Source organism: Dyella sp. (assembly GCF_036568765.1).
Lineage (GTDB): Bacteria > Pseudomonadota > Gammaproteobacteria > Xanthomonadales > Rhodanobacteraceae > GSA-30.
Map to the genome: position 1 here is coordinate 1 of NZ_DATCRY010000326.1, position 46,687 is coordinate 46,687.

The following is a 46,687-nucleotide window of genomic DNA, read 5'->3' on the forward strand; positions in this document are numbered from 1 at the left end:
CGCCATGGAGATCCACAGCGAGGAAATGCTCAAGTCGCAAGCGCGCCGTATCGAGCATTACCCGCAACTTCGCGAACGTGTCGAACGCCATCTCGTCGAAACACGCGAACAACAAGCCATGCTCGCGCAATGCCTGAAGCAGCTCGGTGCCGAACCGTCCGCGTTCAAGGAACTGGGTGCGCGTTTCGCTGCATTAGGGCAAGGCCTGTTCCAGGTGACTTCCCCCGATGAAATCGTCAAGGGAGCTATCACCACCAGCGCGTTCGAGCATATGGAAATCACCGTCTATCGCGCGCTGGCCGCTGCGGCGAAAGCGGCGGGCGAGGGCGATGTCGAGCGCATCTGCACGACGATCCTGCCGCAGGAGCAGGCCATGGCCGCTTGGTTGGACGAGCACTTGCCCGAATTGGTCGAGCAATACATGGCGCGTGTGGAGCTTCCCGATGTCTCGGCGAAGCGGTAACGCTTTTTTGCAAAAGCGCTCAATGCACGCCCGCGTCGCTGTCGTCACGTGGCGCTCGATCGCGCCGCATGGAGTTGCCCACCAATACGACGCCGATAAGACCGGCCAGTCCGAACATTGCATAAGCCAGCCATTCATAGCCTGGATGCGTCGAACGGCTGACCAGCGCCCCGGCGATCAACAGCGCGGCAGTGATGACGCCAGCGGCGATACGGTTGGCGATCTTCTGCAGGTTCTCGATCAGGTGCGATTCTTCCAGCCCATCCAGCCGCACCTTAAAACGATTGGCCGCCAGCGTGCGCAGCAGCGTGTCCAGATGTCCCGGCGCCTCCAGTGCCAACCGCTGCGCATCCAGCAGCAATGCCCCGCCCTGCGCCGCCGATAGCGGATGCGATAGCCGGTGCAGCAGGATTCGATCCAGGCGCGCCCGAACCAGCTCACGTACCGGCAGCCGCGGTGCGAGCCGGGCAATCGCCGGCTCCAAATTCAGCAGCGCACGCCCAAGCAGGCTCAGCTCGGCCGGTGGACGCAGGCCGTTGTCCGCGCCGATGACAGTCAAGGCCAACAACAAGCGTCCTTCTTCCAGTGTGCTGCGTTCGCCGGCGGTAGCGTAGCGGGTCACGACGGCCGATACGGCGCGACGGTACGCCACGCGATCCATTTCCGGCAGCGCCGCGCACAGATGCTCGCAGATATCGGCCACGCCCTCGCCATCGCCGTCGGCCGCCGCCAGCATCAGGCGCAGCAAGTCCCGCCGCATGCCAGGCGACAAGCCGGTCACCATGCCGAAGTCGAGCAGTGCCAGTCGGCCGTCCTCCATCAACACCAGATTTCCCGGATGCGGATCGGCGTGTACCAAGCCATGCATGAACACCTGATCTACATAGGCACACAGCAGCTGACTGGCCTGTTGCATATGTTCGGTGCTGGAGCCGGGCAGGGCGCCTTCCGGCGAAAGCTTCTCACCGCGTATGCGCGCCATGGTGAGCACACGCGGCGAGGTGAATTCCATGAACGGCATCGGGATGCATAGCGCGTCGTAGCCACGTAAGTTGGCGGCGAACGTGCGCAGATGATCCGCTTCGGCCATGAAGTCCAGCTCGTTGAGCAGACTGCGGCGCAGTTCGGCGATCCAATGCACGAAACCATAGCGGCGTCCGACTTCGGTATGCCGCTGCGCCGCAACGGCCACGCGTTCCAGTGCATTCAAATCGTTGCGAATGCGCCGGCCGATACCGGGTCGTTGCACCTTGATCACCGCTTCGTCGCCATCGGGCAGCGTCACGGCGTGCACTTGGGCCAGCGAGCCGGCGGCGAGCGGCATGGGATCGAAATGACGGAACAGTTCTTCCGGTGGCGCACCCAGTTCCACGGTCACCATGCGACGCACGGCCTGCAGGCTGATCGGCGTGACGTCGTCCTGGATTCGCGTCAGTTCAGCCAGGTAGTTCGAGTGCACCAGATCCGGTCGTCCGGACAAGGCTTGGCCCAGCTTAATGAAAGCGGGACCCAAGGCCTCCAGATCGTCGACGAAGCGTTGCGGTGTCAATCGCGGCGAAGGCTTGATCGGCCCGGGCACGCCGCGCAGCACACCTGCGCGCCGGTAACGCAGAGCGAACATAGCGATGCGCGAATAACGTCGGAAGCCGCTCATGGTTCATTCCTTCCTCCGAGCGCAGCTTAGTCAGACGTTTGTGCAGCCCTTGTCACCGCGTATGTCTTGTACATGGCTGTAAAGATCGGGTTAATGCCCGGCAGAGCCGACTGCCAACGTCTTGCGAAAGAATGCCAAAGCGTCCGTCTGAATCTGGGCATGTACTTTGACGCGGTCGACGCCTGGCGCATCCGTGCACATCACCGGCAGGCGCTTGGCCATGGCTACCGAGCAAGGCGCCAGGAACACCCAATGGCTGGCGGCCGGGATCTGCTTGATCGTATCGAGCTGGCGAATCGACGGTGCGATATGCAGCGCGTTCTCGCTCGGCCGGGCTACGCGATCGTTCTGGCCGTAGTAGAGAAAAACCGGCCGATCGATCGACGCCACGCCGGCATCGTCGAAGATCAAGCTGAGCGGTGCCATCGCGAATGCCGCCTTGACCCGTGGGTCGGCTGCTTTGCCCCAGCGGTCGAAATCCTGCTGGATCGACTGCATGACCTGCTCGACTGTTTGCCCATGGCTTGCAGCTTCCGCGCGAAACTTGTCCGCACCGGCGCAAAGGTCGTCACTGGGATAGCGTGTGCAATAACTGATAAAACGGCTGAAATTCGGCACTGCACCCACCAGCAGCAGACTGGTGTAGCCGCCGGCGGAGAAGCCGCCTACGCCGATACGTGTCGCATCGATACGGCGACTCCAGGTTTTGTCGGCGAGCAAGTCATTGATGACCGCCTGGACCTGGACGGGTCTTCCGTCGAGCACGGGCGCACGCCCGACACCGCTCTGGTCATGATAATTGTCGCGCGGGTGTTCCAGTGTCGCGACGACGAAACCGTGCGCAGCCAGATACGTCGCAAGATCGTGCAGGTCGAATGCGGAGCCGCCGTTGCCGTGCGACAACACCACCAAAGGTCTCACTCCGGCGAGCGGCGCGGCGTCGGTAACCGCGGCGACATCGTAGCCCTCGATTGCGGTGGAGCCTTTGTTCGTTGACGGATAGAACACATAGCCAGGCATATCCGCGCCGCCGACGGGATCGCGCACCTTAATGGCATGCATTCCTACGCCATTCGTCGTTTCGGCTGTCGCCGACGAAAACATCAGGGCAAGCCACAACAGCCACGCAAACCGCACGATCGACCGCATGTCTCCTTCCCCTCGCATGAACTAACGAAGGTTAGTCTAAACCGTTTCGCGAGCACGTCACGACTGCGCAACGCGTCGCAATGAATACGTATGCAGCGGCTGGTTGCTGCACTGCGATGCTTTCTACTATCCGCCCACTGCACGCAAGTCCGGCAGTCACGTTCGATGGCGCGCGGTGGAGCGCCATGACATCGGCATGCAAAGACAAGGCGCGACGGCCGGCCCGTCGCGTCGCGGACTCGCTCGGCAGTTTCATGGTCAACGACACGTTGGCCCAGCCCGATCCTCAACGACGCAGGATGGAGGTAGACCGCATGAACGGTTCGAAGATGTTCGCCGCACTGGCGCTATGCGCCGGCCTTGCTATCGTGCCCGCGATGAGCGCGCACGCGGCAATCAACAGCATGTCGCTCGGTGCCAGTTACGACGCGCAGAAGGCCAATATAACCTTCCGTGTGTACTCGGCTCACGCCACGCGCATTGCCGTGTATCTCTACGGCAGCGGGTACGGTGCACAGGAATCCACCAGCTATGTGCTCAGTTCCGTAGGCAATGGAGTCTGGGCAGTGACCGTGCCGGTGTCGGCGATCCAGTCGGCTGGCATCAGCGGCACAGTCTACTACGGCTATCGTGCGTGGGGTCCGAATTGGCCGTATAGCAGCAGTTGGACCAAGGGCAGCACGGCAGGCTTCGTCAGCGACGTGGACAGCAGTGGCAACCGCTTCAACCCGAACAAGCTGCTGCTCGATCCTTATGCGCTGGAGATGAGTCAGGACCCGCTCAACCCGTCCAATCAGAACGGCAATGTCTTTGCCTCGGGCGCGACGAATCGCGCCACCGACAGCGGCATCTACGCGCCCAAGGGCGTCGTGCTGTCGCAGGCAGCCCAGAGTACCGGTACCAAGCCGACGCGGGCGCAGAAAGACGACGTGATCTACGAGGTCAATGTGCGCGGTTTTACCGAGCAGGACAGCAGCGTTCCTGCGGCCTATCGTGGCACCTACAAGGGCGCGGGCATGAAGGCCAGCTACCTGGCCAGTCTGGGTGTCACCGCGGTGGAGTTCCTGCCAGTACAGGAAACGCAAAACGATGCTAACGATGTCGTGCCCAACTCGGACGCCAACCAGAACTACTGGGGCTACATGACCGAGGATTACTTCGCACCGGATCGGCGTTATTCGTCGAACAAGGCGGCCGGTGGGCCGACGGCGGAGTTCCAGGCGATGGTGCAGGCGTTCCACGCCGCCGGTATCAAGGTCTATCTCGATGTGGTCTACAACCATACCGGCGAAGGCGGCACTTGGACAGGCACCGATCCGACCACCGCGACGATCTATTCCTGGCGCGGTCTGGATAATTCGACTTACTACGAGCTTTCGGGCAACAACCAGTTCTATTACGACAACACCGGTGTGGGCGGTAACTACAACACATACAACACCGTGGCGCAGAATCTGATCGTCGATTCGCTCGCCTACTGGTCCAACACCATGGGTGTGGACGGCTTCCGTTTCGATCTGGCTTCGGTACTCGGCAATAGCTGCCTGAGCGATACCTTCCAATCTGCCGCGCCCAACTGTCCGAACGGCGGCTTCAATTTCGACGCGGCCGACTCGAACGTGGCGATCAATCGTATCCTGCGGGAGTTCACCGTGCGTCCTGCCGCTGGCGGCAGCGGCCTGGATCTGTTCGCCGAACCCTGGGCGATCAACGGCAATTCGTACCAGCTTGGCGGCTTTCCAAAAGGGTGGTCGGAATGGAACGGCGCGTATCGCGACACCTTGCGCCAGGCGCAAAACGAGCTGGGCAACATGACCATCTCGATCGGCCAGGACGCGAACGACTTCTCCGGCTCGGCCAATCTCTATCAGGCGGGCGGCCGCTCGCCGTGGAACTCGGTGAACTTCATCGACGTCCACGATGGCATGACGCTCAATGACGTTTATGCCTGTAACGGTCCGAGCAACAATCAGGCTTGGCCGTACGGTCCATCCGATGGCGGTACATCGAGCAACTACAGTTGGGACCAGGGCATGTCTGCGGGCACCGGCACGGCGTTGGATCAACGTCGCGCTGCGCGCACCGGGCTGGCGTTCGTGATGCTTTCGGCCGGCACGCCCTTGATGCAGGGCGGCGATGAGTATCTACGCTCGCTTCGTTGCAATAACAACGCCTATAACCTCGACTCCAGCGCGAACTGGTTGAACTACAGCTGGACCACGGACCAGACCAACTTCAATACCTACGCCAAGCGCCTGATCGCCTTCCGCAAGGCGCATCCATCGTTGCGTCCGGCTACCTGGTATACCGGCAGTCAGGTCGTGTGGTATCAGCCCAGCGGCGCGGTCGCGACCACGGCGTACTGGAACAACACCAGCAACTATGCCATTGCCTATACAGTCAACGGCTCTTCGTTCGGCGATAGCAACTCCATGTACATCGCCTACAACGGCTGGTCGGGCCAGGTGACTTTCACCCTGCCGGCTCCGCCCACGGGCACGCAATGGTATCGCGTGACCGATACCTGCAATTGGAACGATGGAGCCAATACGTTCGTCGCGCCGGGTAGTGAAACCTTGATCGGCGGAACGGGAGCGACGTACAACCAATGTGGGCAGTCGTTGTTGTTGCTGATATCCAAGTAAGCGAGTTCGTGGCAAGGGTTCACTCCCTTCCAGCCTTCCCCGCAAGCAGGCGGGAAGAGCAGAAAAAAGCTTTGCTCCCTCCCCTGCTTGCAGGGGAGGGTCGGGGAGGGGTGAGCCTTGCCTCAGTTCTTTCCAACCCGCCGGGGCGTCAACCACGCCAACACCGCCGCAATCAAAAACAACGCGGGCACATCGCCCAGCAAATGCCCGGTGTGCCCGGGATGCGCCACCGATTGCCAGGCCATGATGACGCCGTGCACAACGCTCGACCACACGGCGAACCAGATCAGGCTCAGGTGCTCCAGGGGCGAGCGCGATGCCAGCAGCAGGAACACGCCGAGCGTCGCATAGATGCCGACGATCATCAGCGGATAATCCGAATAGCCCTCGTGCCAGGCCCAGCCCGCCGGCCAAAGCAGCATTAGCGGGTACAAGCAAAAGCACAGTACTCCGGCCACGATCAGGGCCATGCGCAAGTAGCTCAGACGCTGTTGTTCGAGCATCACGTGTCTCCCGTACGGCCGCGACATACGCGGTTTACGGTCGGGATATTCATGCCGCCAAGCAACGCTTGCCTATCGGCCATTCGCGCTAGGACTCGACGACGACGCGCCAGACGTGTTCGCTTTGCTGCTGCCAGCGGATGTCCACGGGCAGGAATTTCTCGATCAGGCGGGCGTTGCTTTGCAGATGATCGCTTAGCCGATGCGTGGTGAACTCGCCGCCGCCAGCGAGCGCCATCGGCAACACGAGTTGGTCGGCCAGATGCTCGCAAGCATACGCCGTGGAGGCGAGATAAGCCTTCACTTCGTGCGCCAGCTTCAACGCGACCTGCTCCGCTTGCACGCCGCGCTGGCCATAGGCGGTAAAAGTGGCCACATGTCCCGCATGTCCAATCTTGACCAATAACGCATTACCGGGCCCGACCGGCGGTTTGATGCTTCGCAGATGCAGCGCGTCGGCATCGAGTCCGAGTTCCTTGCCGAGCACACGCAACTCGCGATGGCCGATCTGCGAATCCAGCGCGGAAAGCATGGCGAAGGCCTCGATGGAGCTCGTGTCGCCACGCGCGTGCAGCGCAAGGCGCCGCAGTGCGGAAGCCGGTTGCACGCTCGCATGCAACGATCCGCCTCCGGCCGGATAAAAACCATGCTTGAGCAGCTCGACGCTCGCACCGACACCCATCGCTTGCAGGGCAGGCAGGTACGTGTCGGCGATAAAGTCCGCGCACGGCGCCATCGGATTATGCGTGCCGCCTTCGATCCACAGCCGCGACGGTGCGTCGGCCTGCCATAGCGCGGGCCATACCGTTTGCAACACCAAGGTGGTGGAACCGGCGCTGCTCGTGGAAAAACGATAGTCACCGGCTGTTACCGGGCCGGGAACGAAGCGCAGGCGCATCGATCCCAGCTCGGCACCGGTAACGTCGGCCTGGCCGATCTCCGCTGCGGCGCGTACGGCCGTCAGGTGCTGGCGCATCAAGCCAGGGCGCGACCGGCGCGCGCGAATCCGCTCCATCGTGAAGCCGATGCCGGTGCAAAGACTCAGGCTGAGTGCCGTCCGCAGCAATTGACCGCCGCCTGCCTCGCCGTCGAGTTCGATCATCTCCATAAACATTCCGTCATGATGCCGGGAGGGCATTTGTCCGCCCGGCGTTGTTTCCGTTGCGCTGTGCGTGGATCAGCCCTTCACGCACACCACTTGCCGCAGTGTATGTACGATCTCGACCAGATCGTTTTGCGCCGCCATGACCGCCTCGATCGGCTTGTAGGCCGCGGGCGATTCGTCGACCACCTCCGCGTCCTTGCGGCATTCGACGTGGGCGGTCGCCTTGACGTGATCGGCCACACTGATGCGCCTGCGCGCCTCGGTACGGCTCATCACACGGCCAGCGCCGTGGCTGCAGCTGTGGAAGCTGTCGGCATTGCCCAGGCCGCGCACGATAAAGCTTTTCGCGCCCATGCTGCCTGGGATGATGCCCATTTCGCCCTTACGCGCGCTTACCGCGCCCTTACGCGTCACCAGTACGTCCTTGCCGAAGTGGTGCTCGCGGCTGACGTAATTGTGGTGGCAATTGACCGCTTCGGCTTGCGCCTCGAACGGCTTGGTAATCACCTTGCGCACCGCATCGACCACGTTCTGCATCATGATGTGGCGATTCGTCCGCGCATAACGCTGGGCCCAATCCACGGCGAAGACGTAGTCGGCGTAGTGGTCGCTGCCCTCGGGTAGGTAGGCCAGGTCCTGGTCCGGCAGGTCGATCATCCAGCGACGCATATCCTGCTTGGCCAGTTCGATGAAGTGCGTGCCGATGGCGTTGCCTACGCCACGCGACCCCGAGTGCAGCATGAACCACACGCGGTTCTCCTCGTCCAGGCAGACCTCCACGAAGTGATTGCCCGTACCGAGCGTACCGAGATGGTTGAGGTTGTTGGTGCGACCGAGCCTGGGGTGGCGCACGACGATCTGCGCGAAATCGTCCGCGAGTGTCGTCCACCCGGCGACGGTTGTCGCTGGCGGATTGGCCCAGGCGCCCTTGTCGCGCGGTCCCACCGTACGACCGTGCGGAACGGCCTTCTCGATCGCGCTACGCACCTCGCCCAGGTGATCCGGCAGGTCGTCGCCGGTCAACGTGGTCCGTGCCGCGATCATGCCGCAACCGATATCCACGCCGACCGCAGCCGGCACGATGGCGCCGAGCGTCGGCACCACCGAACCCACCGTCGCGCCCTTGCCCAAGTGCACATCCGGCATCACGGCGATCCAGCGATGAACGAAAGGCAGGCGCGCGATATTGACCAATTGCTGGCGCGCTTCGTCTTCCAGCGGCACGCCGCGCGTCCATAGCTTGATCGGCACGGCGCCGGGTTCGTTGATCACGTCATAGTTGGTGCTCATGGTCTTTGACTCGATAGATCGTTAAATGACGCGGCAACGCGCGACGGGGTAAACCCAGTATCGGCGACAGTGGCTGGCGCCGTTCCAGGTGCTTATCGCGCGTTGCCGCGTTTCTGTATCCGGCAAGCCTCATTGCTTGCCAGTCCTCCGTTGCGAAAGAGACTCCTGTCTCCCTGCAATCGGTCACGCCGGCCCTCCGGCATGATCGCCGCGGCAACTCCTGTGCCGCCCTGTCCGAAGCGCAACCGTGGCGATTCGCTTGGGATCCTTGACGGACACAGGGCAAGCGGCGTGCCAACGCCACGCTTGTCTTTTATCTGACTGATTAAAAAGAATAAAAATTCGAGGTTGGTTTTTGACCCACCTCCTGATATCAAAAATATCTATACTTTTAGATAGCTATTTATCTAAAAACATCTATGAGAAAGCAGGTAGTCATTGGCATGCTGGGCACTCAACTCGACGCCGGGACCGGGTCGGTGCGCTGGGAGCGCTGGCGTCCCACAGTGTCGCTGGGCATGCATGAGGATTTCCTGCTCGACCGGCTCGAGCTGCTGCTCGACGAGCGTCGCTACGCCAAGCTGGCCAGGGTCGTCTGCGACGACATCGCACAGGTTTCGCCCGAGACGGAGATTCGCCGGCACGACATGTACCTGGCCGACCCCTGGGATTTCGAAGGTGTCTACGCGACGCTGCACGATTTTCTGCGTGCCTATGCGTTCCGGCCGGATGAAGAGGACTACTACGTCCATATCACCACCGGGACGCATGTAGCGCAGATCTGCTGGTTCCTGCTCACCGAGAGTCGGATCTTTCCAGGCCGCCTGCTGCAGACCTCGCCACCGCGCAAGCAGGATGGCGGCGAAGCCGGAAGCCTTGCCGTCATCGACCTGGATCTGTCTCGCTACGACCGCATCGCGCAACGCTTCGAACGGCAGCAACTGGAAGATCGGGATCTGCTCAAGAGCGGTATCGCTACGCGCAATGTGGCGTTCAACCGGATGATCGAGCAGATCGAGATCGTCGCGACACGCTCGCGTGCGCCCATGTTGCTGATGGGGCCTACGGGGGCAGGCAAGAGCCAGCTCGCCCGGCGCGTGTTCGAGCTCAAGAAACTCAAGCACCAGTTGCCTGGCCGCTTCGTCGAGATCAACTGCGCGACCCTGCGCGGCGATGGGGCGATGAGCACCTTGTTCGGCCATACGCGTGGCGCCTATACCGGTGCCACCAGCGACCGTGCGGGATTGCTGCGCTCGGCCCATCAGGGTTTGTTGTTTCTCGACGAGATCGGCGAACTGGGCACGGACGAACAAGCCATGCTGCTGCGGGCGCTGGAAGAGAAGCGCTTTCTTCCCGTCGGCGGCGACAAAGAAGTCGAAAGCGATTTCCAGCTGATCGCAGGGACCAATCGCGACCTGCAGGCCGCCGTGGCGGCAGGGCGTTTCCGTGAGGACCTGTTGGCGCGCTTGAATCTCTGGACGTATCGCCTGCCCGGCTTGGCTGAGCGTCGTGAAGATATCGAGCCGAACCTGGATTTCGAGCTGGAGCGCTGGTCGCGCGAACAGCATCGGCGCGTGGCTTTCAATCGCGAGGCCCGGGCGCGCTTCCTGGCGTTCGCCACTGGCCCGCAGGCGCGTTGGACGGGCAATTTCCGCGACCTCGGCGCATCGGTCATGCGCATGGCTACCCTGGCCAATGCAGGGCGTATCCAGGTGGAGCTGGTCGAAGAGGAACTGGCCAGGCTGACCGCGCAATGGCGCGCGCCGCCATCGCCCTCACCGCTCGATGCTCTACTGGGCGACAAAGTCGCCGAGCTGGACCGTTTCGATCGCGTGCAGCTGGAAGATGTGGTTCGTGTCTGCGCAAGGTCGAAATCGCTCTCACAGGCCGGGCGCGAACTGTTTGCGGCATCGCGTCAGCAGCGCGCGAGCACCAACGATGCCGATCGCTTGCGCAAGTATCTCGCGCGTTTCGGCCTGGATTGGGAGCAAGTGAAGGACGCCGATTAGATGCAATCTTTGAGCTTGCGCACCGCCTCGCGGATGTCGCGCACGCTGGCGCCGCCATAGCCGAAGATCAGTCCGCCGCGTTCGGGTGGCTCGGCGTAGCACATGGACAAGGGGCGCACCGACACGCCGACCTTAGCCGCGGCACGGGAAATCGCCACGTCGTCGATGCCGGGCGGGAGCAGTGCCACCAGTTGCATGCCGGCTTCGGCACCGATCACGCCCAGGCGGTCGGCCAGATGCGCGTCGATCGCTTCCAGCAACGCCGTGCGTCGCTCCATGTAAATACTGCGCATGCGCCGGATATGCCGGGCGAAGTGGCCTTCACGGATAAAGTCGTTCATCACCAGCTGGTACAGCGTGGACGAGAACGTATCCATTGCATTGCGCACGCTCTCGAAGGCCGGCATGGCGTCGTGTGGCACCACGATGTAACCCAGCCGCAGCGCCGGGAACACCACCTTGCTGAAGGTGCCGACATAGATGACGCGCGCGTCGCTATCCAGTCCTTGCAGCGAGGCGATCGGCCGGCCGGCCAGGCGGTACTCGCTGTCGTAGTCGTCTTCGATGATCCAGGCGCCGCTGCGCGCAGCCCAGTTGAGCAGCTGGATACGTCGAGTCGCGCTCATCGTCACGCCGAGCGGAAACTGGTGCGAGGGGGAGATATACGCCGCGCGCGCCTGGCGGCTGCGGCGGATGCCCTCGGCGACTACCAGGCCTTCCTCGTCCACCGGTACCGGCACGATATGCGCCCCGGCTACCTGCAAGGCCTGGCGTGCGCCGGGATAACCCGGTTCCTCCATCCATACGCGCATGCCGGGCTCCAGCAGGGCGAGCGCGCAAATGAGCAGGCCTTGCTGCGATCCGGTGGTAACCAGAATCTGCGAAGCGTCGCAGCGCACGCCGCGCACCGTGGCAAGGTAGTGCGCGATGGCTTCGCGAAACGGGCCATGACCGACGGGATCGTCATAGGTCATCTGGTTCGAAGGCATCTGACGTACATGTCGATTTACCAGCTTCGCCCAGATTTCGCGCGGAAAATGGTCGAGGGCGGGCAGGCCGACGCGGAATGCGCCCTGGTTGGCCAGCCAGGGCGGGGGCGGTTCCTGCATATCGAGCGCGACGCGCGAGAAACGCCGCGGCACAGAGGGCGCCTCGGTTGGCTTGGGCGGGGTCGCCGCGGGTGCAGTCGCCGTACCGCCACGGATCGATTGCGCTACGCAGGTGCCGGCACCTACAAAGGTCTCCAGGTAGCCTTCTGCAAACAGCTGTTCGTAGGCGCTCAGTACTGGCAGACGCGAAATCTTCAGCTCCTTGGCCAAGGCGCGCGTGGATGGCACGCGTTGGCCTGGCTGCAGCCGGCCATCGATGATCGCGCGGCGAAACCAGTCGGAAAGTTGCCGGTGCAGCGGCAGGTCGCCGTGCCGGTCCAGTGCGATCGGTGGTAGAAAACCGGCAGTAACCCGCGTCATGCCCTTCGCTCTCCCCAAAAGAAGTGGCCATGCCGGATGCTAGCAAAGTGGCTATATCGATAGACCACCGGCTCACCTAGCTTTTCGCCACCCCCGCATCTATCAGGATCCACCGGTCCATGGCTTGGCGTTCGCTTCAGTTCGCTTGTTTAGTGGTTTGTCTGGGCGCCGTGGCTACGGCCGCCGCGCAATCGGTCGATGTTCCCGCGGCCGAGTCGCTGCCATCGCCGGCCGTACGGCAGGAAATGGCCGATGCCTGGTGGACCGGCCCCATGCTGGCCAATTCGGCTGCCACGCTGCCCCGTGGGCACTGGCTGATCGAGCCCTATGTCTATGACATTCACTCGGATCGCTCCGACAGCTACGGTTCGCGCGCATACGTGCTGTATGGCCTGACCGATCGCCTGACTGTCGGCATGATTCCGATCGTGGGCTACAACACCGCCGATGGCGGTCCGAGCAGCTCGCGTGTATTGCTCGGCGATTTCAGTGTTCAGGCGCAATACGGGCTGACTCAGTTTCAGCCGGGCAGTTGGGTACCGACAACGGCGATCCAGATCCAGGAGACCTTGCCCACCGGCCGCTACGATCATCTGCACGACAACCCCGGCAATGCGCTGGGCAGCGGGGCCTACGCCACCACCGTGCAATTCAACGCGCAGACGTACTACTGGATGCCGAACGGGCGCATCTTGCGCATGCGCCTGAATGTTGCCCAGACCTGGGCGCGCAGCACGCGCGTGCATGGCGTGAGCGTCTACGGCACCGGCGAGGATTTCAATGGCAATGCCCAGCCAGGCAATACGTTCTACGTGGGCCTGGGCTGGGAATACAGCGTGTCGCGCCGTTGGGTACTGGCGCTCGACGCCACTTATACGCGCAATCGCAGCACTCGCGTTGCCGGGCAGGACATAGTGACGATCGACGGCCTGCCGGAGGTCATGCCCTACCGCTCGCGTTCCGGCTCGAACATCGCCTATGGCCTGGCGCCGGCCATCGAATACAACTGGTCATCGAACATGGGCGTACTGCTGGGCACCCGCGTGATCTTCGGCGGGCATCGCACGACGACCACGATCACCCCAGCGGTAGCGTTGAACATGGTGTTCTAGGGCGCCACGCCTGGAGCGCGATAGCCTGCGAAATCGCATGCTATCCTCCGATGCATCCGGTGCGACGGGGCGCCGTTGGGGGGCTTATGGGATTGATTATTTTTCTGGTCATCATCGTCGCGATCGTGTTTTACGTCGTGTCGCTCTACAACGGCCTGGTGTCCGCGCGAAACAGCTACAAGAACGCATTTGCACAGATCGATGTACAGCTCACGCGCCGGCATGATCTGATCCCCAATCTGGTGGAAACGGCCAAGGGCTATCTGGCGCACGAGCGTGAAACGCTGGAATCGGTGATCCGGGCGCGCAATGCGGCGGTGACGGGTTTGTCCGGTGCCAAGGCCAATCCCGGCGATGCGGCGGCGATGCAGCAATTGTCCGATAGCGAGAACACGCTGACGCAAAGCCTGGGTCGCCTGTTTGCCCTGAGCGAATCGTATCCGGACCTGAAGGCCAACCAGACGATGATGCAGCTTTCCGAGGAACTGACCTCCACGGAAAACCGCGTCGCCTTTGCGCGTCAGGCCTATAACGACGCCGTCATGACGTACAACAACCGGCGCGAAGTATTTCCCGGTTCTTTTGTCGCCAATAGCTTCAGCTTCCAGCCGGCCGAGCCGCTGGCGCTGGAAAACCCGGCCGCCCGCGAAGCGCCGAAGGTTTCTTTCAGCTAATCGCGTCACGGCCGCCGACCTCCGGCGGCCTGCGTGGGGGAACGCATGGATTTCTTCGCTCAGCAGGCGCGTGTGCGCGGCAGTAGCCGGCGCATGGTGGTGTTGTTCGCCCTAGCCGTATTGGCGACGGTGGCTGCGGTCGATGCCCTGGTGTGGCTGTGTATGGGCGAGCGTGGCCTCATGCATGCCGGATGGAGTAATTATCGCCTGATCGGCGTGACCTCGATGGCCGTGTTGTTGTTGATCGGCGGCTGCGCGCTCTATCGCATCGCTACCTTGTCCGGCGGTGGCAAGACGGTCGCCGAAGGCATGGGCGCGGTACCGGTGCCTCCGGATACGCAGACGCTGCAGTTGCGATTGTTGCGCAACGTGATCGAGGAGGTTGCGATTGCGTCCGGCCTGCCGGTGCCGGATATCTACCTGCTGCCAGAAGAGCCTGGCATCAATGCGTTTGCCGCGGGCTATTCGGCGTCCGATGCGGCCATCTGCGTTACGCAAGGCTGCCTGGATCACCTGAGTCGCGACGAATTGCAGGGCGTGATCGCGCATGAGTTCAGCCATATCCTCAATGGCGACATGCGATTGAATATCCGCCTGATCGGCCTGCTGTTCGGCATCATGGCGCTGGCGGTCATCGGCCGCCAGTTGATCAATATCGGCAACCTGCGCATCGGCCGGCGTGGCTCGAACGACGGCCGCGCCTGGATGCTTGGCCTGGCGCTGCTTGCGATCGGCTATATCGGGTACTTCTTCGGGCGACTGATCCAGTCGGCGGTCGCGCGTTCGCGCGAATCGCTGGCCGATGCTTCAGCGGTGCAGTTCACGCGGCAAACGCGCGGTATTGCCGGAGCCCTCAAGAAGATCGCCGCGCTTGGCGATGGCTCGCGGCTACAAGCGGCCAATCGACACGAGGTCGCACACATGTTGTTCGGCGATGCCGATGCCCCGAGTTGGCTGGGCGGCCTATACGCGACGCACCCGCCATTGCTCGAACGCATCCGCGAACTCGATCCAGTATTTCGTGAAAAAGATCTGGAGAAAATCTTCCAGGCGATGCAGGGAGTCGATGCAGCAAGGGAGGCGGCGGCTGAAGTCAAAACCAGGCCCGAGCTCGATCCGTTGCCGTTCGTGTTCAGTGCGGCGGCAGCAGCATCGGCGCCGGCGAGCATGCCCATTTCCCCGTCCGCTGCGCTGGTGCAGGCGACGCATCAGCCCGAAACGGCGCTGGCCTTGCTGTTTGCCCTATTGATGTCGCCGGTACCGGCTGCCGCACAGGCGCAGCAGCGCCGTATCGCCGATGCGCTCGGTGACGATGTGCGTTACGCTGCCATCGCGCTGGTCGACGACGCACGGCGGTTGGCGCCCGGTCAGCCGATGACGCTGCTGTCGCTCGCGTTCCCCGCACTCAAGCAATTGCCAGCCGGTCGCTTGCAAACGGTGCTCGATACCCTGCAAGGCGTAACGCAAGCCGGCGGTGAGCTCGATCTCGATCGCTATTGCCTGGCACGCCTGCTGCTCATGCAATTATCCGAAGCCGTGCATCCGCGTAGCGCACCCATCGATGGCAAGAAGAAGCTGCCAGCTTGCACGGCAAGCGTCGCGCTGACGCTTGCCGTGGTCGCTCTCCATGGCGGCGCCAACGAGCAGGCGGCAAAACATGCTTGGTTGCTGGGTATGGCCGAAGCCTTTCCGGGCTCGTCGCTGCTCTGGCGTCCCTTATCCGCAGCCTGGCAGTCAGAGCTGGATCGGGCGCTGGACGATCTGGATGGCTTGTTGCCGCCGGCCAAGGAGATCTTCATTCAGAGCCTGTTGAAAACCATTCGTGCGGACGGCGAACTGATCGATGCGGAAATGGCGCTGCTGCGGGTGATTTGCGCGAGCCTGCATTGCGCGGTGCCGGTGCAGTGAGATTCGTGTAGCGAGGTTGTCGCAAGCGTTCGCCTCTTGCCGAATGCATCGGGTAGGCGCGGTATCTCAGCTGGATAAGCCTTGGCGGGATCGAGTTTGTGTCGAAAAGAACCTTCGTCGTCCTGGCGAACGCCGGGACCCAGTGACTTTCACCTCCCGAAAGTCACTATCCGCAAATGGGCGAAGTCCTCACGGCAATCCCGCAACTTCTTGCTCTTGTATGAGGCTATCCTCATATATCTATAATGCGTATCTCCCCCTTCAAGTCCCTCTACGCTCGGAGATACCGCATGTCCCGCACCGACGTCGTCATCAAGACCCGCGACGGCCATTGCCCCGCTTCGCTGTTCACCCCGTCTGCCGGCAACGGTCCGTGGCCGGGCGTGATTTTCTACATGGATGGCCTGGGCATTCGTCCCGCACTCTGGGAGATGGCGCAGAAACTGGCCGATACCGGCTATGTGGTGCTGCTGCCCGATCTGTTCTACCGCGAAGGCGGTTACGAACAAATGGTGCCGACCGAGGTGTTCGCCGATCAAAAGAAGATCGATAACTTGATGCGCCTGATCGGCACGCTCTCCCACGACCGCAAGGTGTCCGACAGCGCGGCCTTCATCGAATTCCTCGCCGGCCGCCCGGAAGTGAAGGGCAAGCGCTTCGGTAGCACCGGCTATTGCATGGGCGGAAGCGTCGCGCTGACCGCCGCTGGCGAATACAAGGATGCCTTCGCTGCCGTGGCTTCGTTCCATGCCGGCGGCGTGGTTACCGATCAGTCCGATAGTCCGCATCGTTTCTTCAAGGGCGTCGCCGCGCGCGTTTACGTCGCCGGCGCAGTCGAAGATGCACATTTCACCGATGCGCAGAAGGCCGAGCTCGAGAAGGCGCTGGCCGAGGCCGGCATCGAGCACACCGTAGAAACCTATGCCGGCGCGCGGCATGGCTTCGCCGTGCCCGATCATCCGGCCTACAACACCGAGGCCGATGCACGTCACTGGAAGACGCTGGCGGATATGTTCGGCGCCAAGCTCAACGCATAAGCATCTGCGGGAGCGGTTATTCGTGCCGCTCCCGCCATGCCTGGCGTTTACGACATCTATACGCTTGACCGCGCATTCCATGCGCGCTTTTTTATGCCTGCCGGCTTCATCATGGCGGCATGACGATACTCCACAAACCATCGTTCAGCGCGCGCGGCATCGGTCTGGCCGCTGCGGTACTACTGTTTGTGCTCGCCGCGCTCGAACTGCTGAGCGGCAACCAGGCCGATGCGAACATCTGGCGCGGAGTCGCGCTGGGGGCGTTGTATCTATGCCTCTGTCTGGCGCACAAGCATGCCGGGTCGTCGTCGCTGTGGATCGCCGCGCCGCATAGAACTTATCGAAGGCCCAGCGACTGACTCCAAGCGGATGCGCGGAAGGCTTGCAGCCGGAGGCCCCTCGGCCGGGTAAGCGGGCAGCGACTGCGTGCCGGTGGGCACCGGCTGCAAACCTTCCGCGCATCGTTTCACCTTTCCGCCATCTTCAGCCTGCTAGAAGTCAGTCAGCAGCATGGCGTCGCGCCCGCCTTTCGGTTGTGGCGCATCCATCCAGCCACTTATCATCCTGGGCTTCCCAAGCCGGCTGGAGAATACGTTGTGACCGAAAAACTCTCCACCGGCATCGAAGGATTGGACCGACTGACCGATGGCGGTTTCCGACGCGGTTCGGCCTACATCGTGCAAGGCCCGCCAGGCGCCGGCAAAACGATCCTGGCCAATCAGTTCTGCTATGCGCATGTGCGCAACGGCGGTCGCGCGTTATATATGTCCCTGCTGGCCGAATCGAGCGATCGGATGCTTGCCTACGTTCGGCAGATGGCGTTCTTCGACGAAGACGTCGTGCCGGGACGCCTGCAGTATGTGAGCGGCTATGGCGTGCTCGAGCGCGAGGGTTTGCTGGGGCTGAGCAAACTCATTCAGCACGAACTCAAGCGCCACCAGGCCACTGCGATGGTGCTTGACGGCACGTTCGTGGCGCAGTCTGTAGCTTCGGAGCACGAATTCCGTGCCTTCATCCATGGCCTGCAGGGTGTGGCCACGGCGGCCGGCGCCGTGCTGGTCATGCTTACCCATCAGGCGCGCCTGGCGACCAGTCCCGAGCACACGATGGTCGATGGCTGGATCGAGATGAGCAACGAGACAGTCGGTTATCGCGCCGTCCAGCACATTCAAGTGCGCAAGCAGCGCGGTGCGGCCATTATCGGCGGCAAGCACAGCTTTCGTATCAGCGAAAAGGGCATTACGGTCTTCCCGCGTGCAGAGAGTTGCGTACCGGCGACCCCGTCCGCAGCGCATTCTGCTGGCAGCCTGGGCAGCGGTCTGCCGGATCTGGACGCTTTGATTGGAGGCGGGCTGCCAAGCGAGTCTGCCACCTTGGTACTGGGACCGACCGGCTCCGGCAAGACCACGCTGGGCCTGCATTTTCTCTCGGAGGCGACACCGCAAGCGCCTGCGCTGATGTTCGGCTTCTACGAAACACCCGCTCGTCTCCGGGTCAGGGCGCGCGGCCTGGGTTTCGATCTCGATGGCATGATCGACAGCGGTGCGTTGGAGCTGATCTGGTGGCCGCCGGCGGAAATCCTTCCCGATGAAGTGGTGCACGAGATCGTTCACCGCGCCCGTGTCATCGGCGCACGGCGCGTCTTCGTCGATGGGTTGGCGGCGCTTCGCGATGGCCTGAACGATCGCGAGCGCCTGCCATACATCGTCAATGCGCTTAGCCATCAGTTGCGCGACATGGGCGCTACCGTGCTCTACGCGCTGGAGATCCGCGAACTGGGCTTCGAGGCAAGCATGCCCAGCGATGAGTTGTCGGCCATGATCGATAACGTCTTGCTGCTGAACCTGTCACGCCACGATCAGGCGGCGCGGCGCTATCTTTCGATCGTCAAGATGCGTAGCGGTGATTTCGACCCGTATACGCGTCAGTTTCATATCGGCAACCGTGGCTTTGTCCTGACGGTGGATGAGCGGCTGCAAGCTTTCGGCCGCGCGGAATAAACGCCAATGCTGCGTATCTTGCTAGTCGAGGACGATCCGGACGTCGCCATGGTTGTGGCAACGCTGCTGGAGGCGGCAGGCCATCATGTCACCGTGGCCGGCGATGGGCGGCAAGGTTATGAGATCGCCATGCAAGAGCAGCCTGAGTTGGTCGTCACCGACTTGATGATGCCCGTGATGAGCGGTCTGGAGATGGCCATGGCTCTGCGCGCCAGTGGATTCGCGCGGCCCATCGTCATGTGCAGCGCTGTGGCGGAAAACCGCGTGGGAACGGGGCCCGATGGCTACGATATCTTCCTGCTCAAACCGTATCGCTCCGACGAACTGCTCGAAGCGATTCAGCGCCTGCACGAGGCCGGTGGGATGCCGGGCTAAAGGCGCCCGGCCAACCGCTCACGATGGGTAATCCAGCTTCGGATACCAATGCGGATCGCGCCCTTCGGGCGTGGCATCCAGGATGGTCCAGAGGGGCATGAGATCGGGTGCGCCACGGGGATCCTGCCCAGGATCCATGGTGTTGCCGTCCATCTCTCCCGCCCAGAACAGCCGGATGTGGCCGTCGCGGCGCGTAAAGACAATGAACGCGGGAATATCGCTGCCGTCCTCGGCCATGCCGTAGTAATCGCGGCTGTAGTTGCCGTTGAGATCGGAGTACAGCGGCAGGTCGCGCCAGCCGCGCTCGCGCTTGAAGGCCAGCAACCGGTCCAGCGGCGAACGCGCGACGACAGCAAAGGCTACGCGCTGCATGATGTCGCGTGCCTCGCCGTTCCATGCGCCAAGCAGCGATGTGCACATCGGACAGGGGCGCTCTCGCTGCGGGCCGAACATAAAGCTATAAACCACCAGCGTCTGCTTGTCGCCGAACAGTCCGGCCAAATCCACCGAGCCCTGTTCGCCTTCAAAACGGTAATCGCCGATGACTTCGCCACCGGCCGGCAGTGCGCGGCGCATTTCCGCAACGCGTTCGATATGCCGCCTGAGCTCGATTTCCTCGGCCAGCAAAGCGGTGCGCGCGCGGCGATAGCTATCGCTCTCGTTGGGGAATCTCATGCTGCCGCGGCTGGCAAGCTCGGCCGCGGGAACCAAGTCGGAATGGGAAGCCATAAGCGATCTCCATGAATGGAAGGGGTCGACATTCGTTGGGCGCCGCTGTGTCTGGCGCTCAACTCTACGACGAACCGGAGATCGCCGGATCGACAGCTCAAACCAGCATCGACCCCAAGGCCAGCAAGCAGGTCAGCGAGCAGAGGGTGAACAGGCTACGCAGCAGCAGGCTCTCGAATTTCATGTTGGTTCTCCGTGAGTTTTGAGGGGTTTGCTGTATAGATCGCAAAGGTCGTGCCAACTACGAAGAGGGCGGGAAACACGCATTCCCAAGCCATTTCTGTCACGCTGGCACTGAATGGTCCGGCGTCCGCGGACAATGTCGGCCGGGCAGGCGGACAGTCGACAGCCTGTCCAGATCGCCGGCCGGATAGGCGCGTCGGCCCTTCGTAAGTGGCGGACCTGAGTGTTAGTTCGAACTCGGGAGGCTGACTTTCATTTTTCGCTCATTGCGGCACGGAAAACCATCCAACTGTCGTATTGACCACATTAAGGCCGTGCGCGAGCATGCCTTGAGCGGACAGTGACGTTCGCCAGGGGGACAGCTATGCGGATCTATTTGCTGGGCGCCGGACTTATCGTCCTGGCGATGTGGGGCTATATGTACTCGCGGCGCCTGAGCGATGGCGCCATCGCCGATTTCTACGTCCTGGATGCCAAATCGACGGTCGATCTGGATGCCGAAGCATCTTGCGCGTTGGTTGCCGACGATTTCCACGGAACCTCGATAAGCACCATTCGCGGCGAAGCGGTCAAACAGAGTTTGGACAAGGCGAAGTTCTGCGAAGACATGCACCGGGCCGTTGCGATATTGCGGCAGGCGGCGCAAGCGGCACATACGGCGCCGAACGTGAGTTACAGCAACCAGCAGAACCGCGTCATCTTCGCGCCCGATCATCGCGCGGCGACGATCGATGTGACTTATCAGCTCGATATCGGTCGCATGCACGTCAGCGGGCAGCGCACGGATAAGCTGATCAAGCGCGATGGCAAGGTGCTTCTGCTCGAGCAAGACGATCGCAGCGATGTTTCACTGGTGATGCGCTGACGAGGGGCATTATTGGAGCGGGCGGCCGGCGCGTTGCAGCGCGCTCCGGCAATCGGCGTAGTAGGTAGGAAAGCTTGCGCGGACGCGCGCCGGTCCCATGGTGAAGCCATAACGCACCGCGCCAGCGCGGTCCTTGATCCAGGCGCCGGTGGAATAAGTGGTCAGCAGGCTGCCCAACTGCTGCAACGAAAGTTCACGGCTGAATACCACGGCGTCGTTGATCGTATGCGCCAGCCCGGTCAGTTGCGGCATGACTTCTTGCTGGTTGATCTCAAAGTAGGCGCGGTTCGCGCGTCCGATCAGCTGAGTGGCCCGTTCGCTGCCAACCAGGTAATACGCGGTCAGCGTAATGCCGTCGGCAGCGCAGCTTACGGTGAGCTTGTTGCTGCCTCCGCGGACGATCTGGGTGAAGGTCAGCATGGGTGCGGCCGACGGCGTGTAGTTCGCATGCAGAGGTAGCCGCCCGTTGTTGGACCAGCCCCAGGCCAGCAGGCGATCCGTGTCGATCCAGGCAAAGTCATCGGCTGGGGGCGTCGGCAATCCTTCCAGCCCGGTCGTCTCGATATCCATGGCCTTGAGATAGGTCGCCGCGGACGAATGGGAATCCGCCTTCATCGCCGCGATTTCCGGTCCGCGCAGCCCGAAGCGGTCGGAACCTGCGGGAGACCATCGATAAAGCCCGCCCAGATAGGCGTAGGCGCAGGCACCCGTACAAAGCGCCGCCCGGGGAGCGGCGCCCGGTCGGTGCGCTGCGCCCAAGTGCGTCACCATTTCTCCCGTGCGCAGCAACCGGCCGAGTGCCTGTCCTGCATCGATATCGGTCCCGCCGGCATCCAGATAGACATCCGAACCGCGTGGAATCTTTCCCGCTTTTACGAGTGCCGCAAATTGCTGCGGCGCATCGGCATCGATGGTGCCAGCCAGATAGACCTGTGTTGCCTTCGCCACGGCCAGCGTCAGGCGGTCGCTTTTGATGGCGATCGATAATCGATGCGCCGGCTCCTGTGGTTTGGCTCGTGCGTGTGCGGGCCAAGGCAGAATGCAAGCGGCCAGCAACACCAGATGTCGTAGCGCACGGGGTGTCATGCGTCGGTGCGCGGCGGCGAGAGGCACAATCGTTTCCATCGTTGTAAAAAAGGGCAGTGTCACCGGTCGAGCATGTCCGTCTAATGAACATGGCCGCAAGGTGACGCGGTCGCGACGGAAGGCGTGTTAACTCGCAAGTCCGCTTTTATCTATCGGCCAGGGAGGCGCCGACTACGGGAGGATTCTTATGGAAAGCGCATTGGATATGTCCATGCCTTGGTGGCACTTCGTTTGGCGCGGTGTCGCGGCCTACGTGGCCGTGCTGGTGCTGCTGCGACTGGCAGGGCGGCGTTCCTTCGGTGACATGTCGCCATTCGACATCATCGTGCTGATCATTGTGGGTGGCGTCCTGCGTACGGCCATCCTGGGCAGCGATGCATCGTTTGTCGGTCCGATGATCGCGGTGGCCAGCATTATCCTGACCAACCGCCTGATCGGCTGGCTCTCTGCGCATTGGCCGGCCTTCAATCGCTTCGTCGAAGGCTATCCGGCGGTACTCGCCCGCGATGGCAAGCGAGATCGAAGGGCCTTGCGCAAATACGGTGTCTCCGACTCGGAGTTCAATCGCGAGTTACATGCCCATGGGCTGGAGGACGAGCGAGAGGTGGCGATTGCGCGGCTGGAGCCCAATGGCAAGATCACCTTGATACGCCGTGGGGCGTGAAGCTTTGCCTGAGCAGCGCCGGCTTGCCACAGACGGGGCGGCTGTCTGAATGGTGAACGGGTTACCGTTATTAATTGTAAATAAAACCACCCTTATTTAGGATAAGGCAAAGCTTATTTATGGTTATCATCCGTCATGGCTAGGCGAGTACCCCCGACGCATCCACAAGCACGGCGCCAGATGGCTGCGCTCGGTGAGCGTCTGCGGGCGGCGCGGTTGCGGCGCGACATGAGCCAGGACATCCTGGCCGAGCGCGTGGGGGTCTCCGCGCCGACGATCGCCAAGCTGGAAAATGGCGATCCCAGCACGAGCCTGGCCATCATGCTGCGCGTCCTGACCGTACTGGGCCTTGGTGCCGATATCGATGCGATCGCGGTGAACGATGCCTTGGGTCACGAACTGCAGGACAACAAGCGGGTGCGCGCGCCACGCCGGAAATCCCCATCGCGCCAACCATCCGGCAAGCCCGGTGACGAGCCATGAACACGCTCGATGTCTGGCTTGACGATGCGACTCTGGGAGGGAGCGCCGTCGTTGGCCGGTTGGATCGCGCCGTCAACAAGGGGCGAGCGACGCTGAGTTTCGAGTATGCCGATGCCTGGCTCGATCGGGCGGGGCCCATCGAGACCTTCCAACTGGATCCCGACCTGCCTTTGGGCCGCGGCAGACATCACGCCCATGCGGGAACACAGACGCTCGCCGGTATCTTCCAGGATTGCTCCCCCGATCGCTGGGGGCGCAAGCTCATGGATCGACGCGAAATCATGGATGCGGCCGCCGAAGGACGCGTACCTCGTGCGCTCACCGACTGGGATTATCTGACCGGCGTGGCCGATGAGGGTCGCATGGGTGCGCTGCGCCTGCTCGATCCGGCATCCGTGCGCTATGTGAGCCATGCCGCGCTGGATGCGCCACCGGTCACGTCGATGCGCGAGCTCGAGGCTATCGTCGACATGATCGAGCGCGACGAAGAGGCCGACACGCCCGAGCGCATTGCCTGGGTCAAACAGCTTATCGCGCCAGGCGCTTCACTGGGCGGCGCTCGACCCAAAGCGAATATGCGCGAATCCGATGGCAGTCTTTGGATCGCCAAATTCCCGTCGAACCATGACGATTACGATGTTGGCTTATGGGAATTTCTCGCCTATAAGCTGGCGATCGCAGCGGGCATTCATATGCCCGTGGCGACGCGGAAGAAGTTCTCCGATCGCGGCCACACCTTTGCTGTATCCCGCTTCGATCGCCTGGGTCAGAGTCGCCGTACCTATGCGTCGGCCATGACCCTGCTGGCGACCGACAGCGAAACCCCGCACAGCTATCTGGACATCGTGCTCCTGATCGAAGAGGTCGGGGCGCCGACCTATATCGCCGCCGAGCTGGAGCAGTTGTTTCGGCGCGTGCTGTTCAACATCCTGATCGGCAATCGCGACGACCACTTGCGCAACCACGGCTTTCTTCGCGACGCCGGTGGCTGGCGGCTGTCGCCAGCCTTCGACATCAACCCCAACCCAGCCAAGCAAGAGCATGTCCTGGCCATCGATGAGGGCAATCCCTCGCCGGACTCGGCGTTGCTGATCAAGACGGCTGACTACTATCGGCTTAAGAAAAGCGCTGTTGCCGCCATCGTCGACGAAGTCCGGCAGGCTGTCGGCGGCTGGCAGGATCTGGCCAGGCAATGCGGGGCCAAGCCTATGGACATCGCGCGAATGCGCGCTGTAATCGATGCCGGGCGCTGATTCGCCGTCTCGGACAAACAAGATCCCAAGAAACCTTTCCTGCTCGCCGTCCCGGCGGATGCCAGGATCCAGCGTCTTGCGCCGTAGCATGCTCCTTCCGAGCCTCGCCAGGCGACGATGGAAACTGAGGTTCTTAGAGTTCCCCTCCGCGATAATCGGCCCGGCTTGCTTTATCCTACGCACCACAAGCCGTCCCCCCAGCTCCCCGTGAACGCCCCCAACCGCACCCGCCGCTTCCTTTGGATCGCTGCATGAACGTGCCTAGCGACGAGGCCGGTCGCGACCGGCAAGCCCTGTCCGGCACCGATTACCGCGTTATCTCCCTGATTGTGGCCTGCTCCATCTTCATGGAGCAGTTGGATGCGACGGTGCTGGCCACTGCGTTGCCGACCATGGCGCACGACTTCGGTGTCGCCGCACCCGCCATGAGCGTGGCGATCACCTCATATCTGCTGATGCTGGCGATTTTCATCCCGGCCAGCGGTGCGATGGCCGATCGTTTCGGCGCGCGACGCGTGTTCAGCGCAGCAATCGCCGTTTTTGTCGCCGGCTCGATCCTCTGTGCCTGGACGAGCAGCCTGCCGCTGATGGTCGGCGCGCGCCTGCTGCAGGGTGCGGGCGGCGCGATGATGGCGCCGATCGGACGCTTGATCCTGCTGCGCACCGTCGATCGCCGGAACCTGGTATCGGCGATGTCCTGGACCCTGGTGCCGGCGTTCCTCGGTCCGCTGATCGGTCCTCCGCTGGGTGGCTTCATCGTCACCTACCTGGACTGGCGCTGGATCTTCTACATCAACGTACCGATCGGCATGCTCGGTTTCGTGCTGGTGAGCAAGCTAATCCCGGATATCCCCAGCGAAGGCGCGCCAGCGCGTTTCGACTTCCTGGGCTTCGCGCTCTGCGGCGTCGGGCTGGGCTGCCTGCTCTTCGGCTTCGAGATGGTCGGCCAGAGCGCGGTGCCGCCGCAGGCGCCGCTGTTGCTGCTCATCGGCCTGGGCGCCAGCGCCAGCTACCTGTGGCATGCCAGGCGCCACGAGCAACCGTTGCTCGACCTGTCCCTGCTCAAGATCGAAACCTTTCGTCTGTCGGTGATCGGCGGTTCGTTGATGCGCATTACCCAAGGCGCCCAGCCGTTCCTGTTGCCGCTGATGTTCCAGATCGGCTTCGGCTGGTCGGCGGTGCGTAGCGGCCAGCTGATCCTGGCCACCACCCTGGGGGCGATCGTCACGCGCAGCTTCACGCCACGATTGCTGCGCAGGGTCGGCTTCCGCAACGGGATGATCTACAACGGTGTGCTATCCAGCCTCGGCTACGCCGTCTGCGCCTTCTTCCGACGCGACTGGCCGGTGTGGCTGATGTTCGCGTTGCTGTTCTGCTGCGGTGCCTTCATGTCGTTCCAGTTCGCCGCCTATAACACCATTGCCTACGAAGCCGTACCCAGCTCGCGCGTCAGCGCCGCCAACAGTTTCTACACCACCCTGCAGCAGCTGATGCTATCGGTCGGTGTCTGCGCCGGCGCGTTGATTCTCAAATCGGCTATGGCTGCTGGCGGGCATGCGCAACCCCTGCTCAGGGATTTCTCCGTCGCCTTCCTGATCGTGACCCTGATCTCGCTCAGCTCGACGCGTTGGCATCTGGCCTTTGCCCGGGACGCCGGGCATGAGCTGAGTGGGCATCGGGCGCGGTAGAGTTCGGGCCATGCATGTCTGGCGTATCGGGGTGACGGTTAAGCGTTATTGGACATATTCCTATAAACAACCGGTCGGATTTTATATACGCTTATTAAATCGAATAAGGCGGTATGCCTAATTGACGATTTTGAAGGGCGGCAAGGATTACGCATAAGGCATGTATTCAAAACGTATACGGAGGAGGGTTTCCATTCCGTATATGACATCGAGGCATAAAGGCGGTTGCGCGTCACAAAAATAGGGTTTTTGGGCGAGCACAATCGGCGAGTGCCGACGCACGAGGATACTTCGAGCATTCGATTCCCGGAGGGGTTTCATTTCGAATGCGGATTCGCGCTCATCGCGCCGCTGGGAATTATCCAGCCAGACGAAATCGCAATTAATTGCGAACCGAGTTAATCGGCTCGGCCGCCTGCGGCCCGAATTAGCCAAGTTAATGCTCTGGCTGCGGGTCTCGGGCGAGTGTTGCCTCTTTTTGTGGGGAAGTAACGGCCTTGGGATTGTCCTTCGGCCAAAAACTTACTGATTGGGAGGAAGTATGCAAGCTAAGATGAACCGTAAAGCGTTCCGCCTGCTGCAGATTGCCGTGCTGGCCAGCATGACCGGCGCGGCGTGGCTGCCGTCTGCGTTCGCCGCGCAAGGCGACGAATCGCTGGTCGATCAGACGGAGCTGCAAGTGCGTGCGGATTGGCGCGAGACCATGTCGCATCTTTCCGCTCCGTCGGAAGGCTGCTTCCAGGCCGAATATCCCAGCACCATGTGGAAGCAGGTCGCCTGCAACCCGGCGCCGGCCCGCGTCCATCCGATTCCGCGCATCCGCTCGCTGAGCCTGCATGCCGCCAGCGCCGGCGGTTCGGAGACCGTGGGCAACGGCCATGATTACGCACTCTCCTCGTCCAGCCTGATCAGCAGCACGACGGGCACCTTCCCGACGGTGACAGGTGTGACATCCGAGAAGGGCGTCGGCGTGTCCGCTTTCGGCGGCGGCGGTATCCTTGGCCCTAACGAGTACTCGCTGCAGATCAACTCCAACTTCGATGGCACTACAGCGTCTTGCAATGGCCATTCCGGTTGCACAGTCTGGCAGCAGTTCATCTACGCCCCCGACTATGCCGTCAATGGGCAGGGCGCGGTCTTCATGCAGTACTGGTTGATCGGCTACGGCGGCAGCAGCTGTCCGAGCGGTTTTGGTAGCGACGGCGCCGGCGACTGCTATCGCAACAGCAATATCGCCACTGCGCCCGATGTGCCGGCTACCCAGCTGGCCAACCTGAAGCTGTCCGGCACCGTTGTCTCTGGCGGCAACGACACTGTGACCTTTACCAATGGCACGCATGCCTACAGCGTCAGTGCCAGCGACACGATTCTGCGGCTGGCGAGCGTATGGGACCAGTCGGAGTTCAACGTCGTCGGCAATGCCGGCGGCTCCAAGGCCCAGTTCAACTCCGGCTCTTCGATCACCGTAAAAGTTGCCGTCAACAATGGCAGCACCTCAGCGCCGACCTGCGCCTCCAATGCAGGTACCACCGGTGAAACCAACAACCTCAACCTGGGTAGCTGCAGCACGGCAGGCGGCTCCACACCGTCGATCCAGTTCACCGAATCGAACTAACCGTCAGGTCTGCTGCAAAGTTAAAAGGCCGAGGGGCAACCCTCGGCCTTTTTGTATATCGGCTGCTTGAGCTGACCGTTTTGTTGCGCGTGAAAAGCTGGAGTCGGGCGCACCGACCTTGCTTAGGTGCTTCAACGTCCATTCTGACGTATGCGTCGCAGACGACATCGCTAGTGGCTTTCATCTAATTATGCAAAAAAATCGGTCTAACGATGAATTTATGTGCTGATCGAATAAATGAAATGTCCTGGGTGTTCGCCGTAAGATATGCAATGTATCTTCGCTTATGCGTACAAGTCTCCATGTGATCGGATCACGAAATCGCAGCGAAAAAGCCTGCATTGCTTATCGTTTTTCGCCGCGCCATGGGGAAACGCAATGTGGAGCATCGATGGAACAAGCGTGGCCGCGTCGGGAGGCGGTCGTTTTTCAGGATGCACAACGCCATTCAAGGAGCAGGACACATGGCAAATGTATGGATCCATCGCAAGGAGGCCGTGGCGGCCGAAGTCATGGGGAGCGATGGCATAGGCGGCGTGAGAGTGACAAAGGCACGCGATGGCTATTTCGTTGCTGCGGCCGGTGCCAATTACCAGGCTTGCGTCGATTACATCGTGCAACGGCCGGGGGAGCAGTTCACGCTGGAAGTCAAAGCCCTGCCTGGCGTGGATGCGGTAAAGCAGATCGTCGACTGTGTTGGAGTCGATCAGGTCAAGCGTATTCATGTGTGGCCGCATGAGCTGGCGAATGTGCAACGTCTTTCCAAGTTGACCTGGCTCCATCAGATCAGCTTTACAGGAGCAGTCGCTTTCAATTTCACGGGCATGCGACGGCTCGAGCGAATTGGCGGTGTATGGTCTCGGGCATGGCAGGGCCTCGAAAGCGTCGCTACGCTGCGGAGCCTGCGTTTGTCTGCTTATTACGCAAAGGACCTCGCGGAATTGCCTCTACGCTATATCCGCGATCTGACGCTGATCCAGCCGACGATATCGACATTGCAAGGTATAGAGACCGCGAAGGATCTCGAGTCGCTGAGGCTGGCACACGCGTCTAGGCTCAAGGACATCGGCAGCATCGAATCGCTACGGCGCCTGCGTGAGGTCGAGTTCAAGAACGCCCGTGGTGTCATCGATCTGAGTCCGCTGGGCTGCGTCGAATCTTTGCAATCCTTGACCATTGAAGGGTGCAAGATGCTTCTTTCCTTGGCTTTTATCGGCCGGCTTCCGAATCTGGAATACTTGACCGTGCTCGATACGCTGCTCGCCGACAAAAGCCTTAGTGCCTGCACGCGGCACGCGACACTTCGACACTTTGAGGCGAATGGACTGAGAGGTGCGCGTCCGACGATTCAGGAAGTAAAGAGCTGGCTTGACGATCGTTGGGGAAGGAACTGATTCCCGCGCATGTGACGATATGTTTAGCTGTGCGGTTATGCGCGCGCCGCCAATAGCTTGCAAGCACGTTTTGACAGTCGATTATGTGAATGCTCGCCATGGAGGCAATCGCGTCACAGCGAGTGACGCGATTCGGTGTCGATAATTCATTCAATGATGTTGTTCCATGAAGAAGCTGGTTTTGTTCGCGATCGCTGCTATGTCGGCTGGCTGCTCCACGATGAGCCGAAAATCGCGCCCGCCTTTTCAGCTTTGCTTTCGCATCTCTTCAATCAGGCTTCCCCTCCCTTGACGTCGTCGGGGGGAAGAGCAACGGTCGTGACCATGCATGAGTGAGTAAGGCGTCATGCCTTTGAACAGTCACAGTCGCCGCTCCCTCCCTGCATGCGGGGCTGGGACGGGTGATTCCTGGCGGGAAGGAGCAGGCTACGCAAATGCGAAGTGTCGAGGCTTACCTCGGTCAGGCTCCCTCTCCCCTGGCTTTGCCGGGGGAGAGGGTTGGGGTGAGGGGGAAACCGTCACGTCACGTAACACCCATCGTTGCCAACGACTCGGGGCAAACAAGCCGAACCTCAGGCCGCTGCGCGCTCGCAAATCGAGAAAAATGAGACGAATCATTCCGGCGGCGTGAGCAAGTCGCTAGTACGCTTCATGGACTCCCATGCGTGAACATGCCGTAGGCGCGCGTCAAGCCGGGCATGGAGATAATTCATGAATGCCCACCCTATGCCGCAGATTTCCTCGCGCGATTTGCAACGAGCACAGACCCTTCGCTGGCTCAAGCAAATAAGTTCCTTTACCACTTGGAACAGGATATTGGCTCACTATCGAATCTGGGCTGCGATTACGGAGAAGATGGCGGAGGCGACTACCGATGCCAAAACGCTCGGAGAGTCCGACTGGTTGGAAATTCAGCATGGCTTGATGTGCTGTGAAGAGGGAGTGGGTCGTCTGCGGCGAGGTGACAAACGTGGTTTCATGTACCCGTATGGCGACTTTGCCCAGGCCAGTGCCCCCATACGTCGGTGGTCCCGGCGGTCGGGATTGTTCGCCAAGCGCAAAGTCAAGGTAAATGTCGATGGCGTGCCCTACTGGAGCGAGTTCAACCACGCTTTGACGCGACTTGTGCGTGCGTGGGGCGAATGCTCATCTACCGCGTCGGTGCAAAAACCTGAAACCCTTGTCTTCCTGGACAGGCTTGTGCCGGATCGCGGGCGCTTGGCGATATACGCCGATCTGCTCATTGACACCCTCGGGGATAATGCGGTGACTATCGCCGTTGGACAAAAAGTGCCATGTTCCGGCGCCTGGGAGCCTGTCGACCTATCCGATCCAGCCAGCTCCAGCGGAGATCTGGCTTATTTAGTTGCCGAATCGACAGCACCCTTGCCCGGCCTCTCTCTGGCCGACGGCGTTGTACGGCATTGGCGTCTCTTTTGGGAGGATGTTCGCTATAAAGACGCCATCCTCCCATTAGAAGAGTTTGCTTATTTTTCCGGTGCCTGATCCGACTTGTTTGTATCCACAGGGACAGTGTTCCGTCCCTGTGGAATGGCCCGGGTTTCCGTATCAGAAAGCGTAACGCATGCCCAGGTTCGCGCTGTTGTATCTCTGGCTATCGTCCTTGAATCGGCCGCTATAGCCTATCCACGCACTCAAGCGCTTCGAGAACTCCGCGCTCAGACCGATATCGGCCGAGCCCCAGTTCCTGTCCGGTGCATAGCCGACCATCGAGAAGGTGCCCGGCATACTGACGACGCCGGCAGTGACCATGCGCGGGTTGGCCTTGCTATCGTGATTCCAGGCCATTTCAGCGTAAGGCGACCAGGTGATCTTGCCCGCCGTCCAGTGGCCTTGCAGACGCCAGCCGAGAGTCGAGATGAGGGAGGTGCGGCGCTGGCTACCAAAGGTCATCGCGGTGCTGTCCTGGCCGTTCTCGATAAAGCTATCGAGTTTGATCTTCTGCCAATCGATATTGGCGAAGGGACCCGTGCGCAGGCTAGTGAAGTTGAACCAGTATCCGCCGGTAAGGCCGCCGCCAGCGCGTGAGCCATCGTCCCTGCCGGTCTCGCTGCGCACATTCGGGCCTAGCTGGATGCGACGGTCGATATCGGAGAAATTCGATTGAGCAAAGTTGACATAGCCGCCGACGTATGTGCCGCTGGCATAGTACGTCGCGTAGCCCATGCCGCCGAGGTCTCGCAACGTGTAGCCACCGCCACCGGCGAAGCTTCCGTTGTGCTGGCCGATACCGACCGCAACGCCAAGCGAAATGTTGTCGCTGACCTTGGCATCCGCGCCTACGGTCAGGTCGACGTTGTTCGACGCGGTTCTGGGCGTCAGGTCTTGCGCGTTGAAACGCTGGTGCGAGTAATCGGCATTCGCGAAGAAGCGTGTGTCGGCACCGGCCTCGTCTGCCAGCATCTGGTTGCGCACGGCGCGATTCTGCGCCTGATTCGCCGCAAGAGGCGCTTCGGCCAGCAGTGACATCTGGCCAGGTGCGCGGATCAACGATGCAACGTATTGGCCGAGCATCGCGTTCGTTGCCGTGCTCGGATGCACGCCATCGGCGAACAGATAGGTCTGGTCGGCACCCTGCGGATAGGTAAACGGCATATCTGAGCCGGCCGGTCCGCACATCACGGCCATCGCATCGGCGCCGCAAGCGGCATCCGTAACATTCGTGAAGCCATAAGCTGCCGGATTGGCGGTCACTTCACGGAGCAGAGCGAACGTGTTGACGGGGATGATATTCAGGCCGTCGTTGCTCAACTGCGCGATTCCAGCGTTGAGCACGCCGTTGAAGGCGAGCGCGAGCTGAGTACCTCCGGCTTGTGCGATCGGTCCCTCGGCGATGCTGTCCGGTGTCTTGCCGAGGTCAGGCAGGTTGTAGACCACGACATACTTGGCGCCAGCGGCCCTGAGTGCGCCCAATAGCTTTACCTCGGTGGTCGCTGCGGCGACGGTCCCGGCGGCAATCGCATTCGGATCGGCGGAATTCTCCTGCAGATAGAAGATGTCGTTGGCACCGCCCCAGACCTGGTACAAAGCGTGTGGATTGGCCTTGCCACCGATAGCAGTGAGGTACATCTGCACCTGTTCCGGCATGGTCGGGATGGTCGATCCGGGCAGTGCGTTGTTGTTCAGCCCGGCACCGCCGAAGGCGAAATCGGTACCGCCCAATAGCGAAGGTTGAATCGGCATGCCCAGTTTGGCTGCCAGAACTTCCGCGGCAGTCAGTCCAGGATTGGTGGTAAAGCGCTGCGGCGGATTCGTATCCGGCGACATGGTCAACGAGATGTTGCCAGCGTCGCTCAGGCTGTCGCCAAAGACGACAACTTGATCGAACTGAGCGGCGGAGGCGGCGGAGCTGAAAAGCAACGCGGCGGAGATGGCGCAAGCCAGGCGACGAGTGTGGCGCATGAGGTGACGCTCCTTGTTGGTTTACTGTTCTCGGTCTGTTCTGGAGAAGTACCCCGGGAAGCCGGACGGCCGGACCGGCTGAACCCGGGGTTTTCGACAGAACAGAACGTAGTTAGACCAGGCCGGACAGTCATGACGGTCCGGCGGCATCCATTTATTTGTCGCTATTGACGCTGCAGCCGGCCGCAGTGCACTTGCCACCGACCAAAGGCAATGCATAGCCATTGACGCTGCAACCCGCGCCGGTGCACTTCCCATCCGTCATGGGCGACGTGTAACTATTGACGCTGCAACCCGCGCCGCTGCACTTCCCGCCTGTCATCGGCGATGCATAACCGTTGACGCTGCAGCCCGCGCCGGTGCATTTGCCATTCGATATGCCCGATTCAACAGGTGTGACGGGGCGAACAAGCCAGGTCACTCGATTTTTTGCGTCGACCAGCGAATCGATTTCCAGAGCGGCATCCCGATAAAGCACAGTAGCGATGCCGTCAGGGTAAGTGGCGGAGTCGGTCAGTGCGACGCGCACAGCATCGCGACCGGTGGATAGCACCTCGACATCGCCATCCACCACGGCCAGACGAATATGGCTACCCTCGCGGGTATCGATACGATATTCGCGTGTTCCATCGTGTTCGAAAGCGCAAATCTGTAACGAAGGCGTGATGGTCGGATTCTGTTCGCATGGGGCTGGCTGCTTATCGCCATGGATGTCCACGGTCACATTGATGCCGTCAGATGAGGCGAATGCCAGCGATGCGGAAGCGGCCAAACAAAAAAGTAGAGCTTTGGAAAATAAACGCATAAGTTGCACCTTGAAGATGGAAAGTGTGAGGGAGTCGATAGGGCACTCATATCGCGGAGCGCAGGAAGGCTTCGCTAGCTTTTCTTAAAAAGCAGCATCTTGGGAGAGCGGAAGGCACATTTGAGACATATCGCCGCGTCGCATGGATTGCGTGAAACGCCTGTGCATGAGGACATAGACGTTAAGACATTGGGAAAGGCTAATCGTGGAAATCAGGCTTTCGTTTTTTACCCGTAGCGCGCTTGTGGGTGTCGCGTACGGCTTGACCTATGCCATTCTCAGAGAAGTCTCGCTATCGGACATCAGCGTTATCAACTGGATACCGGTCGCGGGCCTGCGACTGGTCTGCCTATTGCTCGTGCCGATGCGGTATTGGCCGGCAATGATCGTTGCCGAGGCCATTTCTGTGGGCTATGAGAACTACCAATGTCTCGATAATTTCGGTATGCCATGGGTGGTCGCAGCCAGCATTCCGCGGATGCTTTACACCGCGCCGATTGTCTATGTGCTTCGCAAGCAGCTACCTGGGCTCGCAAAATGCCTGTCCCAAAACATCTCGGGTTTGCTGCTCTGTATCTTTCTCGCCTCGGTGGCGGCCGCGCTGCACAGCATGCTCAGCTACAGCTTGACGGAGCGCCTGGCGGTGGGAGAACAACCCATTCCACTTTGGGCGCTGGGTAGCCGCGCGATGACGAGTACCTATCTGAGCATGCTTACCATCGCCCCAGTCGCTTTGTGGGTCGTGCCTGTGTTACATCGCGCCGTCAAGCTGCGCAGCGTGGGCGAGATATTCCGCGCGATCGGGCGTACCCCATGGCTGGGCACGTCAATGCTGCTCGTGCTGACGATTGGGTTGGTCATGTTGGGACATGCCGACGATGGCGCGATGCATACGTTGGCCATTGGCGGCATATTGGCAGGACTGACGGCGGCGGCATGGAATTACGGTTGGCAAAGCACAGCGATCGTCGGTGCCGTAGCCAACTTAGGGATCGTTGCGATCATGCCGACGCAAGACGATCTGGTCACCATACAAACGCAGTGCCTGCTTGCCGTTGCTACGTCCGGCCTGCTGCTATTCGGTGCACGTACGACGTCTTCGCTTCAATCTATTGAGCGCGAAGAAGCCTCACGCCGCTATGTCCGCGGAGAATTGTTTTCTGTCGAGCGTAATCGCTTGGCTTATGCGTACCTGCTGGACGATGTATTCGGTAGCGCACGCAAGGAAGCGATGCGCCTCATGCATGTGGCACGTCGAGCGCTGCCCGCAGGTGCCATCGCGGAACATTATCGAGAGCTCGATTCCCTGTACCAGAAGCACCAAAGCCTCACGGAAAGTCTGTCGCCGCGCGAGTGGTGGTTATTCGGTGGGCAGAATGGACCTATTGCGCAGACGCTCGATCAGGTCGGTGTCGTGTGCGAGATCCGTGAAGATCCCCAGGCGCAGGACCAGTATCGGCTATCGGCGGAGCTGAGCATCGCCACATATCGCCTGAGTTGCGAAGCCGTGACCCTTCTCATGAAGCATGCGCCGAGCGATCACGTGTGTATGAGCATGATTTCTTTCCCCCTCGATCTTCAGGACGAAGGCGGCATCGAGGTGACGATCGAAGGTCTCGGCAATCCCGTCGTGGACGTCGACGATGTGCACGAGCGCGTGCAACTCGGTCTGGGTGCTTCCGGCTTGAGCGAGCAGGCGCTACGCGACCGGGTACGGCTCTACGATGGCCACCTCAAGGTAGGGCAGACTTCGACGGGCCATATGCGTATCGTTTTTCGCGTGGCCGACAAGGCGCTGGTTTAGATTTTGCGTTTAAGCGGGCCGGCGCACGAATTGTTCGACATGCGTGCATGCACGGCAAAGATGGGTGTCCACGATCAAGGTCTTGGACGCTTTCGAAGCGATGCGGCGAAAATTCGAATTTCCACAGCAAGGACAGGCCGGCGTGCCGCGATGCATGACGTGGCTGATAAAGCGACGGATCGTGGATGAGCCTTTCGACCCCTTCGTCAATGAATGCATGCGATGTACTCCCCTGGTGGTATGCGATATACCGACAGGGTTAAGGCTAGGTTGTGCAGCCCCGAGATGGCATCTGGAAATGTCTCATAGTCGCCCCGCAGTTGTGAGTGCGGGGACCGGAGTGTCGAAAGCGGGCTTTTGAGACAAATCCGCCTGACGAACAGTGGAGGCGTTGGCGATAATTGCATCCGGGTTGACTTGCCGATAAGGACGTCGAGCGGAGATTGGCAATGGAAGGTTTACGCTTCGTCTGCGAGCAACCCCTTTCATAGGGAGATGTTTGTTTTGGGCAGTGACGCCCTGTGGTTGAGCCTTTATGTCAAACACCCCTGTGGTTAATGACAGAGCGATAGGTTGCTTTACGCGGGCTACCCCAATGCGCGGTCCCTTTCCCCCCGAGAGTAGCGCCATTGGTACGTAGCCCGCTTTTTTTGCAGCTGGCGTTTTCAGGGTATCTCGAATACACGGGCATCTTGCAGCAGCTTCGATCCGCATCGGTCATGCCGCGCAGCGCGGTTATAGCTGAAGCCGCTCCCGCAAGGTGGGCGGCTTTTCCTGTCGCCAATAGTCTGTAAAAGGCCTTGACGGCAAATGGCGAGCAGCGGAGTCCGGGCTCCTCCTTGTTGCGCATAAGAAGACAGTTCGCGCCTTGTATTCGATCGGTCGGCCACCTCACAGTGCCGAGAAGGGAGTCCGGTCGAGAGAGATACATATGCGCACAAAGACAGAAGAAGCATTGAAGCGAAACCTGCAAGGGCGACACATCCGGTTGATGGCGTTGGGCTCGACGATCGGTGTCGGCTTGTTCCTGGGTTCGGCTGATGCCATCAAGCTAGCCGGGCCGGCCATCTTGATCTCCTACATCATGGGTGGGTTGGCGATCTTTTTCGTCATGCGTGCGCTAGGCGAGATGGCTGTGCACCATCCTGTCGCAGGCTCGTTCAGTCGCTATGCGCGGGATCATCTGGGTCCTTTGCCTGGGTACCTGACAGGCTGGAACTATTGGTTTATGTGGCTGGTGACCTGCATCGCGGAGATCACAGCTGTCGGGATCTATATGCGGATGTGGTTCCCCGATGTGCCGCAATGGATATGGGCTCTGATGGCGGTAGTGGCCATGGCCGGGGTCAACCTGGCGCAGGTCAAAGCCTATGGCGAATTCGAGTTCTGGTTCGCCACGATCAAGGTGGTCACCATCGTGCTGATGATCGTGGGCGGTGGTGCCATGATCGTGTTCGGTCTTGGCAATCATGGTGTGGCGACGGGCATAAGCAATCTCTGGACGCACGGTGGCTTCATGCCCTACGGTGCCAAAGGCGTGCTGATGGCGCTACAGATGGTGATGTTTGCTTATCTGGGCGTGGAGATGGTCGGTCTTGCAGCGGGGGAGGCGGATAACCCCAACAAATCGATTCCCAGCGCGGTCAACTCGGTGTTTTGGCGAATCCTGATTTTCTACGTTGCCGCTTTGTTCGTCATCATGTCGCTTTATCCCTGGGACGAGCTGGGAACCCACGGCAGCCCCTTTGTCGCCACCTTTGAGCGCCTGGGTATCCGATCGGCGGCGGGTATCGTCAACTTCGTCGTGCTGACTGCGGCTTTGTCGTCATGCAACGGCGGCATCTACAGCACGGGGCGCATGTTGTACAACCTGGCGCAACAGGGCCAAGCCCCCCGCGCCTTCGCAACGACATCGCGCGGCGGTATTCCGTACAAAGCGGTGATGGTGTCAGTGGTCGCATTACTGCTGGGTGTCCTGTTGAACTATCTGGTGCCCGCGCAGGTTTTTATGTGGGTCACCTCGATTGCGACATTCAGCGCCATCTGGACGTGGGGTATCGTGTTGATCACGCAAATGAGGTTCCGACAGGGCCTGAGTCAGGTCGAGCGCAGTCGTCTGGTGTTTCGCATGCCGTTCTACCCGTACGCATCCTGGTTGGCGCTCGCGTTCCTCGTTTTGGTTGTCGGACTGATGGCGTACTTCCCGGATACGCGCATGGCGTTGACGGTCGGGCCGATCTGGCTGCTCGTCCTGACAACGCTCTATTTCGTTCTTGGCCTCGATAGGCGACCTGCGGAGGCAGTTGCTGCGGCGATGCGCTGATTGCTGCCCGATCTGGTTGAAATTCCGAGCTTCGGTAACTTGGATCTCGGCCGGTCATTGCGTATGGCTTGCCATTCAAGTGGCGTGCGTGCGAGGCCTACCCATCACGCTCCAATTTGCATGCTTGCTGTCACCTCAATTGAGACATTTCCAACTTGTTCCGGCCTCGTGCCGGGTCAACACTGCACACACCATCTGTAACACGTATCGCCGTGAGGCGCCTTTCCTAACCGGCGTGGAACCCTGACCACGCGCTAATGGATTTCAAAGCCCTTCGCCCCCCGAAGGGCTTTTTCTTTTTTTGGCTGCTTTGCGTGTCCACCTGCAATGTCGATTCAAATGAGACATTTCCAGCTGTGCACGTGGGGGCCAGGGCTGCATGGTTGGCCGAGGACTTTGGATGCACGCGTGTGAGCCGTGCGATCGATCCATGAGGTCGACAAAGCCGGTTGCCTTTTGAGGAAACAGGAAGTCACTATGCGAAAACTCTTTGTCGCCCTGTTGTTCGTATGCATGGCAAGCTCGGTGTCCGCCGAAACAGGGCAGGCAAACTTCACGGGCCCGCTGGTCACACCTAACGCTTCGGGCGTGCCTGCCGGTATGGTGTGGTTGGAGCCGTACCTGATCTACTCCGAATCGCATGCTGTGTACGATCACCGCGGTAGATGGCGTACCGAGCGGCCGGGCATGCATCAATGGATGCTGGTTGTGCCTATGGGCGTGGGTATCACGCCTCGTCTTACGGCCCAATTGACACCTGGCATGACCTACAACGTATCTGGCCGGGAGCATAGTGACGGCGCCCGAAAGACGGATACCTCGCTTCTGTTGCAGTACAAGCTGATTGCCGCTCATGAGGATGGCTCCGGCCCGGTGCTTTCCATGTCGGCCGCGCACAATTTTCCTACCGGGAAATACAATCGGCTGGGCGACAATCCACTCAATGGCGCAGGCAGCGGCGCATCGAGCAATCGATTCTCGCTGCTCGGTCAACAGCTCTACTGGCTGTCCAACAATCATCCACTGCGGCTACGCGCTCAGATGGCATGGAGCCCGTCTCCTTCGCGCGTTCGCCTTCATGGCACCAGTTCGCATGGGACGACACGTGGATTCCTGGGGACGGCGGCGATGGGCACATCCCTGGCCATCAATACGTCCATCGAGTATGGCCTGACCGAACACTGGGTTCTGGCCACCGATGTCTCTTGGAACCATCGCAACGGTGCTCATCTGCGCGGCATCCAGTGCCCGATCCAGGGCGGGGCCTGCGTGGATGTCGACCGGCACGACGGCCCGGACTGGACGTATAGCGTCGCACCTGCCGTGGAATACAACTTCAACAGCAACATAGGTTTGATCGTAGGCGCGCAATGGAGCGTGGGAGGCCATAACGCCAGCGCCTACCTCGCGCCGCAGGCGGCATTGAACATGGTGTTCTGATGAGCAGTGCTTCGACTGCTCTTGGTTATAAGGAAGTGCAATGCTGAAGAAACTCTTTGCAACCCATCCTATCGACGTGTCTCTTCATGTCGATTCGAGCAAGCTGTTGCCGGGCAAATCGGCAAGCGAACCACGCCTCAGGCGTGTACTCACCGCACGCCATCTGGTTACGCTAGGCATCGGCGCGGTTATCGGTGCAGGTATCTTCGTCATTACCGGGCAGGCAGCCGCGGAGCATGCCGGACCGGCGTTGATCATCAGCTTCATTATCGCGGGCATCGCATGCGCCATGTCGGGCCTGTGCTATGCCGAGTTTGCCGCGATGATCCCCGTGTCGGGCAGCGCCTATGCGTACTCCTACGCTACGCTGGGTGAAATCGTTGCCTGGTTCATCGGTTGGAATCTGGTGCTCGAGTATCTGTTCGCTGTCGCTTCGGTGGCAGCGGGATGGTCTGGCTATTTTAACGAGTGCTTGTCCATCATCGGACACTGGACCGGCATCGGCCTGGCGCTGCCAAGCTATCTCTCCACCGCACCGTTGATGTTCGACGATGCTCATCGCATCGTAACCACAGGGGCATTGATCAATCTGCCAGCTGTGGCGATTGTCGCCGCACTCACCATGCTTTGCTATGTCGGCATTACCCAGTCGACCTTCGTCAACTCACTGATCGTGACGATCAAGGTACTGGTTATTGCACTGTTTATCATCTTTGCGTTCCGCTACATCGATCCGGCCAACTGGCATCCGTTCATTCCCAAGGAGGAAGGGCCCGGCCATTTCGGTACCAGCGGTATTTTCCGCGCGGCAGTATTGGTGTTCTTTTCCTATATCGGTTTCGATGCGGTCTCGACCGCGGCGGGCGAAGCGAAGAATCCTCAGCGTGACATGCCCATCGGCATCCTGGGTTCCCTGGCGGTCTGCACCGTGCTCTACATCGCCATGGCATTGACGCTCACCGGCATTGCGCCCTATCGGTTGCTGGACACCCCGCAGCCCGTGGCAACAGCGTTGGAGCTCTATCCGCAACTGACGTGGCTCAAGGCCATTGTTTCCTTCGGCGCCTTGGCGGGTCTGTCGTCGGTGATCCTGGTCATGTTGCTCGGCACGTCGCGGATTTTCTTCAGCATGGCGAAGGACGGTCTGCTCCCTTCCGGCATGTCGCGAATACACGGTAAGCACCGGACGCCGCATGTTGCCACGATGGTCGCTGGCGTTGCGGCATTGGTCATCGCAGGCCTATTCCCGGTGAGTGTCCTCGGCGAGCTGGTGTCCATGGGGACGTTACTGGCCTTCACTACCGTATGCATAGGCGTACTGATCCTGCGCTATACGCGTCCGGAGCTGCCGCGTTCGTTCCGCGTACCGGGCATCTGGATCGTAAGCACGCTCGGGTCGGCGATCTGCCTGTATTTATTCTGGCAGTCGTTTCGCGCCAATTGGCCGCTTATGCTGGGCTGGACCGGCGCCGGCATGTTCATTTACTTTCTCTACGGTTATACGCATAGCAAGCTGCGCTCACTGGATGTTTGAGCTCGGCTGCCTGCGGCATATTTCCAGCGTCACCCCAACGCGTTCCCCCCACCCCAATCCTTTCCTCCGGCGTGGTCGGAGGAGAGGCTAGGGCGGGAGGACGACCTCGGGTAAAAGCCCCGCTGCGATCGCAAAGATAAGAAAGCGGGCTTACTTTCCGAACAATATTCCTGTGTAGCTCGGCAGCGCTTTACCCGAACGCTTGCCGTCGGTACCGAAGTAGCGATTCGCACGGCACAACCGTTCCTTTGTGTCGCAAAAGACGCCGTTGGAATAAGTAAACGCAGTCAGATCGAAGTCGCCTTGCGAAAACAGTTTGGCCGCCGTCTTTTCACCCAGGTACTTGGCCGTCAACTCACGTGAGATGCCTTTCTCGTCCGCGCACATATGGCGGTCGCATAGCACCCCGTGGGTTGGCGAATGGAGTGCGGGCGCATTACTGGCATAGGCGGAGAGCATCGGCAAGCTCAGCGTCGATATGCACAGGAACAGCGTCGATTTCTTCACAGGTAGATCTCCTTTTCTCGAAAAGCGAACAAGTACATATCAAGGCGTGAAGGTGCTGGCCCGGTACGAAGGCTTCCCCGGACTCGGTCCGCAGAAATGCCCCTGCATCGCGGCGGCGATGGAGCCCTTATCCAGGATCAGGGTGACATAGGCCGCGCTCACGCACTGGCCGTTTTCATAGACATTCCCCGATACCCAGCGTATCTCGCTGCTCACCGACGCATGCGGCTTGACGACAATCGGTAGAAGCACTGGCCCCGGCCTCATGCCGGGCTGTGCACGGGCCGTTATCGGTAGCGGCTTCCGATCGCGATCTCGAAACTTCAGGATAGGGCGCGCCGACAGCGAGCAAACATCATCGCCGCGGTTCGTTACGGTCAACACCATTCCCGACTGGGACATGCCGTTGAAGCGCCCTTGTCCATCGTCCGTATTCAGTGCCAGCCGATCGGCCCGGCAGGGCGGAGCCGTTTGTGCCCAGGCTGCCATGGGAAGAGCGAGTACGACGCATGCTGCCAGGCGAATGGCTAACGATTTGAGGGTCTTCATACATGCATCCATATCCAGTTATCGGTAGTCGAGCACGATCATGGGTAGATTGACTCGTCAAGAATGCACACCATTCCCAACGTGGAACAAATTAAGACATGTCTCATAGTGCGACCCAGTCGACACATCTAATATGACTTCACCCAAGGACAGTCTGTTTTCCTGTGCTGCGAATGCTGCAGCTTTACCAGGGAGATGGTTAGATGGATCTATGGCTGAGGGTGGAGGGTGGCTATTCCCCATAGCCACCTTTCTTTTTTACCTATTATCGGCCTCGTTCAAGGAAGCAGTGCCCCAGTGTCCACAGCCATCGCCGCGAATTGCTCTGGAAGCACGCTAGCTTGCAATCCGGCTTTTCCGGTTCTCGTTCGACGCCATTTCGGAGGGAAGCGAGCCATCCTGGGATGCTTTCCGATACTGATGCGGCGTGCGCCCATTCCACAAGCGGAATGCCGTGGTGAAATTGCACGCGCTGCCATAACCGACTTCCTTGGCGATATCGTGGATCGACATCGATGTCGTCGCAAGCAGCGTCATGCTCTTGCGCAGCTTTTCCTGGCGCGTCCACAAGCCAACCGTCATGCCGGTATGGTGCCTAAAAATCTGCGAAAGCCGCTTCTCGTGCACGCCAGTCTCCCTAGACACCGTCTCCAACAAGCACGGTGTGTCGATATTGGACCGAATGAACTTCATGGCTGCCAGCAGCACGATTTGCTCGTAGGAGCGCGGTGCCGCCTCCGTGGCGGGCGGCGAAGCCAGAATGCGTCGTCGCACTTGAATCCGCATGCGCACCAGTATTTCTTCAGGGGCGCAGGTCTTTTCCAGGTAATCCACGCCGCCGCAGGTCAGGCCGCGAAGTCTGTCCTGGGGGCTGTTGGCATCGGTAAGGAAAATGACCGGAACACGACAGGTGATAGGGGATTCCTGCAAGACCCGACATACGGCAAATCCGTCCACATCGGGGAGCAAGGTATTCAAAATAATGATATCGATTGCCGAGGAAAGCGCCGCGTGCATACCGCGCTTGCCACTTGGTGCAATGATGAGCTGCCAATCGCGCCGCGCCGCAACAATAAAATCGCGGATCGTCTCGGGCTCGCTATCAATTACAAGTGCTTTTGGCCTGTCTTCCTGCGACCGGGTGAGCATTATTCCCCCCACTACAACGTGCTGTTTCTAATGTGGCCGGGCTTGCACTTACTGTGATATGCGTCACAAAATGCGCCGAAATGCGATTATCTCCAACAGTGGTCGCGCATTTGCATCACTGTGAAGGAAAAAGTCTATCAATGCGGCCTTCAAAAGAGCCTTGAATCTAGTGGAATTTCAGACAATTCGCATTATGGCGCTTTGATCGGTTGCGTTAAACCTTTCGCGTTCAGATTTATAAGTCAATGAAAAATAAGTATTTATCTGGCTTCTTTCGACGCCAACTGTGGAGCGTGTGCCTCGACCGCTGGATTGAGACAAATCCCCTGTTATGCGCACCATGGTCTAACTATGATTTTCCCCATGGCGGCGCCAATATGATGCACACGCGCCTGCTTCTTGGCTCAAGATAATCGCATCTGAGGCTGCCAAGCTTTTTTTCTTAAACTAGAGGACATTTACCATGAATCGTAAGCTTCCTATCGCGCTGGCGCTGTCGCTCGCTTTCGGCCTGGCCGCTTCTGCCGCTTCCGCCTCCAACACCATTACCGTCAAGGGTGAGCTCACCAATACTACCTGTAATGTGGTGGGTGGCCAGGGTCTGGGTGTGGGCACGTCCGCTGACTTCACCGTGACCTTGCCGACGCTGAACACGGGTGTATTCAAGGCTCCCGGCGACACGGCCGGTCGCGTGCCCTTCACGCTTTCCTTGAGTGGTGCCGGTTGCGCGGATGATACGACCGTGTCGGCGCATTTCTCGCCCGTCGCTGCCGACGTCGATGTCGCCAACGGTACGCTCAAAAACCAGGACACGGGTTCGAACATCCGCGTTCAGTTCCTGGACGGTCAGAACAACGACACCCCGATCGACCTGGCCAAGTACAGCCGCCTGACGGGTGTCGAGGTTGCCAACAACAAGGCTACCCTGGTGTACGCTGCTCAGTACTATTCGGCGACCGCCACTGCGACAGCTGGCGCGTACTCGAGCACGATGGAATACGACATCGATTACAACTAAGCATCGGCGAGACAGTCCTCCCGGGCCATCCCGGGAGGGTTTCACGTAAATCTCAGGGGGTGTTATGTCGTACCGCAACAATAGCGTGGCACAACGACTGACCGCGCTGCTGGCCCTTTGTGTTTGCTGGGCGGGCCTGAGCCCAGGTGTTGCTTCTGCCAGTGTCACCATCGCTGGAACGCGCGTTATTTTTCCAGCGCAGAATCGCGAAACGAGTATTCGATTGACCAATGCTAGCGATGTGCCGGCACTGGTCCAGGTCTGGATCGATCGCGGTCAGGCAAAGGATAAGCCCGATACGCTCAAGGTCCCCTTCACGGTAACGCCGCCACTGGCGCGCATCGAACCGAAGCAGGGCCAGGTGTTGCGAGTTATCTACACCGGCGACCCCCTGCCAACTGATCGGGAAAGCATCTTCTACTTCAACATGCTCGAAGTGCCCCCGAAGCTGAAGAAGTCTGCCGACGGCGGAAACACCCTGCAGTTTGCAGTACGGACGCGCATCAAGTTCTTCTACCGTCCCGATGGTCTTAAAACCAAGCCCGACGATGCGGTGAAGCAACTGAAGTGGACGCTGGTTCACGACGGTGGACATGTCTCGGTCAAGGTGACCAACGATGCCCCGTACTACGTGTCCCTGGGCAAGATCGAAGCGATTACCGCTGGTCATGCGCATCCGGCGGATGGCAACGGCCTGGTCCCGCCCTTCGGGTCGGCGCAGTTCCCTCTGGAAGGGTTGGCCTCAAGTACGCCATTGGGCGACATCACGATCAAGGCCCAGGCTATCAATGACTATGGCGCGTACGCGGATATCCATCCCAAGCTAGAGCAGTAATTCATGTATTCAGTCGCCACCCGCGCGTGACGGCGCGCGGGTGGTTTACCTGCGCGACGCAGGAGTTACACCTTATGACATCCACGTTTCACTTCAGCTTGCCAGCCCAGCGCTGGTGGCCGCCCAAGCGCCTGCCGCCCCGCAAGGCTTGTGCCATCGCCATCGTGCTGGCGCTCAAGAGTGGATGGGCTTGCGCAGGCGGTGCCGCAGCGCTCCCGGCCAGTGGCGCACCCGCCGATATCGAATACGATTCGAGCTTTCTTGTCGGACAATCCGGCGGTATGGATCTGTCGCGGTTCGAGCAAGGAAATGTGGTACTCCCCGGTGTCTATAGTGTCGATATCGCTGTCTATGACAGCTGGCAGGGTCGTCAGGACGTCAACTTCGTAACGGTTCCTGGAAAGAATTCCGCCGAGCCGTGTTTCGATCGCGAGCTGCTGACAGAGATGGGTCTCGATTGGGGCGCATTGGCCGGTGCTTCCGATGCGCAGAAAGCTGCCGTCGCACGCCTTGATCATGAGCCGATATGCGGGAATCTTTCATCGCTCATTCCTGATGGCTCCTATCAATACGATGCTTCGCAGCAGCTGCTGAAAGTCAACATCCCACAGATCTACTTGAGCCGCAAGGCGCGCGGCTGGGTGGATCCGTCGAAGTGGGATAGCGGTATCACCGCTGGCATACTCAACTACGACATCAATGGATATGAGACAAGTCAGGCTGGACATCGCTATGCGTCTGCCTATGTGGGTATCAATGCTGGCTTCAATATCGACGGCTGGAGGCTTCGTCATAGCGGCTCGTCGCAATGGTCGAACCGCAGCTCGGCGACGTATCGCACGTCGTACAACTATGCGGAGCGAGATCTCACAGCGCTGCGCGCGCAGCTGACCCTGGGCGACACCTTTACCGACGGCACGCTGTTCGATGGCAGCGTGGCGCTGCGTGGTGTGCGGATCGCATCCGACGATCGCATGCTTCCACAGTCGCAGCGTGGGTTCGCGCCGGTGATCCGTGGCGTTGCCAATACCAACGCCCTGATCATTGTTCGCCAGAACGGTCGCGTTATTCTGCAAACCAGCGTGCCGGCCGGCCCCTTCAAGATTGACGACCTGTATCCGACCGGCCAGTCGGGTGAGCTGCAGGTGACCATCCGGGAAGCCGATGGCCAGGAGCACGAATTTACCGTGCCTTTTGCTTCGTTGCCGCAGTTGTTGCGCCCAGGCCAGACGCGGTTTTCGGTATCTGTAGGCAGAGTACAGCACGCCGGTGGCCGTGGCAGCAGCCCGCCGGTCGCTCAGGCAAGCTGGCAGCATGGTTTGAACAATTGGGCGACAAGCTACGATGGGTTCACGACCTCGACCGGCTATGCCGCCGCCACCGTGGGTATGGCGTTTAACTTGCCCGCCGGCGCCCTCGGTATCGACCTCACCCAGGCCAGGACCACAGTGCCGGGTTCTGGCGCACAGACAGGTCGTAGCCTTCACGTCGGTTACAGCACGGTATTGGATTCCTGGGGCACCACCTTTACTGTGGGTGCTTACCGTTATTCCAGTCGCGAATACCTGTCGCTGGACCGCGCGCTATTGGTGCGCGACGCAGCGAAATATGGCTATGAGAATCGCCTCCAGTCAGAACTGGGCCATCTCGACCTGAATCTCAGCCAGCCCGTCGGCGGTGGCGTTCTGTATGCAAGCGGTTCGTCGGTACGCTATTGGGGCGGCAACAGCAGTACGACCTATACGGCCGGCTACAGCAACAGTTTTCATGGAGCGACGTATAGCCTGGAAGTCCAGCGCACCCGGGACAGGGCATACGATCTGCCGGTGGCGCCCGGTATGGATGGCCTGCACTTCGGCCAGCGGCGTACCGATACGCAACTGATGCTTTCGGTGAATATTCCCCTTGGATCGGGGCGCCGCTCGCTTAATCTCAACAGCAATGTAA

Annotated in this window: 38 protein-coding genes; 25 read left to right on the forward strand and 13 right to left on the reverse strand. The window is 60.4% G+C overall.

Annotated elements, in window-relative coordinates; all coding sequences use genetic code 11:
• Positions 1-463 (forward strand): ferritin-like domain-containing protein (locus VIM98_RS20400; RefSeq protein ID WP_331994937.1); only part of this gene is annotated, 463 nt, incomplete at its 5' end.
• Positions 464-482: 19 nt separating this feature from the next.
• Here the strand turns inward: VIM98_RS20400 and VIM98_RS20405 are convergent.
• Both VIM98_RS20405 and VIM98_RS20410 read right to left on the reverse strand, forming a co-directional pair.
• A complete protein-coding gene (locus VIM98_RS20405) occupies positions 483-2,117 on the reverse strand; it encodes an ABC1 kinase family protein (RefSeq protein ID WP_331994938.1) in 1,635 nt (544 codons plus the stop codon).
• A 90-nt stretch (positions 2,118-2,207) separates the two neighbouring features.
• The gene (locus tag VIM98_RS20410; RefSeq protein ID WP_331994939.1) at positions 2,208-3,266 is read right to left on the reverse strand and encodes an alpha/beta hydrolase family protein; all 1,059 of its coding nucleotides are present in this window, start codon (positions 3,264-3,266) and stop codon (positions 2,208-2,210) included.
• 185 nt (positions 3,267-3,451) lie between these two features.
• Between VIM98_RS20410 and VIM98_RS20415 the strand changes: the two genes are divergently transcribed.
• Complete coding sequence (locus VIM98_RS20415) at positions 3,452-5,911, forward strand: isoamylase (protein WP_331994940.1); 2,460 nt, start codon at positions 3,452-3,454, stop codon at positions 5,909-5,911.
• A 122-nt stretch (positions 5,912-6,033) separates the two neighbouring features.
• On the opposite strand, the gene VIM98_RS20420 is transcribed toward VIM98_RS20415, so the two are convergent.
• The 3 genes from VIM98_RS20420 to VIM98_RS20430 all read right to left on the reverse strand — a co-directional run bounded on the left by VIM98_RS20420 (position 6,034) and on the right by VIM98_RS20430 (position 8,809).
• Complete coding sequence (locus VIM98_RS20420) at positions 6,034-6,414, reverse strand: DUF6632 domain-containing protein (protein ID WP_331994941.1); 381 nt, start codon at positions 6,412-6,414, stop codon at positions 6,034-6,036.
• Between the two features lie 88 nt (positions 6,415-6,502).
• Positions 6,503-7,522, reverse strand: a complete 1,020-nt coding sequence (gene rtcA / locus VIM98_RS20425) for an RNA 3'-terminal phosphate cyclase (protein ID WP_331994942.1) — start codon at positions 7,520-7,522, stop codon at positions 6,503-6,505.
• 69 nt (positions 7,523-7,591) lie between these two features.
• On the reverse strand, positions 7,592-8,809 hold the full coding sequence (locus VIM98_RS20430; protein WP_331994943.1) for an RtcB family protein: 1,218 nt from the start codon (positions 8,807-8,809) through the stop codon (positions 7,592-7,594).
• A 419-nt stretch (positions 8,810-9,228) separates the two neighbouring features.
• On the opposite strand from VIM98_RS20430, the gene rtcR reads away from it, so the two are divergent.
• A complete protein-coding gene (gene rtcR, locus VIM98_RS20435; protein ID WP_331994944.1) occupies positions 9,229-10,818 on the forward strand; it encodes an RNA repair transcriptional activator RtcR in 1,590 nt (529 codons plus the stop codon).
• Here rtcR and VIM98_RS20440 read toward each other — a convergent pair.
• Positions 10,815-12,287, reverse strand: a complete 1,473-nt coding sequence (locus VIM98_RS20440) for a PLP-dependent aminotransferase family protein (RefSeq protein WP_331994945.1) — start codon at positions 12,285-12,287, stop codon at positions 10,815-10,817. The two genes, rtcR and VIM98_RS20440, sit on opposite strands and share 4 nt — an antisense overlap.
• Before the next feature lie 119 nt (positions 12,288-12,406).
• Between VIM98_RS20440 and VIM98_RS20445 the strand changes: the two genes are divergently transcribed.
• From VIM98_RS20445 to VIM98_RS20475, 7 genes are all read left to right on the forward strand, one after another.
• Positions 12,407-13,399 carry a transporter gene (locus tag VIM98_RS20445; protein WP_331994946.1) on the forward strand — a complete coding sequence of 331 codons (993 nt, stop codon included), beginning with the start codon at positions 12,407-12,409 and terminating at the stop codon, positions 13,397-13,399.
• Between the two features lie 86 nt (positions 13,400-13,485).
• Positions 13,486-14,073, forward strand: a complete 588-nt coding sequence (locus VIM98_RS20450; protein ID WP_331994947.1) for a LemA family protein — start codon at positions 13,486-13,488, stop codon at positions 14,071-14,073.
• 45 nt (positions 14,074-14,118) lie between these two features.
• A complete protein-coding gene (locus VIM98_RS20455) occupies positions 14,119-15,981 on the forward strand; it encodes a M48 family metallopeptidase (protein WP_331994948.1) in 1,863 nt (620 codons plus the stop codon).
• A 290-nt stretch (positions 15,982-16,271) separates the two neighbouring features.
• Positions 16,272-17,018 carry a dienelactone hydrolase family protein gene (locus VIM98_RS20460; RefSeq protein WP_331994949.1) on the forward strand — a complete coding sequence of 249 codons (747 nt, stop codon included), beginning with the start codon at positions 16,272-16,274 and terminating at the stop codon, positions 17,016-17,018.
• A gap of 119 nt (positions 17,019-17,137) precedes the next feature.
• A complete protein-coding gene (locus VIM98_RS20465) occupies positions 17,138-17,377 on the forward strand; it encodes a hypothetical protein (RefSeq protein WP_331994950.1) in 240 nt (79 codons plus the stop codon).
• 237 nt (positions 17,378-17,614) lie between these two features.
• Positions 17,615-19,018 (forward strand): RAD55 family ATPase, encoded by a 1,404-nt coding sequence (locus VIM98_RS20470; RefSeq protein ID WP_331994951.1) that lies wholly within the window; start codon positions 17,615-17,617, stop codon positions 19,016-19,018.
• Positions 19,019-19,024: 6 nt separating this feature from the next.
• The gene (locus VIM98_RS20475) at positions 19,025-19,393 is read left to right on the forward strand and encodes a response regulator (RefSeq protein WP_331994952.1); all 369 of its coding nucleotides are present in this window, start codon (positions 19,025-19,027) and stop codon (positions 19,391-19,393) included.
• Positions 19,394-19,411: 18 nt separating this feature from the next.
• Here the strand turns inward: VIM98_RS20475 and VIM98_RS20480 are convergent, their stop codons facing one another.
• Positions 19,412-20,122: a DUF899 family protein gene (locus VIM98_RS20480; protein WP_331994953.1), complete on the reverse strand. Its 711-nt coding sequence runs from the start codon at positions 20,120-20,122 to the stop codon at positions 19,412-19,414.
• Positions 20,123-20,669: 547 nt separating this feature from the next.
• Here VIM98_RS20480 and VIM98_RS20485 point away from each other — a divergent pair.
• Entirely contained in the window at positions 20,670-21,170 is a 501-nt protein-coding gene (locus VIM98_RS20485) for a hypothetical protein (RefSeq protein ID WP_331994954.1), read from the forward strand.
• Between the two features lie 9 nt (positions 21,171-21,179).
• Here VIM98_RS20485 and VIM98_RS20490 read toward each other — a convergent pair whose 3' ends face one another.
• Entirely contained in the window at positions 21,180-22,283 is a 1,104-nt protein-coding gene (locus tag VIM98_RS20490) for a hypothetical protein (protein WP_331994955.1), read from the reverse strand.
• A gap of 160 nt (positions 22,284-22,443) precedes the next feature.
• On the opposite strand from VIM98_RS20490, the gene VIM98_RS20495 reads away from it, so the two are divergent.
• The 7 genes from VIM98_RS20495 (at position 22,444) to VIM98_RS20525 (ending at position 30,859) form a co-directional block, all read left to right on the forward strand.
• Positions 22,444-22,920: a DUF421 domain-containing protein gene (locus VIM98_RS20495; protein ID WP_331994956.1), complete on the forward strand. Its 477-nt coding sequence runs from the start codon at positions 22,444-22,446 to the stop codon at positions 22,918-22,920.
• A 180-nt stretch (positions 22,921-23,100) separates the two neighbouring features.
• On the forward strand, positions 23,101-23,403 hold the full coding sequence (locus tag VIM98_RS20500; protein ID WP_331994957.1) for a helix-turn-helix transcriptional regulator: 303 nt from the start codon (positions 23,101-23,103) through the stop codon (positions 23,401-23,403).
• Positions 23,400-24,656 carry a type II toxin-antitoxin system HipA family toxin gene (locus VIM98_RS20505; RefSeq protein WP_331994958.1) on the forward strand — a complete coding sequence of 419 codons (1,257 nt, stop codon included), beginning with the start codon at positions 23,400-23,402 and terminating at the stop codon, positions 24,654-24,656. Before VIM98_RS20500 ends, VIM98_RS20505 begins: the two co-directional genes overlap by 4 nt.
• Positions 24,657-24,907: 251 nt before the next feature.
• A complete protein-coding gene (locus tag VIM98_RS20510) occupies positions 24,908-26,344 on the forward strand; it encodes an MFS transporter (protein ID WP_331994959.1) in 1,437 nt (478 codons plus the stop codon).
• 541 nt (positions 26,345-26,885) lie between these two features.
• Positions 26,886-27,959: a hypothetical protein gene (locus VIM98_RS20515; protein ID WP_331994960.1), complete on the forward strand. Its 1,074-nt coding sequence runs from the start codon at positions 26,886-26,888 to the stop codon at positions 27,957-27,959.
• 464 nt (positions 27,960-28,423) lie between these two features.
• The gene (locus VIM98_RS20520) at positions 28,424-29,353 is read left to right on the forward strand and encodes a hypothetical protein (RefSeq protein WP_331994961.1); all 930 of its coding nucleotides are present in this window, start codon (positions 28,424-28,426) and stop codon (positions 29,351-29,353) included.
• Positions 29,354-30,064: 711 nt separating this feature from the next.
• On the forward strand, positions 30,065-30,859 hold the full coding sequence (locus VIM98_RS20525) for an Imm71 family immunity protein (RefSeq protein WP_331994962.1): 795 nt from the start codon (positions 30,065-30,067) through the stop codon (positions 30,857-30,859).
• 63 nt (positions 30,860-30,922) lie between these two features.
• Here VIM98_RS20525 and VIM98_RS20530 read toward each other — a convergent pair whose 3' ends face one another.
• On the reverse strand, positions 30,923-32,776 hold the full coding sequence (locus VIM98_RS20530; RefSeq protein WP_331994963.1) for an autotransporter domain-containing protein: 1,854 nt from the start codon (positions 32,774-32,776) through the stop codon (positions 30,923-30,925).
• Between the two features lie 154 nt (positions 32,777-32,930).
• Positions 32,931-33,500, reverse strand: coding sequence for a hypothetical protein (locus tag VIM98_RS20535; RefSeq protein ID WP_331994964.1), 570 nt, complete (start codon positions 33,498-33,500; stop codon positions 32,931-32,933).
• A 286-nt stretch (positions 33,501-33,786) separates the two neighbouring features.
• Here VIM98_RS20535 and VIM98_RS20540 point away from each other — a divergent pair, with 286 nt between their 5' ends.
• From VIM98_RS20540 to VIM98_RS20555, 4 genes are all read left to right on the forward strand, one after another.
• Positions 33,787-35,385, forward strand: a complete 1,599-nt coding sequence (locus tag VIM98_RS20540; protein ID WP_331994965.1) for a hypothetical protein — start codon at positions 33,787-33,789, stop codon at positions 35,383-35,385.
• 931 nt (positions 35,386-36,316) lie between these two features.
• Positions 36,317-37,708, forward strand: coding sequence for an amino acid permease (locus VIM98_RS20545; RefSeq protein WP_331994966.1), 1,392 nt, complete (start codon positions 36,317-36,319; stop codon positions 37,706-37,708).
• Positions 37,709-38,185: 477 nt separating this feature from the next.
• A complete protein-coding gene (locus tag VIM98_RS20550) occupies positions 38,186-39,148 on the forward strand; it encodes a hypothetical protein (protein ID WP_331994967.1) in 963 nt (320 codons plus the stop codon).
• 40 nt (positions 39,149-39,188) lie between these two features.
• Positions 39,189-40,682, forward strand: a complete 1,494-nt coding sequence (locus VIM98_RS20555; protein ID WP_331994968.1) for an amino acid permease — start codon at positions 39,189-39,191, stop codon at positions 40,680-40,682.
• 150 nt (positions 40,683-40,832) lie between these two features.
• Here VIM98_RS20555 and VIM98_RS20560 read toward each other — a convergent pair whose 3' ends face one another.
• The 3 genes from VIM98_RS20560 to VIM98_RS20570 all read right to left on the reverse strand — a co-directional run bounded on the left by VIM98_RS20560 (position 40,833) and on the right by VIM98_RS20570 (position 42,887).
• Positions 40,833-41,189, reverse strand: a complete 357-nt coding sequence (locus tag VIM98_RS20560; RefSeq protein WP_331994969.1) for a YcgJ family protein — start codon at positions 41,187-41,189, stop codon at positions 40,833-40,835.
• Positions 41,190-41,228: 39 nt separating this feature from the next.
• Positions 41,229-41,738 (reverse strand): DUF4232 domain-containing protein, encoded by a 510-nt coding sequence (locus VIM98_RS20565; protein ID WP_331994970.1) that lies wholly within the window; start codon positions 41,736-41,738, stop codon positions 41,229-41,231.
• A gap of 336 nt (positions 41,739-42,074) precedes the next feature.
• Positions 42,075-42,887 (reverse strand): DNA-binding response regulator, encoded by an 813-nt coding sequence (locus VIM98_RS20570; RefSeq protein ID WP_331994971.1) that lies wholly within the window; start codon positions 42,885-42,887, stop codon positions 42,075-42,077.
• Between the two features lie 463 nt (positions 42,888-43,350).
• On the opposite strand from VIM98_RS20570, the gene VIM98_RS20575 reads away from it, so the two are divergent.
• The 3 genes from VIM98_RS20575 to VIM98_RS20585 all read left to right on the forward strand — a co-directional run.
• Complete coding sequence (locus tag VIM98_RS20575; protein WP_331994972.1) at positions 43,351-43,905, forward strand: fimbrial protein; 555 nt, start codon at positions 43,351-43,353, stop codon at positions 43,903-43,905.
• Positions 43,906-43,969: 64 nt separating this feature from the next.
• Positions 43,970-44,740, forward strand: a complete 771-nt coding sequence (locus tag VIM98_RS20580) for a fimbrial biogenesis chaperone (RefSeq protein ID WP_331994973.1) — start codon at positions 43,970-43,972, stop codon at positions 44,738-44,740.
• Between the two features lie 74 nt (positions 44,741-44,814).
• Positions 44,815-46,687 (forward strand): fimbria/pilus outer membrane usher protein (locus tag VIM98_RS20585; protein WP_331994974.1); only part of this gene is annotated, 1,873 nt, incomplete at its 3' end.

Excerpts from the sequence above, each read along its gene's own strand:
- VIM98_RS20405 (WP_331994938.1), bottom strand. The coding sequence starts at position 2,117 with ATGAGCGGCTTCCGACGTTATTCGCGCATCGCTATGTTCGCTCTGCGT.
- VIM98_RS20410 (WP_331994939.1), bottom strand. The coding sequence starts at position 3,266 with ATGCGGTCGATCGTGCGGTTTGCGTGGCTGTTGTGGCTTGCCCTGATG.
- VIM98_RS20415 (WP_331994940.1), top strand. The coding sequence starts at position 3,452 with ATGACATCGGCATGCAAAGACAAGGCGCGACGGCCGGCCCGTCGCGTC.
- VIM98_RS20420 (WP_331994941.1), bottom strand. The coding sequence starts at position 6,414 with ATGCTCGAACAACAGCGTCTGAGCTACTTGCGCATGGCCCTGATCGTG.
- rtcA (WP_331994942.1), bottom strand. The coding sequence starts at position 7,522 with ATGGAGATGATCGAACTCGACGGCGAGGCAGGCGGCGGTCAATTGCTG.
- VIM98_RS20430 (WP_331994943.1), bottom strand. The coding sequence starts at position 8,809 with ATGAGCACCAACTATGACGTGATCAACGAACCCGGCGCCGTGCCGATC.
- rtcR (WP_331994944.1), top strand. The coding sequence starts at position 9,229 with ATGAGAAAGCAGGTAGTCATTGGCATGCTGGGCACTCAACTCGACGCC.
- VIM98_RS20440 (WP_331994945.1), bottom strand. The coding sequence starts at position 12,287 with ATGACGCGGGTTACTGCCGGTTTTCTACCACCGATCGCACTGGACCGG.
- VIM98_RS20445 (WP_331994946.1), top strand. The coding sequence starts at position 12,407 with ATGGCTTGGCGTTCGCTTCAGTTCGCTTGTTTAGTGGTTTGTCTGGGC.
- VIM98_RS20450 (WP_331994947.1), top strand. The coding sequence starts at position 13,486 with ATGGGATTGATTATTTTTCTGGTCATCATCGTCGCGATCGTGTTTTAC.
- VIM98_RS20455 (WP_331994948.1), top strand. The coding sequence starts at position 14,119 with ATGGATTTCTTCGCTCAGCAGGCGCGTGTGCGCGGCAGTAGCCGGCGC.
- VIM98_RS20460 (WP_331994949.1), top strand. The coding sequence starts at position 16,272 with ATGTCCCGCACCGACGTCGTCATCAAGACCCGCGACGGCCATTGCCCC.
- VIM98_RS20465 (WP_331994950.1), top strand. The coding sequence starts at position 17,138 with ATGACGATACTCCACAAACCATCGTTCAGCGCGCGCGGCATCGGTCTG.
- VIM98_RS20475 (WP_331994952.1), top strand. The coding sequence starts at position 19,025 with ATGCTGCGTATCTTGCTAGTCGAGGACGATCCGGACGTCGCCATGGTT.
- VIM98_RS20480 (WP_331994953.1), bottom strand. The coding sequence starts at position 20,122 with ATGGCTTCCCATTCCGACTTGGTTCCCGCGGCCGAGCTTGCCAGCCGC.
- VIM98_RS20485 (WP_331994954.1), top strand. The coding sequence starts at position 20,670 with ATGCGGATCTATTTGCTGGGCGCCGGACTTATCGTCCTGGCGATGTGG.
- VIM98_RS20495 (WP_331994956.1), top strand. The coding sequence starts at position 22,444 with ATGGAAAGCGCATTGGATATGTCCATGCCTTGGTGGCACTTCGTTTGG.
- VIM98_RS20500 (WP_331994957.1), top strand. The coding sequence starts at position 23,101 with ATGGCTGCGCTCGGTGAGCGTCTGCGGGCGGCGCGGTTGCGGCGCGAC.
- VIM98_RS20505 (WP_331994958.1), top strand. The coding sequence starts at position 23,400 with ATGAACACGCTCGATGTCTGGCTTGACGATGCGACTCTGGGAGGGAGC.
- VIM98_RS20510 (WP_331994959.1), top strand. The coding sequence starts at position 24,908 with ATGAACGTGCCTAGCGACGAGGCCGGTCGCGACCGGCAAGCCCTGTCC.
- VIM98_RS20515 (WP_331994960.1), top strand. The coding sequence starts at position 26,886 with ATGCAAGCTAAGATGAACCGTAAAGCGTTCCGCCTGCTGCAGATTGCC.
- VIM98_RS20520 (WP_331994961.1), top strand. The coding sequence starts at position 28,424 with ATGGCAAATGTATGGATCCATCGCAAGGAGGCCGTGGCGGCCGAAGTC.
- VIM98_RS20525 (WP_331994962.1), top strand. The coding sequence starts at position 30,065 with ATGAATGCCCACCCTATGCCGCAGATTTCCTCGCGCGATTTGCAACGA.
- VIM98_RS20530 (WP_331994963.1), bottom strand. The coding sequence starts at position 32,776 with ATGCGCCACACTCGTCGCCTGGCTTGCGCCATCTCCGCCGCGTTGCTT.
- VIM98_RS20545 (WP_331994966.1), top strand. The coding sequence starts at position 36,317 with ATGCGCACAAAGACAGAAGAAGCATTGAAGCGAAACCTGCAAGGGCGA.
- VIM98_RS20550 (WP_331994967.1), top strand. The coding sequence starts at position 38,186 with ATGCGAAAACTCTTTGTCGCCCTGTTGTTCGTATGCATGGCAAGCTCG.
- VIM98_RS20555 (WP_331994968.1), top strand. The coding sequence starts at position 39,189 with ATGCTGAAGAAACTCTTTGCAACCCATCCTATCGACGTGTCTCTTCAT.
- VIM98_RS20565 (WP_331994970.1), bottom strand. The coding sequence starts at position 41,738 with ATGAAGACCCTCAAATCGTTAGCCATTCGCCTGGCAGCATGCGTCGTA.
- VIM98_RS20570 (WP_331994971.1), bottom strand. The coding sequence starts at position 42,887 with ATGCTCACCCGGTCGCAGGAAGACAGGCCAAAAGCACTTGTAATTGAT.
- VIM98_RS20575 (WP_331994972.1), top strand. The coding sequence starts at position 43,351 with ATGAATCGTAAGCTTCCTATCGCGCTGGCGCTGTCGCTCGCTTTCGGC.
- VIM98_RS20580 (WP_331994973.1), top strand. The coding sequence starts at position 43,970 with ATGTCGTACCGCAACAATAGCGTGGCACAACGACTGACCGCGCTGCTG.